This is a genomic window from Shewanella cutis (genome assembly GCF_022410515.1).
GTDB classification, from domain to species: Bacteria; Pseudomonadota; Gammaproteobacteria; order Enterobacterales; family Shewanellaceae; genus Shewanella; species Shewanella cutis.
The window spans coordinates 1-55,603 of the sequence record NZ_JACSDI010000012.1 but is presented as its reverse complement, the minus strand read 5'-3'; the positions used below and the strand labels follow the sequence as shown (position 1 = coordinate 55,603).

The 55,603-nt window shown below is 48.0% G+C and carries 63 protein-coding genes, 1 tRNA gene, 1 other RNA gene and 1 pseudogene (1 of these 66 cut by a window edge); 15 read left to right on the top strand and 51 right to left on the bottom strand.

All coding sequences use genetic code 11. The annotated features are described in order from the left end of the window. The 3 genes from yciH to ruvX all read left to right on the top strand — a co-directional run. On the top strand, positions 1-308 hold the 3' portion of the coding sequence (gene yciH / locus H9J30_RS15190; RefSeq protein ID WP_240131751.1) for a stress response translation initiation inhibitor YciH. The gene continues 22 nt to the left of window position 1, outside the view; only the last 308 of its 330 coding nucleotides appear in the window; the start codon falls outside the window, past its left edge; its stop codon occupies positions 306-308. A 69-nt stretch (positions 309-377) separates the two neighbouring features. Next, positions 378-941 (top strand): YqgE/AlgH family protein, encoded by a 564-nt coding sequence (locus tag H9J30_RS15185; RefSeq protein ID WP_240131750.1) that lies wholly within the window; start codon positions 378-380, stop codon positions 939-941. 26 nt (positions 942-967) lie between these two features. Beyond that, positions 968-1,393 carry a Holliday junction resolvase RuvX gene (ruvX, locus tag H9J30_RS15180; protein WP_240131749.1) on the top strand — a complete coding sequence of 142 codons (426 nt, stop codon included), beginning with the start codon at positions 968-970 and terminating at the stop codon, positions 1,391-1,393. Between the two features lie 59 nt (positions 1,394-1,452). Here ruvX and hemH read toward each other — a convergent pair whose 3' ends face one another. The 4 genes from hemH to H9J30_RS15160 all read right to left on the bottom strand — a co-directional run bounded on the left by hemH (position 1,453) and on the right by H9J30_RS15160 (position 5,371). Continuing rightward, positions 1,453-2,436 carry a ferrochelatase gene (gene hemH / locus H9J30_RS15175; protein ID WP_240131748.1) on the bottom strand — a complete coding sequence of 328 codons (984 nt, stop codon included), beginning with the start codon at positions 2,434-2,436 and terminating at the stop codon, positions 1,453-1,455. Between the two features lie 70 nt (positions 2,437-2,506). Then, on the bottom strand, positions 2,507-3,037 hold the full coding sequence (locus H9J30_RS15170) for a glutathione peroxidase (RefSeq protein ID WP_345796065.1): 531 nt from the start codon (positions 3,035-3,037) through the stop codon (positions 2,507-2,509). Between the two features lie 174 nt (positions 3,038-3,211). Continuing rightward, positions 3,212-4,324 carry a PilT/PilU family type 4a pilus ATPase gene (locus tag H9J30_RS15165; protein WP_240131746.1) on the bottom strand — a complete coding sequence of 371 codons (1,113 nt, stop codon included), beginning with the start codon at positions 4,322-4,324 and terminating at the stop codon, positions 3,212-3,214. 9 nt (positions 4,325-4,333) lie between these two features. Continuing rightward, positions 4,334-5,371: a type IV pilus twitching motility protein PilT gene (locus tag H9J30_RS15160; protein ID WP_011073221.1), complete on the bottom strand. Its 1,038-nt coding sequence runs from the start codon at positions 5,369-5,371 to the stop codon at positions 4,334-4,336. Positions 5,372-5,406: 35 nt separating this feature from the next. Here H9J30_RS15160 and H9J30_RS15155 point away from each other — a divergent pair, with 35 nt between their 5' ends. From H9J30_RS15155 to H9J30_RS15120, 8 genes are all read left to right on the top strand, one after another. Further along, a complete protein-coding gene (locus H9J30_RS15155) occupies positions 5,407-6,102 on the top strand; it encodes a YggS family pyridoxal phosphate-dependent enzyme (RefSeq protein WP_240131745.1) in 696 nt (231 codons plus the stop codon). 240 nt (positions 6,103-6,342) lie between these two features. Next, positions 6,343-7,161 (top strand): pyrroline-5-carboxylate reductase, encoded by an 819-nt coding sequence (proC, locus tag H9J30_RS15150; protein ID WP_240131744.1) that lies wholly within the window; start codon positions 6,343-6,345, stop codon positions 7,159-7,161. Between the two features lie 76 nt (positions 7,162-7,237). Beyond that, the gene (locus H9J30_RS15145) at positions 7,238-7,786 is read left to right on the top strand and encodes a YggT family protein (protein WP_240131743.1); all 549 of its coding nucleotides are present in this window, start codon (positions 7,238-7,240) and stop codon (positions 7,784-7,786) included. Then, positions 7,786-8,076, top strand: a complete 291-nt coding sequence (gene yggU / locus H9J30_RS15140; protein ID WP_011073225.1) for a DUF167 family protein YggU — start codon at positions 7,786-7,788, stop codon at positions 8,074-8,076. The genes H9J30_RS15145 and yggU overlap by 1 nt, the downstream gene beginning before the upstream one ends. A gap of 67 nt (positions 8,077-8,143) precedes the next feature. Beyond that, positions 8,144-8,578 carry a DUF4426 domain-containing protein gene (locus H9J30_RS15135; protein ID WP_240131742.1) on the top strand — a complete coding sequence of 145 codons (435 nt, stop codon included), beginning with the start codon at positions 8,144-8,146 and terminating at the stop codon, positions 8,576-8,578. Positions 8,579-8,694: 116 nt separating this feature from the next. Beyond that, entirely contained in the window at positions 8,695-9,312 is a 618-nt protein-coding gene (gene rdgB / locus H9J30_RS15130) for an RdgB/HAM1 family non-canonical purine NTP pyrophosphatase (protein WP_240131741.1), read from the top strand. Next, positions 9,312-10,469 (top strand): radical SAM family heme chaperone HemW, encoded by a 1,158-nt coding sequence (gene hemW / locus H9J30_RS15125; protein WP_240131740.1) that lies wholly within the window; start codon positions 9,312-9,314, stop codon positions 10,467-10,469. Before rdgB ends, hemW begins: the two co-directional genes overlap by 1 nt. 152 nt (positions 10,470-10,621) lie before the next feature. Beyond that, the gene (locus H9J30_RS15120; protein WP_240131739.1) at positions 10,622-12,469 is read left to right on the top strand and encodes a DUF885 domain-containing protein; all 1,848 of its coding nucleotides are present in this window, start codon (positions 10,622-10,624) and stop codon (positions 12,467-12,469) included. Between the two features lie 24 nt (positions 12,470-12,493). On the opposite strand, the gene H9J30_RS21715 is transcribed toward H9J30_RS15120, so the two are convergent. From H9J30_RS21715 to trmB, 7 genes and pseudogenes are all read right to left on the bottom strand, one after another. Then, positions 12,494-12,673, bottom strand: a complete 180-nt coding sequence (locus H9J30_RS21715) for a hypothetical protein (protein ID WP_240131738.1) — start codon at positions 12,671-12,673, stop codon at positions 12,494-12,496. A 170-nt stretch (positions 12,674-12,843) separates the two neighbouring features. Continuing rightward, positions 12,844-13,942: pseudogene (locus tag H9J30_RS15110) on the bottom strand (IS4 family transposase). A gap of 625 nt (positions 13,943-14,567) precedes the next feature. Then, positions 14,568-15,509, bottom strand: a complete 942-nt coding sequence (locus tag H9J30_RS15105; protein ID WP_240131737.1) for a LysR family transcriptional regulator — start codon at positions 15,507-15,509, stop codon at positions 14,568-14,570. Between the two features lie 481 nt (positions 15,510-15,990). Continuing rightward, positions 15,991-16,812, bottom strand: a complete 822-nt coding sequence (locus H9J30_RS15100) for a YggN family protein (RefSeq protein ID WP_240131736.1) — start codon at positions 16,810-16,812, stop codon at positions 15,991-15,993. A gap of 175 nt (positions 16,813-16,987) precedes the next feature. Then, positions 16,988-17,902 carry a glutaminase B gene (gene glsB, locus H9J30_RS15095; protein ID WP_240131735.1) on the bottom strand — a complete coding sequence of 305 codons (915 nt, stop codon included), beginning with the start codon at positions 17,900-17,902 and terminating at the stop codon, positions 16,988-16,990. Further along, the gene (locus H9J30_RS15090) at positions 17,902-18,228 is read right to left on the bottom strand and encodes a YggL family protein (protein ID WP_240131734.1); all 327 of its coding nucleotides are present in this window, start codon (positions 18,226-18,228) and stop codon (positions 17,902-17,904) included. Before H9J30_RS15090 ends, glsB begins: the two co-directional genes overlap by 1 nt. A 48-nt stretch (positions 18,229-18,276) precedes the next feature. Further along, on the bottom strand, positions 18,277-18,993 hold the full coding sequence (gene trmB, locus H9J30_RS15085; RefSeq protein WP_240131733.1) for a tRNA (guanosine(46)-N7)-methyltransferase TrmB: 717 nt from the start codon (positions 18,991-18,993) through the stop codon (positions 18,277-18,279). Positions 18,994-19,172: 179 nt separating this feature from the next. Between trmB and mutY the strand changes: the two genes are divergently transcribed. Together mutY and H9J30_RS15075 are read left to right on the top strand one after the other, a co-directional pair. After that, positions 19,173-20,270: an A/G-specific adenine glycosylase gene (gene mutY / locus H9J30_RS15080; protein WP_240131732.1), complete on the top strand. Its 1,098-nt coding sequence runs from the start codon at positions 19,173-19,175 to the stop codon at positions 20,268-20,270. A gap of 9 nt (positions 20,271-20,279) precedes the next feature. Then, a complete protein-coding gene (locus H9J30_RS15075; RefSeq protein ID WP_240131731.1) occupies positions 20,280-20,576 on the top strand; it encodes an oxidative damage protection protein in 297 nt (98 codons plus the stop codon). A gap of 64 nt (positions 20,577-20,640) precedes the next feature. Here H9J30_RS15075 and H9J30_RS15070 read toward each other — a convergent pair whose 3' ends face one another. The 16 genes from H9J30_RS15070 to H9J30_RS14995 all read right to left on the bottom strand — a co-directional run bounded on the left by H9J30_RS15070 (position 20,641) and on the right by H9J30_RS14995 (position 37,522). Further along, complete coding sequence (locus tag H9J30_RS15070) at positions 20,641-21,402, bottom strand: DNA adenine methylase (RefSeq protein ID WP_240131730.1); 762 nt, start codon at positions 21,400-21,402, stop codon at positions 20,641-20,643. Positions 21,403-21,544: 142 nt separating this feature from the next. Continuing rightward, positions 21,545-21,766, bottom strand: coding sequence for a hypothetical protein (locus tag H9J30_RS15065; RefSeq protein ID WP_203432842.1), 222 nt, complete (start codon positions 21,764-21,766; stop codon positions 21,545-21,547). Then, on the bottom strand, positions 21,763-23,562 hold the full coding sequence (locus tag H9J30_RS15060; RefSeq protein ID WP_240131729.1) for a hypothetical protein: 1,800 nt from the start codon (positions 23,560-23,562) through the stop codon (positions 21,763-21,765). Before H9J30_RS15060 ends, H9J30_RS15065 begins: the two co-directional genes overlap by 4 nt. Before the next feature lie 2 nt (positions 23,563-23,564). Further along, positions 23,565-23,864 (bottom strand): hypothetical protein, encoded by a 300-nt coding sequence (locus H9J30_RS15055; RefSeq protein ID WP_240131728.1) that lies wholly within the window; start codon positions 23,862-23,864, stop codon positions 23,565-23,567. Further along, positions 23,857-24,879 carry a hypothetical protein gene (locus tag H9J30_RS15050; protein WP_240131727.1) on the bottom strand — a complete coding sequence of 341 codons (1,023 nt, stop codon included), beginning with the start codon at positions 24,877-24,879 and terminating at the stop codon, positions 23,857-23,859. The genes H9J30_RS15055 and H9J30_RS15050 overlap by 8 nt, the downstream gene beginning before the upstream one ends. 14 nt (positions 24,880-24,893) lie before the next feature. Further along, the gene (locus H9J30_RS15045; protein WP_240131726.1) at positions 24,894-27,389 is read right to left on the bottom strand and encodes a hypothetical protein; all 2,496 of its coding nucleotides are present in this window, start codon (positions 27,387-27,389) and stop codon (positions 24,894-24,896) included. A 12-nt stretch (positions 27,390-27,401) separates the two neighbouring features. Further along, a complete protein-coding gene (locus H9J30_RS15040; RefSeq protein WP_203432832.1) occupies positions 27,402-27,767 on the bottom strand; it encodes a hypothetical protein in 366 nt (121 codons plus the stop codon). Then, positions 27,764-31,690, bottom strand: a complete 3,927-nt coding sequence (locus H9J30_RS15035) for a tape measure protein (RefSeq protein ID WP_240131725.1) — start codon at positions 31,688-31,690, stop codon at positions 27,764-27,766. Before H9J30_RS15035 ends, H9J30_RS15040 begins: the two co-directional genes overlap by 4 nt. A gap of 119 nt (positions 31,691-31,809) precedes the next feature. Next, the gene (locus H9J30_RS15030; RefSeq protein ID WP_240131724.1) at positions 31,810-32,556 is read right to left on the bottom strand and encodes a phage tail tube protein; all 747 of its coding nucleotides are present in this window, start codon (positions 32,554-32,556) and stop codon (positions 31,810-31,812) included. A gap of 20 nt (positions 32,557-32,576) precedes the next feature. Beyond that, positions 32,577-33,017 carry a phage tail terminator protein gene (locus tag H9J30_RS15025; RefSeq protein WP_240131723.1) on the bottom strand — a complete coding sequence of 147 codons (441 nt, stop codon included), beginning with the start codon at positions 33,015-33,017 and terminating at the stop codon, positions 32,577-32,579. Beyond that, on the bottom strand, positions 33,017-33,457 hold the full coding sequence (locus H9J30_RS15020; RefSeq protein WP_240131722.1) for a gp436 family protein: 441 nt from the start codon (positions 33,455-33,457) through the stop codon (positions 33,017-33,019). Before H9J30_RS15020 ends, H9J30_RS15025 begins: the two co-directional genes overlap by 1 nt. Positions 33,458-33,459: 2 nt before the next feature. Then, on the bottom strand, positions 33,460-33,909 hold the full coding sequence (locus H9J30_RS15015; RefSeq protein WP_240131721.1) for an HI1506-related protein: 450 nt from the start codon (positions 33,907-33,909) through the stop codon (positions 33,460-33,462). A gap of 70 nt (positions 33,910-33,979) precedes the next feature. Next, positions 33,980-34,900, bottom strand: coding sequence for a Mu-like prophage major head subunit gpT family protein (locus tag H9J30_RS15010; protein ID WP_240131720.1), 921 nt, complete (start codon positions 34,898-34,900; stop codon positions 33,980-33,982). Beyond that, entirely contained in the window at positions 34,900-36,090 is a 1,191-nt protein-coding gene (locus tag H9J30_RS15005) for a phage protease (protein WP_240131719.1), read from the bottom strand. The genes H9J30_RS15010 and H9J30_RS15005 overlap by 1 nt, the downstream gene beginning before the upstream one ends. Before the next feature lie 98 nt (positions 36,091-36,188). Next, entirely contained in the window at positions 36,189-36,860 is a 672-nt protein-coding gene (locus H9J30_RS15000; RefSeq protein ID WP_240131718.1) for a hypothetical protein, read from the bottom strand. A 209-nt stretch (positions 36,861-37,069) separates the two neighbouring features. Continuing rightward, positions 37,070-37,522 (bottom strand): phage virion morphogenesis protein, encoded by a 453-nt coding sequence (locus H9J30_RS14995; protein WP_240131717.1) that lies wholly within the window; start codon positions 37,520-37,522, stop codon positions 37,070-37,072. Positions 37,523-37,577: 55 nt separating this feature from the next. Here H9J30_RS14995 and H9J30_RS14990 point away from each other — a divergent pair. After that, positions 37,578-37,665 (top strand) — tRNA-OTHER (locus H9J30_RS14990). 3 nt (positions 37,666-37,668) lie between these two features. Here the strand turns inward: H9J30_RS14990 and H9J30_RS14985 are convergent. The 24 genes from H9J30_RS14985 to H9J30_RS14870 form a co-directional block, all read right to left on the bottom strand. Then, on the bottom strand, positions 37,669-39,021 hold the full coding sequence (locus H9J30_RS14985) for a phage head morphogenesis protein (RefSeq protein WP_240131716.1): 1,353 nt from the start codon (positions 39,019-39,021) through the stop codon (positions 37,669-37,671). After that, the gene (locus H9J30_RS14980; protein WP_240131715.1) at positions 39,014-40,630 is read right to left on the bottom strand and encodes a DUF935 domain-containing protein; all 1,617 of its coding nucleotides are present in this window, start codon (positions 40,628-40,630) and stop codon (positions 39,014-39,016) included. Before H9J30_RS14980 ends, H9J30_RS14985 begins: the two co-directional genes overlap by 8 nt. Beyond that, positions 40,630-42,270 carry a hypothetical protein gene (locus H9J30_RS14975; RefSeq protein WP_240131714.1) on the bottom strand — a complete coding sequence of 547 codons (1,641 nt, stop codon included), beginning with the start codon at positions 42,268-42,270 and terminating at the stop codon, positions 40,630-40,632. The genes H9J30_RS14980 and H9J30_RS14975 overlap by 1 nt, the downstream gene beginning before the upstream one ends. Next, entirely contained in the window at positions 42,270-42,854 is a 585-nt protein-coding gene (locus H9J30_RS14970) for a DUF3486 family protein (protein ID WP_240131713.1), read from the bottom strand. The genes H9J30_RS14975 and H9J30_RS14970 overlap by 1 nt, the downstream gene beginning before the upstream one ends. Before the next feature lie 2 nt (positions 42,855-42,856). Next, positions 42,857-43,168 carry a VpaChn25_0724 family phage protein gene (locus H9J30_RS14965; RefSeq protein WP_240131712.1) on the bottom strand — a complete coding sequence of 104 codons (312 nt, stop codon included), beginning with the start codon at positions 43,166-43,168 and terminating at the stop codon, positions 42,857-42,859. Continuing rightward, a complete protein-coding gene (locus H9J30_RS14960) occupies positions 43,168-43,503 on the bottom strand; it encodes a DUF2730 domain-containing protein (protein WP_240131711.1) in 336 nt (111 codons plus the stop codon). The genes H9J30_RS14965 and H9J30_RS14960 overlap by 1 nt, the downstream gene beginning before the upstream one ends. Continuing rightward, positions 43,500-43,712: a hypothetical protein gene (locus tag H9J30_RS14955; RefSeq protein ID WP_240131710.1), complete on the bottom strand. Its 213-nt coding sequence runs from the start codon at positions 43,710-43,712 to the stop codon at positions 43,500-43,502. The genes H9J30_RS14960 and H9J30_RS14955 overlap by 4 nt, the downstream gene beginning before the upstream one ends. Before the next feature lie 96 nt (positions 43,713-43,808). Further along, entirely contained in the window at positions 43,809-44,378 is a 570-nt protein-coding gene (locus H9J30_RS14950; RefSeq protein WP_240131709.1) for a hypothetical protein, read from the bottom strand. Further along, complete coding sequence (locus H9J30_RS14945) at positions 44,375-44,947, bottom strand: lysozyme (protein ID WP_240131708.1); 573 nt, start codon at positions 44,945-44,947, stop codon at positions 44,375-44,377. The genes H9J30_RS14950 and H9J30_RS14945 overlap by 4 nt, the downstream gene beginning before the upstream one ends. After that, positions 44,937-45,284 (bottom strand): hypothetical protein, encoded by a 348-nt coding sequence (locus H9J30_RS14940; protein ID WP_240131707.1) that lies wholly within the window; start codon positions 45,282-45,284, stop codon positions 44,937-44,939. The genes H9J30_RS14945 and H9J30_RS14940 overlap by 11 nt, the downstream gene beginning before the upstream one ends. A gap of 84 nt (positions 45,285-45,368) precedes the next feature. Further along, positions 45,369-46,412, bottom strand: a complete 1,044-nt coding sequence (locus H9J30_RS14935) for a hypothetical protein (RefSeq protein WP_240131706.1) — start codon at positions 46,410-46,412, stop codon at positions 45,369-45,371. After that, positions 46,412-47,665 (bottom strand): hypothetical protein, encoded by a 1,254-nt coding sequence (locus tag H9J30_RS14930; RefSeq protein ID WP_240131705.1) that lies wholly within the window; start codon positions 47,663-47,665, stop codon positions 46,412-46,414. The genes H9J30_RS14935 and H9J30_RS14930 overlap by 1 nt, the downstream gene beginning before the upstream one ends. 58 nt (positions 47,666-47,723) lie before the next feature. Further along, complete coding sequence (locus H9J30_RS14925; RefSeq protein ID WP_240131704.1) at positions 47,724-48,179, bottom strand: Mor transcription activator family protein; 456 nt, start codon at positions 48,177-48,179, stop codon at positions 47,724-47,726. Next, the gene (locus H9J30_RS14920; protein ID WP_240131703.1) at positions 48,172-48,777 is read right to left on the bottom strand and encodes a gp16 family protein; all 606 of its coding nucleotides are present in this window, start codon (positions 48,775-48,777) and stop codon (positions 48,172-48,174) included. Before H9J30_RS14920 ends, H9J30_RS14925 begins: the two co-directional genes overlap by 8 nt. Next, complete coding sequence (locus tag H9J30_RS14915) at positions 48,777-49,007, bottom strand: hypothetical protein (RefSeq protein ID WP_240131702.1); 231 nt, start codon at positions 49,005-49,007, stop codon at positions 48,777-48,779. The genes H9J30_RS14920 and H9J30_RS14915 overlap by 1 nt, the downstream gene beginning before the upstream one ends. Before the next feature lie 28 nt (positions 49,008-49,035). Continuing rightward, positions 49,036-49,107: hammerhead ribozyme type II (locus tag H9J30_RS14910), an RNA gene on the bottom strand. Positions 49,108-49,109: 2 nt separating this feature from the next. Continuing rightward, on the bottom strand, positions 49,110-49,382 hold the full coding sequence (locus H9J30_RS14905) for a hypothetical protein (RefSeq protein WP_203432773.1): 273 nt from the start codon (positions 49,380-49,382) through the stop codon (positions 49,110-49,112). An 18-nt stretch (positions 49,383-49,400) separates the two neighbouring features. Next, positions 49,401-50,027 carry a DUF3164 family protein gene (locus H9J30_RS14900; RefSeq protein WP_203432771.1) on the bottom strand — a complete coding sequence of 209 codons (627 nt, stop codon included), beginning with the start codon at positions 50,025-50,027 and terminating at the stop codon, positions 49,401-49,403. 4 nt (positions 50,028-50,031) lie between these two features. After that, positions 50,032-50,247 (bottom strand): hypothetical protein, encoded by a 216-nt coding sequence (locus H9J30_RS14895; protein WP_011070972.1) that lies wholly within the window; start codon positions 50,245-50,247, stop codon positions 50,032-50,034. Then, positions 50,247-50,741, bottom strand: a complete 495-nt coding sequence (locus H9J30_RS14890) for a hypothetical protein (RefSeq protein ID WP_240131701.1) — start codon at positions 50,739-50,741, stop codon at positions 50,247-50,249. Before H9J30_RS14890 ends, H9J30_RS14895 begins: the two co-directional genes overlap by 1 nt. After that, on the bottom strand, positions 50,728-51,294 hold the full coding sequence (locus tag H9J30_RS14885) for a hypothetical protein (RefSeq protein ID WP_240131700.1): 567 nt from the start codon (positions 51,292-51,294) through the stop codon (positions 50,728-50,730). Before H9J30_RS14885 ends, H9J30_RS14890 begins: the two co-directional genes overlap by 14 nt. A gap of 55 nt (positions 51,295-51,349) precedes the next feature. Further along, positions 51,350-52,069 (bottom strand): AAA family ATPase, encoded by a 720-nt coding sequence (locus H9J30_RS14880; RefSeq protein ID WP_224021760.1) that lies wholly within the window; start codon positions 52,067-52,069, stop codon positions 51,350-51,352. A 69-nt stretch (positions 52,070-52,138) separates the two neighbouring features. Continuing rightward, positions 52,139-54,286 carry a DNA-binding protein gene (locus H9J30_RS14875; RefSeq protein ID WP_240131699.1) on the bottom strand — a complete coding sequence of 716 codons (2,148 nt, stop codon included), beginning with the start codon at positions 54,284-54,286 and terminating at the stop codon, positions 52,139-52,141. After that, positions 54,279-54,506, bottom strand: coding sequence for a helix-turn-helix domain-containing protein (locus H9J30_RS14870; RefSeq protein WP_011070967.1), 228 nt, complete (start codon positions 54,504-54,506; stop codon positions 54,279-54,281). The genes H9J30_RS14875 and H9J30_RS14870 overlap by 8 nt, the downstream gene beginning before the upstream one ends. Before the next feature lie 186 nt (positions 54,507-54,692). On the opposite strand from H9J30_RS14870, the gene H9J30_RS14865 reads away from it, so the two are divergent. Continuing rightward, positions 54,693-55,415: a LexA family transcriptional regulator gene (locus tag H9J30_RS14865; RefSeq protein WP_345796057.1), complete on the top strand. Its 723-nt coding sequence runs from the start codon at positions 54,693-54,695 to the stop codon at positions 55,413-55,415. The last annotated feature ends 188 nt before the right edge of the window (positions 55,416-55,603 follow it).

Sequence of the window (55,603 nt, the reverse complement as noted above, 5' to 3'; positions counted from 1 at the left end):
CCCTAGTGTACAGCACAGATAAAGGCCGTATTGCAGCTGAGCCTGAGGCAAAAGCGATCCCCACATCTGATGGCATCGTACGTATCCATAGAGATAGCAAAGGTCGTAAAGGCAAAGGCGTATCTGTGATTTCAGGCCTTGGGCTTGACGATGCTGGCTTAAAAGCACTAGCACAAACCCTTAAAAAACAATGTGGTTGTGGTGGGACCGTTAAAGATTTCACGATCGAAGTGCAAACCGATAACCGTGAACTACTCAAACAATTGCTTGAAAAACAAAATTATAAAGTCAAATTAGCCGGCGGTTGATTAGTCACCCACTAAGTCACGGGATTTAATGTTATTCGATCAATGCCTATCGGCTGAACGGAGTATTTAATGGAGAGTTTGCAGAACCATTTTTTAATTGCAATGCCGTCACTCGATGACACTTTTTTTGAGCGAACCGTCATTTACCTATGTGAACACGATGAAAAAGGCGCAATGGGGTTAGTGATTAATAAACCTCTGGGTATTGAAGTTAACTCATTACTGGAGCAGATGGATCTACCAACAGAGCAAGTCTCTGCAGATTTGGCAATGGGATCGCAAGTCTTAATGGGCGGTCCAGTTTCCCAAGACAGAGGTTTTGTCCTGCATACATCCCAACCCTATTGGGCTAACAGTACAGAATTAGGTTCAGGATTAATGCTTACTACTTCTCGCGATGTATTAACAGCCATCGGCAGTAAGCGTTCGCCGGATAAGTTTCTTGTGGCATTGGGCTATGCTGGCTGGGGTAAAAATCAGTTAGAGCAAGAACTTGCCGATAATTCTTGGCTCACTATCCCAGCCAATCATGCCCTACTCTTCGATATAAACCACGAAGATAGATGGCAACAAGCTAGCCGTTCATTGGGCTTTGAGGCTTGGCAACTCTCAACGCAGGCGGGCCATGCTTAACCTCACTTTATACGAGTTAATATCAGATGAACGCTAAAACCGTATTAGGTTTTGATTTTGGGACAAAAAGCATAGGTGTTGCCGTAGGGCAACAAATCACCGCCAGTGCAACACCACTGTTATCTCTCAAAGCCGTTGATGGCATTCCAAATTGGGATGAAATCGCAAAACTCATCCAAGAGTGGAAACCCGATTTAGTGGTCGTCGGTTTACCGCTCAACATGGATGGTACAGAGCAAGAAATGACCCACAGGGCGAGAAAATTTGCCAACCGACTTAACGCAAAGTTTGGCGTTAAAATTTTCACCCAAGATGAAAGACTAACCACCACAGACGCAAAAGCCAGACTCTTTGAATTAGGTGGTTATAAAGCGCTGACAAAAGGTCAAGTCGATGCGGTTTCTGCGGTACTGATTATCGAAAGTTATTTTGAAAATCATTTTGGCGATTGATTGATACTAAAAAACAAAAGGATAGCCGTTGCTATCCTTTTGTTTAATATGACTCAAGCTTACAGATACGGCTTCACCAAGTTCGCCATCATGGCGATGTGGTCATCATTATCATTGAGCGCAGGAATATAACGGAACTTCTCTCCCCCCGCATGAGTAAAAATATGACCATTTTCGCCGACAATCTCTTCTAACGTCTCTAAGCAATCAGCGCTAAATGCTGGGCACACAATCGCTACATCACGCACACCTTGACTCGGTAGAGCCGCCATCGTCGCATCAGTATAGGGTTGCAACCACTTGGCCTTACCAAAGCGAGATTGGAATGTGATCGCAAATTCATCTTTGCTCAAACCCAATTGCTCAGCCACAAGACGAGTGGTCTTCATGCAAAAACAATAATAGGGGTCACCCAGATGAAGATTACGCTCAGGCATTCCATGGTAAGACAGCACTAACTTTTGTGGCTTGCCATGTTTGTCAAAATCGGTACGAATCGAATTGACTAATGCAGCAATAAAATCAGGGTTATCGTGATAAGTATTAATAAAATGCAGCGATGGCAGGTAGCGCCATTGGGATAACTCTTTTGCGATAGCATCAAAAGCCGAGCCTGTTGTTGGCGCCGCATATTGCGGATAAAGCGGTAAAACCACGAGCTTATCAATCCCTTGTTTGTGCATTTCCTGTAAAGTGCTCGCAACAGAAGGATTGCCATAGCGCATGGCTAAGTGAACAGACACTTCATGACCATCAGCTGTTAATTTATCGGCTAACTTGGCAGTTTGACGCAAGCTGATATCCATCAGTGGCGAACCCGCCTTAGTCCAGACCTTTTGATAAAGTGCTGCAGACTTTGCAGGGCGTATCCTAAGTACTATGCCATGCAAAATCAGCATCCAGAGGAGTTTTGGGATTTCCACCACCCGTGGATCAGATAAAAACTCGGCAAGATAACGCCTAACGGCTGATGCTGTTGGCGCATCAGGAGTGCCAAGGTTTAATAACAGCACTCCAACTTTGCCACGCGCAGCGTGACCCATTTCTTTTGATAATCCTGAAAACCTAGCCAAAGTAGCCTCTTAAAAATAAGTAAATGAAAAATTTTAGGCGTTAAAGTACTGATTCGATGGCCTGCTTAAGCTCAGCGCTATCGGGTTTAACCTTAGAATTAAATTGCAGTACTGTGTTGCCATCACCACTGACGACATATTTGTAGAAATTCCACTTAGGTGCTCCGGCTTTGTCACCTAAATACTTGAATACACTATTAACATCACTGCCCCTCACCGGAGACGTCGCGAGCATAGTGAAGGTGACACCATAGTTGATATAACATACTTTAGCGGTGTCTTTTTCATCATTCTCCTCTTGGAAAAAATCATCAGAAGGAAAACCAATCACCACCAAGCCTTTGTCTTTATATTCTTTATGGAGTGCTTCAAGCGCTTTAAATTGCGGTGTATAACCACAATTACTCGCTGTATTGACCAGCAGTACAGGCTTACCCTGAGTGAGTTCACATAGGTTAACGCTCTGTTCGGAGTGCAATTTACGCACTTCAACATCAAGATAGCTTGGGCATGTTGCCGCAAAAGTACTGGTGCTCATTAAACTGGTTAAGATAAACAGTGGGAGTTTCATCATAATATCCTTCTCAAAAAGCTACCCATATAGGCAAACATATTCTTATTACGTAACGTCCTACAAATGGGATCATATGGAATAAAAAAATAAAAGCTACAAGGAGTTATCGATTGCTTTAACTGATAAAAAAAACAGCTCAAAAGAGCTGTTTTTAAGCCATTACCAAATGGATTAATCCATATCCAAAGTCACGCCTTCCATAAAGCTCGAACTGGCGGGTTCTTTATTTTGCAATTTAATCATTAATCGCAAATCGTTAGGAGAATCAGCATGGTGCAAAGCATCGGCATAACTGATTTCACCATCGATATAGAGTTGCAGCAAGGCTTGGTCGAAGGTCTGCATACCTTGCTCGTTGGATTTTGCCATGGTTTCTTTGAGTAAATGCAGCTCATTTTTAGCAATCAAGCTTGCCACCCGTGGCGTATTGATCAATACCTCAATGGCAGCTCGCCGTCCTGTGCCATCGACCTTAGGTACGAGTTGCTGCGCCACAATACCACGAAGGTTGAGTGACAAATCGAACAATAGCTGCTGGTGTTTACTCTCTGGCACTAAATGCATAATCCGATCTAAGGCTTGGTTGGCATTGTTGGCGTGCAGTGTTGCCATACACAGATGGCCTGTTTCAGCGAAGGAGAGCGCAAATTCCATGGTTTCTTGGGTGCGAATTTCACCAATAAGAATCACATCGGGCGCCTGACGCAGAGAGCTCTTTAGCGCTGCGTCAAATGACTCTGTATCAATCCCCACCTCACGTTGGGTGATGATACTTTTACGATGGTCGTGAACAAACTCCACCGGATCTTCAATGGTCAGAATATGCCCTCGGGCATGGGAATTACGATAACCCACTAACGCCGCCAAGGAGGTCGACTTACCGGTCCCCGTTCCCCCCACCATGATGATAAGTCCACGCTTACTCATCACCAGATCTTTTAATATGGGCGGCAGTTTTAAGTCATCGACTTCAGGGATTTTAGTCTCAATCCGCCGCATTACACAGCCAGGAGATTCACGCTGCCAAAATGCGCTGACACGAAAACGCCCTAACTCCTTAACGGCAAATGCAAAGTTACATTCACGGGTAGTGTGAAATTCCTTTTTCTGTGCCTCAGACATCACGGATTCGACAAAATCTAACGATTGTGCAGGCGTAAATACACTCTCAGCAAGTGGACGTAACTCACCATCGATTTTGGCGCTCGGCGGAAAACCTGCGGTAATAAACAAGTCCGAGGCTTTACGCTCCACCATGACTTTTAAAAACGGACGGACATCCATGATAAATCCTTAAAACGTCGCTTGTTTGTTTGAACTCTTCGCCATGGCATCTTCTCGGGTAATGAGGCCACGGTTAACTAAGTTTTGCAGACACTGTTCAAGCGTTTGCATACCATGGGCCATCCCCGTTTGGATAGCAGAGTACATTTGCGCCACTTTATCTTCACGGATAAGGTTACGGATAGCGGGCGTACCCATCATAATTTCGTGGGCAGCAACACGACCACCGCCGATTTTCTTAATCAGAGTTTGCGAGATAACAGCCTGTAATGATTCCGATAACATAGTACGTACCATGTCTTTTTCGCCAGCGGGGAAGACGTCAACCACACGGTCGATAGTCTTAGCTGCCGAGGTGGTATGCAAGGTACCGAATACTAAGTGACCCGTTTCGGCCGCGGTCATCGCTAGGCGAATGGTTTCAAGGTCACGCATCTCACCCACGAGAATAACGTCAGGGTCTTCACGCAGTGCGCTACGCAGTGCCGCGTTAAAGCTGTGGGTATGGCGATGTACTTCCCGTTGGTTAATCAAACATTGCTTATTTTGATGAACGAATTCAATTGGATCTTCAATGGTTAGGATATGATCATGACGGTTTTCATTGATGTAATCCACCATGGCCGCAAGTGTGGTACTCTTACCCGAACCTGTAGGCCCAGTGACTAACACTAAGCCACGGGGAAAACTGGAAATTTTTTTAAAAATTTCAGGGGCGCCTAGCTGCTCGAGTGACAAAATATCACTTGGAATGGTACGAAATACCGCCGCCGCACCTCGAGATTGGTTAAAGGCGTTCACACGGAAACGCGCTAAGTTAGGGACTTCAAAGGAAAAGTCGATTTCTAAATGTTCTTCAAAGTCCTTGCGTTGTTTATCATTCATAATGTCGTACACAAGGCTGTGTACACCCTGATGATCAAGCGCGGGCAGATTGATTTTTCTCACTTCACCGTCGACACGGATCATGGGAGATATCCCTGCAGAGAGGTGTAGATCCGAGGCTTTGTGTTTTACACTAAAGGCTAATAACTCAGTGATTTCCATAGTTTGGGATATCCTTGCAACCAGATAATTACATCATGACAACAATAGCAGACAGACTCGCAGTAGCCCAGAGCAGGATCGCGCAAGCGGCGCAAAAATACGCACGCCTACCTCACAGTATTCGTTTACTTGCCGTCAGTAAGACTAAACCGATAGCAGATATTATAGCAGCCTATGATGCGGGTCAGCGTTGCTTTGGTGAGAACTATGTCCAAGAGGGGGTAACTAAAATTGAATCACTCAAAACCACTCACCCCGATATTGAATGGCATTTTATTGGACCACTGCAATCAAATAAAACCACTTTAGTCGCCCAGCATTTCGATTGGATGCACACCCTCTCGCGGGAGAAAATTGCCCAGCGACTCAATGAACAGCGTCCCGCTAACCTTGCGCCACTTAACGTGTGTATTCAAATCAACATCAGTGATGAAGACACAAAATCTGGTATCGATGCCCAGCAGATGTTGCCAATGGCAAATAGCATCAGCCAACTGCCACAGTTAAGGCTCAGAGGTTTAATGGCGATCCCAAGCGCGACCGATGATATTGAGCAACAAACTCGCGAGCTTAGCGAGCTGAAACACTTATTCGATACACTAAAACAGCATTATCCCGATGTAGATACCCTCTCAATGGGCATGAGCAATGATCTGGATATCGCCATCGCCTGCGGCTCAACCATGGTACGAATTGGCAGCGCTATCTTTGGTGAGCGGGATTATTCCTGAAAAGCAACGACGATTTGAATCAATACGTACAGAGCCTGCTGCCATAAAAGACTGCATTAACAATTGTCGTGACAGCGGATTGAAACCAAGGTGTAGCGACTGACTGGCTATTTGGTCTTGTTTTTACTCGCTAAAGCCCAAATACTGTAACGAGACATTAAATAGAAATTTTTATCCGGTCTAATTTTGTCATTGCTGAAGCTTAGGATTCAGCCCTAGGCCAGACATTATGGGGAATACATGAGTCAACAAAAAATCTGCTTTATCGGTGCGGGCAATATGACCCGCAGCATCATTAGCGGCTTAATTCGTAGCGGTTATCCTGCATCACAGGTTCAGGCGACCAACCCAAGCCAAGGTAAACTCGATGCCCTCGCCACCGATTTTGGTGTACGTGTATCCCAAGACAATGTGAGCGCCGCACAGGATGCTGATGTGATCGTATTGTCTGTTAAACCTCAGTTGATGGAGCAAGTGTGTCAAGCGCTGCAAGGCATTGATATGTCAAATAAGCTTGTGATAACCATTGCAGCGGGCATCAAAGCAAGCCGCTACAGCGAATATCTGGCTCAACCCATTACACTTATCCGCACTATGCCAAACACCCCAATGCAAATCGGCGTCGGCATGACGGGACTCTACGCACCGAACCCCTTATCGGATGCACAAAAAGCCATTACTGAACGATTGATGTCCAGCGGCGGTGAAATAGTGTGGGTAAATGAAGAATCTGAAATTAATCAAGTGATTGCCCTTGCTGGTAGTTCGCCTGCTTATTTTTTCCTACTGATGGAATCGATGATTGATGCGGGTAAACAAATGGGCATGGATGAAGCCAAAGCCAGAAGCTTAGTGCAGCAAGCCGCCCTTGGTGCTGCTATGATGGCTAAACAAAATCCTGAGCTCACCCTGGGTAACTTACGGGAAAATGTTACCTCTAAGGGCGGCACCACGGCGCAAGCTATCGCCACGTTCGAAGCGGCAGATCTCCGCGGCGTCGTTAAAAAAGCCATGGAAAACTGCATTAACCGTGCAGAAGAAATGGCAAAAACGTTTTAAGTAACCCAATTTCCCGACGGCTCAAACAAATATAACACGGACAATTTTAATCGGACTCATATAGGCAGAAATCTCGATGAATGCATTAACTTTCTTGATCAGCACACTCTTCGATTTGTATTTGATGGTAGTGATATTACGGCTCTGGCTGCCGTTAGCCCGCGCTGATTTTTATAACCCTTTCAGTCAATTTATTGTTAAAGCAACTCACCCACTCATCGCTCCCATGCGTCGAGTGATACCATCAATCGGAAGATTCGATACCGCCTCTTTTGTCCTCGCATTATTAGTGGTAATGGCCAAAGTCTTACTCTTAAGCCTCATCGCCGGTGGCGGTATCGACATTCTACTGTTCTTTGTTTTTGCCTTAGTCAGTGTCATCAAACAAGCAGGCATTTTGCTGTTTTGGATGCTGATCATCCGTGCAATTTTGAGCTGGTTTAACCAAGGCTATAACCCTATAGTGATGATCATGGGACAATTAACCGAGCCACTTTTAGCGCCTGTGCGCCGTATTATTCCGCCTATCGGCGGCTTAGATCTCTCGGTGATGTTAGTGATTATCGGCATGAATTTTATTAATATGCTGTTGGCGCAATACGTGCCGTTTTGGGCCGTGATTTAATGAGCGCAGTCATTATGCAGCAAGGCGACTTGCTGCTTAATTTGTATATTCAACCTAAGGCGAGTCGCGATCAGATAGTCGGGCTTCATGGTGATGAGTTAAAAGTCGCCATTACCGCTCCGCCGATTGATGGCAAGGCCAATGCCCATTTGAGCAAATATTTAGCCAAGGCATTTAAAGTGCCTAAAAGCGATGTGCATATCCTTAAGGGCGAATTAGGACGCCATAAACAGGTACGCATTAATGCGCCTAAGAGTGTTCCTGCAGAAATATCAGCGCTACTCGAATAACAATGAGTAAGAACTCTGACTACAGTGACTCATACTCAAGTCATCCCCCATACGGAGGTACCAAATCATGTTACGTAATCTCCTCATTATGCTCGCATTAACCGCTAGCCTATGTGGCGCAGCAAACGCCGAGCAAAAAGAAACTGTTGGTAATTTTGATATTCATTACATGGCGCTGGGTAGCACCTTTTTAACCCCAAGCATAGCCAAATCCTACGGTATTGAACGTAGTAGTTACACAGGCATCATCAACATCGCCGTATTAGATACAAGTGAAGCAGGCTCCCCGGCGGTTCCCGTAGAAATCACCGGCGTGGCCAATAATCTACTCGATGCTCGTATCGATTTGAAATTTAGAGAAATCCGTGAAGGTCAGGCTATTTATTACATCGCCGAAGTACCTTACCGTGACGATCAAGAAATCAATTTTAATATCGCCATCAAACACGGAAATGAACTCAACACTAATCTACAGTTTAAACAAAAGTTCTACGTCGAATAATCGACACCCGCCTTACTCGGACGATACACATGTATCGTCCCGCGTTTTTCTGTCCTTTACCGCTGAGCTTGGGTATCATTGCCGCGATAAACATCGCCCAATGAAATAGGTATTCCATGCAACAAATCGTCCTCGCCAGTGGCAATAAAGGTAAACTTGCCGAATTCGATCAAATGCTCGCCGCCTATGGCGTAAAAGTGCTACCACAGAGCCAATTTAACGTTAGCGAAGTGGCCGAAACGGGCACCACCTTTGTTGAAAACGCCATTATTAAAGCCAGACATGCGGCGCAAATTACCGGACTTGCCGCTATTGCCGATGACTCGGGATTAGAAGTCGATTTACTCCAAGGTGCGCCGGGGATTTACTCTGCGCGCTATGCAGGGGAAAATGCCAAGGATCAAGATAATGTGTTAAAACTCTTGGACACATTAAAGGATAATCCTGCGCCACGTACGGCCAGATTCCAATGCGTTTTAGTCTATATGCGCCATGCGAAGGACCCAACTCCCATCATTTGCCAAGCCTCGTGGGAAGGCCAAATCGATTTCGTGCAACGGGGTGACAACGGCCATGGTTATGATCCGATTTTTATTCCTGAGCACCACGATTGCAGCGCCGCTCAAATGAGCAGTGACGAGAAAAATGCCCTGAGCCATCGTGGTAAAGCCTTAGTGCAACTGATTACTGCCATGCAGGAAAAAGGCATCTTTACCGACGGGAACGCCCAATAATGTCAGTGAATGTGTCACCTCAGCTAACCCTACCGCCATTGAGCCTGTACATCCATATGCCATGGTGTGTACAAAAATGTCCTTACTGCGACTTTAACTCCCATGGGCAAAATGGTGAATTACCCCAAAAGGCCTATGTGGATGCGCTGCTGACGGACTTACGCCAAGACTTGCACTTAGTACAAGGCCGTAAGCTACACACCATTTTTATTGGTGGTGGAACGCCGTCTTTGTTTGATGCCAATCAAATCAAGCGGATATTGGATGGCGCCAATGCTCTCATTCCCTTTAGTGACGATATTGAAATCACCATGGAAGCCAACCCTGGCACCTTAGAGCACGATGACTTTAGTGCCTACCGCGCCGCAGGGGTCACGCGGTTATCCATTGGGGTGCAGAGCTTCTCCAAGGATAAGCTCAATCTCTTAGGCCGTATCCACGATCAAAACGAAGCGCAAATTGCCGCCCAAAAAGCCAGTCAAGCGGGTTATTTAAGTTTTAATTTGGATCTGATGCACGGGCTTCCGAATCAAAGCTTTGCTGAGGCCATGGCGGATATCGATACCGCTTCATCCCTCAATCCGCCGCATTTGTCTTGGTATCAGCTGACGATTGAGCCCAATACGTTGTTCCATTCCAAGCCACCGCAACTACCCGACGATGAAGATCTCTGGCAGATCTACGAACAAGGGCAACAAAAGTTAGCGGCTTTAGGCTATGAGCAGTATGAAATCTCGGCCTATGCTAAACCCGGTTATCAATGCAGGCATAACCTTAATTATTGGCAATTTGGCGATTATTTAGGCATAGGTTGTGGCGCCCACGGCAAAGTGACCTTACCCAAGGAAAACCGCATTATTCGCACAGTTAAAATAAAACACCCTAAAGGTTATTTAGCTGCCGACAACTATAACTTTGAGCAGACTGAGGTCGCCGAAGAAGATCGCGCCCTCGAATACTTGATGAATCGTCTGCGCTTAATGACGCCCATCCCTAAACAAGAGTTTGAAGCCAGAACCGGTTTACATCGTGATACCTTGAAGGATGGGATGGAAAAAGCCAAACAGCGGGGTTTACTCACCGAATCGGCTGAACATTGGCAGTTAACCAGTAAAGGTCACATGTTTGTGAATGATTTACTGACACAATTTTGCTAATTCACTAATTAAATTACCTATATAAATAATGTGTTAGTCTAAATTTCTCGATGAAGCATCAATTATGACTAACACATTTTCTAACATTTATATTCATACATTTTTCCCCTGCTTCTTTAGAATTGCCTAAACATTGTTAAGGAAGCCTGATCATGCCAATAAAAACGAACATCAGCTTAATCGCATTTACTCTCTCCGCCCTGCTAGCACTCCCAACAAGTGCAGTGCCAGCCTTAAATGACTCACATAATGTGGCCAGTGCCAGTGTTACAGCCCAAAGCGAGTCAGAAAAAGCTAACGCCTTGTTTGAAACCATCTTCATGGAAAACATTATGGCGAGCCCAATTGCGCAAACCTATATGGGCATAAAACAGGACTATGATAAGTGGGACGACATTGGCGATGAGGCGGATGCCCGTGAGTTGGCACGCACCAAGAAACAACTAGCCGAAGTGAATCAACTGGATGCAAGTAAGCTTGATCCACAAACTCGCCTAAGCCTGACGTTACTCACCCAAAACCTGAATAACGACATCGAAGACTATCAATGGCGTTATCACACTTATCCTGTTAATCAGATGCGCGGTGGTCACTCGATGATCGCTTCTTTCCTGATTAACCAACATCAGATCACCGATGTCAGCGATGCTAAGGCCTATATCAGCCGCTTGAATGGCGTGCCCAAACGCCTAAGCCAACTGCAACAGGCGCTAGAAGTGCGCGCTGATAAAGGCATTATTGCACCTAAATTTGTATTTGGTTACGTGATTTCTGATAGCCAAAACATCATTAAAGGCGCCCCTTTTGACAAAGGTGAAGACAGTGCCTTGTTGGCGGATTTTCGCAAAAAAGTGAATGCTCTAAGCATCTCCGAAGCAGAAAAAGTCCAACTGATTGCCGATGCAGAAAAAGCACTTGTCTCGCAAGTTGAGCCCGCATACAAAACGCTTATCGCCTATATCAAAACCTTAGAAGCCAAGGCCGATACTCGCGATGGGGTGTGGAAATTACCCGATGGTGACGCTTTTTATAACAATGCGCTTACGCGCACCACGACAACCGATATGACGGCGGATGAAATCCATCAACTTGGCCTTGCCGAGGTGAAGCGCATCCATAATGAAATGCGCGCCATTATGAAAAAGGTGAATTTTAACGGTACCTTGCAAGAGTTCTTCGCCTTTATGCGCGATGATCCGCAGTTCTATTATCCAAATACCGCCGAAGGCAAGGCGGCCTATTTAGCTGATGCGACCAAGCTTATCGATAATATGCACTCGCGCTTAGATGAAGTCTTTAAGGTCAAACCGAAGGCGGCAATGATCGTCAAACAGGTGGAAGCTTTTAGAGAAAAATCCGCGGGTAAAGCCTTTTATGAACAGCCTGCGCCTGATGGTTCTCGTCCTGGTAGCTACTACGCCAATCTATACGATATGAAAGCCATGCCAAAGTATCAAATGGAAGCACTGGCTTACCACGAAGGTATTCCTGGCCACCATATGCAAATTGCTATCTCGCAAGAGCTTAAAGATATTCCTAAGTTCCGTAAGTTTGGTGGCTATACCGCCTATATCGAAGGCTGGGGACTTTACAGCGAATCTTTCCCGAAAGAGATGGGTTTATATGCCGACCCTTACTCTGATTTTGGTCGACTGGCGATGGAGTTATGGCGCGCTTGCCGCTTAGTTGTCGATACAGGTATCCACGCCAAGCAATGGACCCGCGAACAAGGTATTGCCTATTACGTTGACAATACGCCTAACGCAAAATCCGATGCGAAGAAAATGGTCGAACGTCATATCGTTATGCCATCGCAAGCCACAGCCTATAAAGTCGGGATGATTAAGTTGCTCGAACTAAGACACAAAGCTGAAAAACAGCTAGGTGATAAATTTGATATCCGAGATTTCCATACCTTAATTTTGGCAAACGGCGCACTGCCTTTAGATGTGCTTGAAGAGCATGTTAATCAATGGATTGCCAGCGTTAACAAAGCCTAAGCTTACAACCTTGGGAGGCTAACGCTAGTCTCCCTTGAACGCGGTTACGAATGAAATGATTATACCAATCGTATTAAATATCTGTTCATTCAGCGGGAATTCAACGCGCTTTAGACAAGGCGAAGGCTTGAAGGCATAGTGGTGCTCTGTCGAAAGCCTTAAACGCTGTATAAAGCGCGTTGAAACCTGCCCTTTGGGAGCCACACAGGCATCCCACTCCGGTGTTGCATTGACTTAAAAGGGAATGACCATTTCTGCGTCAATGCGCCTTGGATTTAGATGCCTGTGAGGCTCTGAATTGATTAGATATTTAATGTGATTGGTATTAAATCGCAGCCAATAAAAAAGCCACTATCAAGTGTAATGCCGTTCACTTAAGAGTGAACGGCATTTTTCTTTGCTCTAACCGGGAACTTGTTTTTACTCATTTTAAGGACCCTTGTATAAGCCCTTTCCCGTTTACCATCCAATTTGAATTGCCGTGCATTTCGTTCTATATCCAATACCTCTCTCGGGATATTCCCCGGTGTTTGTGATGACAGTTGTGTCAACTTGAAGATCATATAACTCGCCGCATCCCGAAAACTCAGTTGATTGGGATGGACCGATGGCAAGCTTTTAGCCATCAGCAACATCTTATATCTAATCAGATTATAGGCCAGTAGCACGCCCCATAACGCTTGAGTCACCAGCTCCGGTAGTTGAAAACGACTCTCCAACAGATGTTGTTTCATCTCTCTGTAGCCCAGTTCGATTTCCCATCGATGGGCATATAAGTCGACGATGTCTTCGCTGGGGTAACGCATCGGGTCTGTCAACGAGGTCAAAAAGCAGGCCGAGTGAGTAAAATCCTCGGTCAAATAAGGTTAGGCTGTGATTGGGAATGCTAGGAATGAGCTGAGAGGCTAAGTTCATTTCATTTTCGGCAACCGAATCAAAGGCGCTGTTGACCAACAAATGGCTGCTTAACTCCATCAAGCAAACCATGCGAATTTGCGGATAAGCCGCTTCGCCTGAAGCGTTGGCGGTTCGCGCAAAGGCGGCTTGATTTTGGACACTGTCGGGTGTCCGCCACACGACACCGTCAACACCATACAATAAGACCACACCAATGAGGGTGTTCCGCTCTTGCGTGCCTGGTATTGGCGCTGCGACTAAACACTTCTCGAATAACCTCACTGCCCAATCGTTTACGCGCCTGAGTCACGGCACTGCGTGCAACATAATCAATCTCTTGCGGCAAAACAATGTCGAGTTTGTTGATGAGTGACCGAACAGACTCCCCTCGGAACAACGCCATTCCGATGACGGCCAAATCATCGCGTCCATCGGCAATTTACGCCGTCTTAATGTAGCAACGCCCTGGGAGTCTAAACAAGATTGAATTAACTCAGGTTCTAACACATCCGCTAAGCAGGTGAATTCGGTTAGGCAGGTAATATGAGTGCGGGCGAGTACTTCTGAGAGTTGCATAAAAAAATCCGATGACCTCATGTCATCGGATTTTGATCTTTTCAGCGAGATCGTCAAGCGATCTGTCTTAACTGTTCGGCATTAACTATCAAGTGGCTTTTTTTATTGGCTTTATCACCGGCTTGGTAATAAAACCCTATCTCACTGTGGATCACTATATTTGATTTATTGAGCAAGCACTAACACTCTGTGTGACTTTAGGGGACAGAGAGACAAAACTTGTTTCCCGCTGTTTTGCCATCATAAAAAAAATTACCTCAGCCGAGTTAAGCTGAGGTAAACCAAAAACTAGGATGATGGTTTAAAAGCCAACATTGTTTTAGTTCGCAAACTTCTGCTGGCGGTGACTCGAAACTGCATTACTGCGGACCTGTACACTCATATCGAAAGGGGTCATTTCCAATAAAAGTATAGGACTCAGGTCATTCCGAATCATCTACCACCATTGTATTCATTTAAGAACAGACTGCAATACGCCCTCAAAAAACCTGTTTTAGAAAAAGCTAAAAAACCAAACTAAAACACAAGCAAGATCATAACCAAATTATTGATTTAAAATAAAATAAATCACACACAGACACAACCAAAAACCATTAACACCATTTTAGAAACAATGTTTCCAAAATTACTGACGCTCACTGAAAAGCTCAGCATAAGGGATATCCCAATAAGGTGGATTGCCGATATGGTCTTTAATAAACTCGATAAATGCACTGACCTTAGGTGCTAAATGCTTACGACGCGGATACACCGCCTGTAGCGGTAGATGGTGGGTCAATTGCCAATCTTTAAGGAGTGGCACTAATGTTCCCTTGGCGATCTCATCTTCCATCAAGTAACTAGCAAGATATACAACCCCTAAGCCACTGATCGCTGCTGATTTTAAAGCTGGTGCGTTATCCACCCTAAAGTTACCCGAAACACCAATCTCGCAGTAATCATCACCTTTCTTAAACTGCCACATACTGTGCTCGTGCCACTCACCTTGATAGACCAAACAGTTATGGTCAACCAATTGTTCTGGACGCGACGGTTCACCATGTTTAGCAATATAATCGGGTGAAGCAACGAGTAAGAACTGACACTTCATCAAAGGACGTGCAACCATACCTAGCGGTAACTGCTCTGACATAGTTAACAACAAATCTAAACCCTCACTGACCACATCCACCTTATGATCAAGCAAACTGACTTGTAGCTCGAGTTCGGGGTGTTTCGCCATAAAGGAGGGTAAGGCTGGGATGATATGCATAGCACCAAAGGATTGGGAAATCCCCACCTTTAGGACACCACGGGTTGCATCATTTAAGTTATGCACACTAGCAATTGCCTGCTCGGCATCGCGAAGCAACTCTTCACCTTGTAGATATAACAAATGTCCAGCTTCGGTCAGGCTTAAGCTGCGAGTTGTACGCTGGATCAGTTGAACACCAAGTCGATGCTCAAGATCGGCCACCTGCGTACTGACCTTAGATTTAGAGATCCCAAGCCTTCTTGCGGCGGCACTAAAACTTCCGGCTCTGGCCACATGAGTAAAAATCGCAATAGGTTCTAATAGTTCTAACATGAAAGTCGCCTTAAGCAGTTTCGACAGTGATATAAACTTTCGGAATAGCGCAGGAATGAAGCATAAATGCCTTAAAGCATTCCATAATGCCTTAATATCTCACAGCAAATGGGTTCGTTGTAGAGATTTAGACCGAAAAAGTCCGCTAAAGTAGAGTGTTTTATCTGACTGAGTTGCCAGCTTTTCATTATATTTTAAGAGTATACCAAACATTAGTCTTGAGAATGTAACATTCCGCACTAAATAGCCGCAAGCATTCGGATTCATTTCAAGGTGCTAGGTATAACATTCCCCAAGAAAAAGCCCCAAACACCAAGGTGCTGGGGCGTTATCATTTACAAACAGCTTTAGGTATTAAGACTAGCAGGCTGTCATCCTCCGCTGGTGTGAGTTTGAACCCATGGCAACCATAGAGCCCAATGGAGGATCTGCTGCAGTCTGAAGCAATACAAGTCAGAAACCCTTTAATAAACCGCGGTGGCTACTCGCGTAACTCATGGCTGGTATTTTGTGTCAACACATAAGGCGCTAACTCAGGAACTTCTTTGCGCAACTGATTTTCCAGCACTAACAGGTTTTCAAAACGGTCACATAATCGGTCCGCTTTCGCTTCAAGCCCCTTAGATTGAGTTTCAACTTGCTGCTCAATATCTTGGCCAAGCTTATCCATTTTTTGTGAGAATGCTTCCATCTTAGCTTCGAAGGACTCGCCATCACCAGAGAGCATTTGCCCACCAATATTCATCATTAGCGTGCCGATGGAGTTTTGCATTAACTGTTCCATTTCCTGCTCAAATTCATCATTAAAGGTGTTTTGCATCGATTCTTCGGTTGCCCCAAGGTAAAAACTATCTCCTTGTCTGTAAGCAACTGTATCAACACGTTTCTGCACGCCCGCCATCATTTCGTCAAATTTAGCTCCCGCGACATCGCCCATCAGCGGCGTTAAGGCCATACTCACCGCTTGGGAAGCCAATGCAACAGCTTCGTTCACTAATTCAATCACTTCAGGCACCTGAGTCGATACTTCATCGGCATATTGGCTGACGAGCTTTTTTTGCTTATCGGAGAGATTGACTTGCTTGCCTTCGACAAACAACTTGTCAACTTCGATGCGATATTTTTCGAGCCCTTTCTCACTCATCACAAGTTTGTTAGGTTCGACCTTAACATCATAATTAAGGGAGACGTCACAACGATCATGGATTTGCGGCTCAGTTTTCGCTTGCACTAACTGCAATCCGGAAATACCTAAAATAACGCCCGATAATGCCACTCCAGTTAATAGCGTATTTATCTTCATTGTTGTTCATCCTTTAATCTGAGGGATTTGACTAAGCTAACAGCTAAAAGATAAATAGCAGAAGACATGCCAACTTTGTAACAAGCTAATTAATATGGAGTTATAGAAATTAGCACCGATAGATAATGAGTGAATTTCACTAATTATTAGTCTAAGAGTGCTAGAAATAGGTAAATCAGAAGATTGAACGTCCAAGACGCTGGCTGAGCTGTTCCAACATTGCCGTCCCAGCAAGGGAATTGCCTTGATTGTCTAACTCGGGGGACCATACGCAAACTGATAATTCCCCAGGTATCACCGCAATAATGCCGCCACCGACACCACTTTTACCCGGCATACCGACACGATAGGCAAACTCACCGGCGCCATCGTACAAACCTGACGTTGCTAACAAGGCATTTAACTGCCGAGTCTGCACTTGGGAGATAAGCTCGGAGCCATCTAAGGTTTTGCCGCGATTAGCTAAATACAACATCGCCTTCGATAAATCAGCGCAGTTCATCTTTAAGGCGCAATAATGAAAATAAGTGCGCAGCACTGTATCGACATCGCCTTGAAAATTGCCAAAGGACTTCATCAGATATGCTATCGCCGCATTACGAGCACTGTGCTGATATTCTGAATCCGCCACTTGCTTATCGAAACAGACTTTATCATTTTGGCTCAGCGCCCTGACTAATTCCAACATGCGGTGTTTAGGCGCGCCCAAACGACTTTGCAATAAGTCAGCAATTACTAACGCGCCAGCGTTAATAAAAGGGTTGCGTGGCTTACCACGCTCCAACTCGACTTGGACTAATGAATTAAAGGAGTGTCCCGAAGGTTCTTTGCCGACTCGGCTCCAAATTTCGGTTTCTTCATATAAAGTTAACGCCAAGGTTAAGCTGAAAACTTTAGAAATACTTTGAATTGAAAATGGCTCAAGGTAATCCCCTGCGCCTATGGTTTCGCCATCAATCGTGGTAACAGCAATACCTAATTTGCCAGGATCAATATTGGCGAGCGCAGGGATATAATTCGCAACCTTTCCTTGGCCGAGCAAGGGTCGAACTCTGTCGACCACTTCCTCTAATAACGCCTTTTCTGGCATTAACTCCACCAAATATCGTACAGATCGCTAACTTCGAGTTGAGTCACTTTTTGACCCGCCCAGAAGGCCTTAACTGCGGCAATATCTTCCTCAGTGCACTTACCGATTGTTTGGGTCGCAATAATACCTTCCCATTCGATATGACCACCGCCATGGAAGCCTAGCTTACGGGCTTCAATCACCTCATCAATAAACTTATCGACAGTTGCATCAATTTCAGCTTCAGAAACAGATGCATCGAACGTCCAAGTGATGTCAAAACCTAACTCTTGGAATTCATCGACGCGCATTTTCTTACGTAAACGACGGCTACGATTCGTTGCCATAGTGATTTTCCCCGTTTTGTTAAAAAATCCAATAAAAAGATAACGATATTAAGCGATACGCTCGAACATCAGATCCCACACACCATGGCCAAGGCGATGACCACGGGCTTCAAATTTGGTTAATGGACGATGATCTGGGCGTGGCACTACAGTACCATCAACAGATTGATTTTTATAACCACTCGCCACATTCATCACTTCCAACATATGTTCGCTGTAGTTTTCCCAGTCGGTTGCCATGTGGAATACACCGCCAATCTTCAGCTTACGACGGATCAATTCCGCAAATTCAGCTTGTACGATACGGCGTTTGTGGTGGCGCTTTTTGTGCCAAGGATCAGGGAAGAACAACTGCACACGCGTAAGACTGCCGTCGGCGATAGCATGTTCTAATACTTCCATTGCATCATGGTGATAAACGCGAAGATTGGTCACGCCCGCAGCCGCTGCATCACTTAAACATGAGCCAACACCCGGCTTATGCACTTCAATACCGATAAAGTTCAGTTCAGGTGCTTCTTGCGCCATTTGCACTAAAGAAGCGCCCATACCGAAACCAATCTCTAGTACAGTGTCAGCTTCGCGGCCAAAAACTTCGGCTAAATCCAATGGTGTTGGGCTGTAATCTAAGCCCATAGTTGGCCACTGAGTCTCAATGGCTTGCGCCTGACCTTTAGTCAAACGCCCTTCTCTTAGGACAAAGCTTCTGATCTTACGCAGATACTTGCCTTCTTCATTAAATTCAGCGGTAGTGACTTCGCTCATTTTTGCCTCGTCTCGTGGACAACACCGTCTAAAAAGAAGGGCATTATCCAAAGTTCAACTTACAGTGCAAGCACTAATGGAGGCGAAGTATAACAAGATTCTTCGCCGGAGCGAATCTAGCGCTGTTTTTCCTGTGAGAGTGACTTGTTTGCCGCCCTATCTCCCGCTACACTGCGCCGATGAAATCTACAGCCTCCTTTGCTACACGTATCGTTAATTGGTACGACAACCACGGTCGTAAAACCCTCCCTTGGCAGCAAGATAAAACCCCATATCGTGTATGGGTTTCAGAGATTATGCTGCAACAAACGCAGGTAGCGACAGTGATCCCCTATTACCAGCGCTTTATGCAGCGCTTCCCCGATGTGTTAGCACTCGCTAACGCGCCGGACGATGAAGTATTGCATCATTGGACAGGGCTTGGTTATTACGCCAGAGCCCGCAATCTACATAAAGCCGCTAAGATGATCCGCGATGAGTATCAAGGACAATTCCCAACAGGCTTTGAGCAGGTGTTAGCGCTGCCGGGCATAGGCCGTTCGACAGCGGGTGCGGTGTTATCCCTATCACTTGGGCAACATCATCCGATCCTCGATGGCAATGTTAAGCGCGTCTTAGCAAGACATGGAGCAATTGCAGGCTGGCCAGGGCTAAAACCGGTAGAAGAACGCCTCTGGCAATTAACCGAGCAATTAACGCCACAGCAAGATATTCAAAAATATAACCAAGCCATGATGGATATTGGTGCCAGTATTTGTACTCGCAGCAAACCCAATTGCGCCGCTTGCCCTGTCGCTGTCGATTGCAAAGCCCAATTAATGGGTAGGCAAACCGATTTTCCAGGTAAAAAGCCAAAGAAAACCATTCCAGAAAAATCTGCGTGGATGTTGGTTCTATTCAAAGATAACCAGGTCTTTTTGGCTAAACGCCCACCCGCAGGGATTTGGGGCGGGCTGTGGTGCTTCCCCGAGTTTAGCTCCGAAGCCGCCCTCAACACTGAACTTGAAGCGCAGGGTTATCAACCAACTCAACTTGAACCATTAATTGGTTTTAGGCATACCTTTAGTCATTTCCATTTAGATATTCAGCCTATGTTGCTGAACTTAGATAAATGGGCAAGTGGTAAACCGAGCGTGGGCGCAATCATGGAACAAAACCAGTCTCTCTGGTATAACATCAATCAACCTTCCAAAGTGGGACTCGCCGCCGCAACTGAGCGCGTGTTAGCCAACTTGGGATCACTCGTAGCTATTGCTCGTAACCACTGTAGTCAGTAAGGAATAATCATGGCGCGTACTGTCAATTGCGTACATTTAAACAAAGAAGCCGACGGCCTAGACTTTCAACTGTATCCAGGTGATTTAGGTAAACGTATTTTTGATAACATCAGTAAAGAAGCTTGGGGCCTATGGCAAAAAAAGCAGACCATGCTGATTAACGAAAAGAAACTTAACATGATGAATGTTGATGATCGTAAGTTTTTAGAAGCACAAATGACCTCTTTCCTGTTCGAAGGTAAAGACGTTGAAATTGAAGGTTTTGTGCCTGAAAAAGATCAAGATGTAGCGCGCCGCCCGAAGTGAGAAATGGTGTTGCCTATATGAGAAAAAACAAAGGCCCTCATTAAGAGGGCCTTCTTATATATGTCTACCAATTCCAGATCAGTAGCTCTTGCTGCTCTCCTGAACGGCCTGAACCACCTACCGTGTATTTAATGCCTAACGTCTTCATTTGTAACCCGACAAATGCCTCTCGCATTTCGGGGATGTCGTTAACGCTGATCACCATCTTACCTTTGATAGTCTTCGCCAACTCGGCCATCAAGGCGTATTGCTCTAGTCCAAACTCCACGCCATAGCCTGCGGTACTCCAGTAAGGCGGGTCTAAATAGAACAAGGTTTCAGGCTTATCGTATCGTCTTACACATTCAGCCCAGTCCAACCGCTCGATATAAGTTCTCGCGAGTCGAAGGTGCGCAATGCTAAGATCCTCCTCAATACGCAGTAAGTTCAAACCAGCGGGACGTGATGCTGAGCTCCCAAAGTTCTGACCAGATACCTTGCCACCAAACGCCAACTTTTGCAGATAGTAAAATCGGCTCGCTCGCTGAATATCGGTTAAGGTCTCAGGGTTAGTATTCTTCTGCCATAGGAACTCTTCACGGCTGATTAAAGCCCATTTAAAGTGCCTAATAAACTCTTCTAAATGATGTTTAATGACTCGATAAAGGTTCACCAAATCGCCATTCATATCATTAACCACTTCCACCCGCGCTTCATCTTTGCTGAAGAACATCGCAGCACCACCGCAGAATGGCTCCACATAGGTATGATGCTCGGGGAATAACGGTAAAATCTCTTTAACTAATCTACGCTTACCACCCATCCAAGGGATGATCGGTTTTGGCATGTGAGCCTCCTTTTTTAGGATTTTTTATGCTAGGCTCGGTTCGCCGTGTCGACGCGGTGAGGGAGCCTTGGTTGGCTCACAGGGTGTAATCCTGTGTGTTGACGGTCTGGTAATGTTGGTAGCATTGCCAGACCGCTCTCTTTTAAATCTCTATTTCTACATAAGTCAGATCGGCAGCTTGGCCTTGGATCTGCCCATCAACGATATACACTTTGCCGCTAGCCACTGAGTCACCCAAAACGGTTTGATAACTCCCATCGGCGTGTTGCACTGTCGTACTGCCATTAGCCACGTTAACTACAGTCGCTACACTGCGTTGTGGCTTAGGGTTTAGGTTCGCTAAGCGTTGGTAGATATTGCTCATGCGCTCACTCCACTAGCAGCTTTATTCCTCAGTAAATTCACGGTTTGATTCACTGTCACTTGGCCAGTGGACTCACTCACCGTTGCGCTAATACTCCACGCCTCACACACCGACTTAAACACCTCGGCACCTTTACGAACGCCAATTAACATGCCTGGTCGCATGGGTGGTAAATCCGCAAGCACTTTAGTGCGTATTGAGGTCTGCACCTTATTACCCGCATTGGCTAACTCAGTGGTGCCTCGCATTCTGGCGGCTTGGTTATCAGTGATTAACTTGTCCACTATATCAACACAAAAGTTGTCGCCAGCTGTCCCGAAGCGTTTCACTTTTGCTGCAACGCCCTGTTGCTCTCCCCTTACAAACACCGCGTTAGCATCGGGTCGAATGTCCACTTGCTCACTAAAATCGAGGATCACGCCATCGTGTAAAATCACGTCGGGCACCGCAGTTGCGGTATTCCAAGGCACCACGGGCCATTGGGGGATCACGGTAATCGTTTGGGTTTCATCATTCACATCGAGCATAGCCCCAATCCCCGCCGCCATCATATTCAGCGCTTCAGCGGGAGTTTTAGCTGCATAACTAAAGGCATTGGCGGGGATGGTAAAATCGGAGATCCGGCTGGCAATCGACCAGCCCGTATTGGCCACAATGTCAGACATCAAACCGATAAAACTGTGGGAGGCCATATTCACATAATTGCTCGCCTTCTTATGTGGGCTGGCAAGTAGCGCTAAACGACCTCGGCAAGTGGCACTAAAGCTTTGCTTACCAAAGCCTTTGGACTCGCTAGGGGACTCACACAACAGATAAAAGTCATAGCCGTTAATGCTAATTTTTAGTAACTCATTAGCTGCACGCTCGGCATCGATTCGGGATGAAAACACCACAGTGCCACTGCTCGACCATTGGGAACGCGACTTAGCGATAGAGACCGATTTCAGCACCACCGCAGCACCATCACTTACCCGAATACAACTAATTTGCGGCTGCATGAGATAACTCCTTCTAATTTGCGGTTCAATGGGGATCTTAAAATCAATGGTGGGTAATGATGGATTAGTGCCTATCAGGCCGCCGCCATCATCCCAGTAACAAATGTTTGGTGAAGGGGTAAAGTTAAGCACTATCGGGCTGGCGGCATCTTTCCAAGGATCACTAAAGTTAATGGTGACTTTGCCTTTGGGTGGTCGATACTTGCTCGAGCACACCCACCGCGCCGCATGTGGCCCCCATGCTATGCCCTGCATATCGCCTGCAGCACGAATATTTGTGTGGGCAAGCTTAACCTCAGTCGCGACTAACTCACCTTGCATATCACCCAATGCGATAATCTGCCCTGTCGCTGCAGGTTGTCGCCATGGCATGGCAACGCTGGTTTGCACCGATTCTGGTGATAGCCATAGGCTAGTAGCTTGCACCGCATGTAAATCGGGTACCAACCACAGCACATCAACATTACATGGCACTAACTGATTCCAGCGCCACACTACTGAGGCGGTAATGCCCATTAATGCCTTAGCTTGCCACGCGGCCGTTACCATTTGCGCCACATGGCCAACCTGCCATTGTGGCCGGATTAGCGTGGCATGGCTTTGGGTGGCTGACTCGATGCTGACTAGCTGTGCAACACTTGGCCCAACCGCAATACCTATGCCGCACATAATGCCAATGGTACCCGGGCTAATGGGTACCTCTGGGATCTCTGGCGTGGGTTCATCACTAAAATTAATAGTGAGTGGTGAACGAGCGCTTAGCCATGGGCCGCTAAAATTAATCGTAATAGCAGTCATAGCTATAGATTCACACGGTTAGCATCAACCAATTCACAGGTAACACCATCAACGATTTCAGCATTATAGTTTTTGTCATCATCCATAATGACCACAATCACCCCGTCTGTTGCTTGAGTGGGTGGTAACAGTAACTTGACGACACCACTAGGCGGAAAATCGCCAAGCCTTAAGGTGAAGAAAGTCGCTCTATCAATCACGGCGTATCGTTCTGCAAACTTATCTTGATTGGTTATCGTGAGTTGCCCAAGAAGGTATACACCTTTAGAAAGCGTAAGGGATGGCAATGTAAAACTAGGCATACCATTCCCCCGTTGAAAGCCACACTCTTGAACCACCAAAGTGATACTGAGGCATTAAGTGCCAGGTGATACCATCCGCCTGCCAAGTGTAAATATTCAGCTCATTGGCACAGCCAAAATATAATGAAATGTGCAGGCCCGGTAATTTCCCCCTCATAATAGGATGTAACATGCTGCGACAAGTGTTGTTTCCTGCGCTATCAAGATACTGCACGGCGGTAGAGGTGGCATTAATGTACGTTGACGATAAAGCAACGAATATTGGTGAGAAACACATATTAAAATTAAGCGGAGGAGTATTTGCAACTTTCGTTGTTTCATATCCAGCGTTAAATGGAAATGATTGTAGCAAGCAAAATAGCTTGGGATTTGTAAAGCTGGCAGTTTCATATAACCGCCCTAAAACAGAACCAGAATTAAAAGAGAATAAAGCATTGCCGCCGCCATTACTGGATAACGGAACGTCCGCCGAAAGGCTGCTTGAAGATATGGCGATAAATCGACTCACATCACCCGGCACAAAACTTTCATAATCTCCAATAAAGACATTAGGCATAGTGGCTGTTGTACCAGCTACCACGTTATAACCCGTTCCACTCCCCCAACAGACAAAATAAAAACTCAGTGGCGTGGCATAAATCGCCCAGCGATTAATATAACTATTTGCCGGAAAGAAAAAGTCGCGATAACTCACGCCCAGCGTTGTGCTCCAATCAGGATTGATTGAGTCGATAAAGGGCGCATTAATCATAAATAAGGTGTCATTAGCTATGTCACCCGCCGTTTTCGCCCAAATTTTTACAAAACCGCCAGAGCCATGTTCAGTGGAATTTCTCAATACAATGCTGTTAGCAGAGGCATCCTGAAATGGTGCAGTCCACCCGGCTCCCGGCTTAGAGCCATATCCATCAACAAGGCATTTCTTCAAAATATTGATAATTTCAGAAGGTTTGCGAGTACCAATCGAAGGCGCGCCCGCATCATCCCAGCGATATACTGTTGGTGTAAAACCCATAATATGACTCCTAATTAAGATTCATTGCCAAAGAATGACAGTACGGCTTTATCTTTGGTGATTTGACTGTGGCCAACCTGCACATTACGCAGCAGCATGATAGGTTTTGAGGCGGCAAAGGTTGGGAAGCGCAGCACTTCGCCTGCTTGCCAGCCACCGCCCCAACCGCCTTTTCTGAGGACAAAGTACGGGCTATTGGTTACTGGGTTGATTGGGGCAAAATCATTAAGGGTATCGCCTGAACCAATTTGGCCGAGGCGGCGACCTACGCAGCGGAATGCGCTATCACTGGTCATAATCAATGCCCAATCCTCGTTTACTGCGGTGTTGTTTTTCACCTCTATCGGGTAATCCACTGAGTTGTAATTGCCCGTGGCTTGAGCGCCGTCAACGTCCCAGTTATTGGCCCATGCGGTCATATCACGCACTTGGCCGACACGGGCCTGCAGGTCGCCAAGGATTTGCACACTGGCCACGGTGGCCCCTATCGGGTATTCACGGGATAATGGCTTAGCTAACACGATGGCGTTTTGGGTAAAGCTTGAGACTAATGCCAGTTCGCTAATCACATCGGTTAACACAAAGGGCGCAGCAAATCCGGCAAAGTCGCTGTTAATGGTGACAGTGCCTGCAGCCTTATTGACGGTGAAATGGGTATTTCCGCTGGTCCATAGGCTCGCCCCATTAGCATCGGTAATGTCGCTAAAGGCGGCGTTTTGGCGAATGTTATACACAGTGCCAGGCGTGGCGGTAACTTGCTGCACTTGTGAGTGTGAGATTGCCACGGTGCCCCACTGGCGGAACATATTCACAATACCATCGTTAGGAATACGCAGCGGGTTTAAACCGTAAATCTCAGCCGGTGGCAGTTGCCGTACTTGGTCGCTAATGTCATAACGCAATGTAGTTAAATCCACAGGGGCGCTAAAGGTCAGTTCGACAATACCACTGCTAATGTTGCCAGCAATCCCGCTACCCGCAACCACACCTTGAGCATTGGCTGAGGCGCTAATCAGCGCACGGTCTGAGATGCGCTCAACTTGCACATAAAAGCTTTCTAATAAGGGATTAGGCACGGCCAAGGTAAATTTTGCGGCACTGTCGCCTGCAGCCGCTGCGGCGCTCGATTCGACCAATCCCGCATAGGTAAAGGTAAACTCACCACGGCTAACCACTTGCTTAGTCACCGCGCCTGTTAAGTAGTTAATGGTGGCTAAGAGTTCAGTGCCATCATAAAGCTTGCCTATGGTGCTATCGCTACTAATCCTTTCATACACATCTTGGGCGGCATAGTTGGCATCCGCAAACACCGCACGGCCCTTAATACTGCCTACTGTTAATTGCTTATTGGCTGGGAACGGGTTAACACTTGAATAGATGCTGTACTTATAGGACGACACATAAAACAGGCTTGCGGTTGCCGCATTATTAAAATTTACGTTTGAATTTAATGTTACTGTGATATTACCCGTGCCAACTGTCACCGATTGAATGTAGCTGTTATACCCGCCCATACTCGCCGTAGGTACCGTGGAAACGGCAACTAGGCCATTATCATCAGTTAATAAATCCGGGGTGGTAAAGGTATAGCTATAGGTGCCTTTACTGGCGGGTTGGGTGATCACTTTGCGGATCACTTGGCTTACCGTGGCATCACCATTCTCACTGCCGCCAACAATAGTATTGCCCGGCTTTGGCAGTATGGTGGTAATGGCTGGCAGCAAGGATAACTGTGTCGCCCCCACGGCCAAATTTACCCCATTGGCCACGGCGGTTAATTTAGTCACGCCATGGAACTTAAGCGGTGATGCGGTGTTAGATAAGCGCAACTTAGTACACTTGGTTTGACCATTAACCTGCAGCGATGCCCAAGGGGTGGCAAAAGGGATCGGCGGCGAAAAGACCACGGTACCCACTTCGCCGTTAACAATTCGAGTGCCAATCACTTTGCAAAAATGGGTTTTGCGCGGCCAGTCGGCATTTTCTACCCCGGTATATTCCACGGTAATACAAATCACTTGGCCCACGGTGAGATAGGTGGTTTTCCAGTAGTCGCGGTCATTAAAGCGGTATGACGACTGCAAATAATCGGAGGAAAACGAGTTTTGATTCACCAGAAAGCCCGGTCCGCCTTCACGAATTAATTCCCCTGCAGTAACCGATGATTCGATAATTTCTTTCATATCGGTCATGCGAGAGGCGTCATTAAGCGCGGGGGATTCAATCATAAACACGTTTACCAGCGGATCGAGTGGCGGCTCACTGAAAAACACATGGGCCTGCTTAAGCTTGCCCGTGTCATTGGTGTAAAGCGTGGGGAACGCTTTGGCTATTTCGATACTCGATTGGGCATGATCGATATCAGAGATAGCATCAAACAGTTCGTTAATCTGCCCTGATTGCACAGCGTTGTTCGTGCGCTGGCCGCCAGCCTCATTGCTTGAGCCTAACAATTCGGGCTTGAAGATTTTTAAGCTATCGCGGGAAATTGGAGTCGGGGAAGTTGCCATATTAAATAGCCTTTAAACAGTGATTAACTTAAGGGTGATGGCATCAACAGCATCGGGTGCGCTGTCGCTGTAGTTAATGGCTGGAGCACCACTAATGGCTTGTTCGCGGTAATCCCAAATCACGTTAAATACCGTGCCGTTAATATCCAGATTGAAGCTTGTCGCCCCTTTCGTGCTGGCGTGGTTTTCAAGGGCTTCAAATAGGTTGATGGATTCGCCATCACTGAATAACACAATGGAACGCCCAGCCTGTTTAGCCGCTACTTCGATATGCTGCGAACCATCGAGGGCAAACTCACTCGTGCAAACAAAGGGCGTATAACCGATACGGTTAAGCCAAATAAATTGCGGTAGTTGAATAGTGTCTAGGGTGATCATGATGTCGCCTTAATCTGTTCAAGTTCGCGTAAAAACAGTTGCTTAAACTCATCCAATAAATCAGCCTTCAGCACATTACCCGAGGGCATCACCAGCTCTAGTCGATACACCTGCACACTGCCGCCAGTGTTTGGATTGTTGACCGATGGCGCTGGCGCTTGGCTGGCATTGCTGCGCGTGGAATTCGTCGCGGTACTGGCGCTGCTTGATACGCTATCTTTAGCCCGTGCGTTACGTTCAGCAGCCTCGGCTTCGATTTGTTTTAGTTTGGTGGCGTAGATTTGCTGACTGAGTTGCAGGGCTTCTTGGGCACTGGCAATGGACTCATTATCCTGGGCGGTTCGGGCAGCATCGAGCTGCGCCTTAAGCTCGGCCTGTTGCTGCTCATAGCGGCGCTTTTCGATAGCAGCTTGGTTATTGTTGAGCTGATCCATCTCATCTTTGAGACTGCCCAAGGTAGCGTTGATATCGTCACGCAGGCCAAGAATCCGATTGCGGGTTGCATCAATGGCGGACTGCAGCGGCTTAAGTTCTTCATCACCTAATTCACGGATTAAATAGCCGGACTCGCGACTGATTTGATTCACCCGACTAAGGGTTATCGTCGAGCTTTCAAGCTCCTCAGCCCACTTACGCGTCAGCAAGGTTTCATTAATGATCTGCTTTTCGCGGATAAAGGCTTGGTTACTGAGCTGTGCCAGCACGCCCCAAAAGCCAGTATTTACCCGCATATTGTTCATAATGCTTTTGGTCAGCTCATCGAGCCGAGCATTAAGCTTTTCGGTGCTGTCTTGGTTAAAGCTAAATTGCTTATTGAGGTGAGCATACGCACCCGCAAATAGGTTGACATACTCAGTGGCGCGGCCAGTGGTTTCCTCTAATTGCTCAAGCTCTTGGCGCTGCTCAGCTAAGGTTTTGTTGGTCTCTTTGACTTGTTCGTCAGTCTCTTGCTCACCATCTTGCAAGCCGCCCATTAGGCGTTGCAGTACGTTGAGCACTTGCACTAGGCGTTCTTTTTGCTGCAGGTACTCCTCAGCAGTAATGCCGCCATCCTTATAGGCTTTTTCGAGCCTCAGCATCTCATCACTCACTGCGGCATACTTACTTTTGATCTGCTCATAGTTAGCAGCCTCAAGCGCTTGTACTTCGCTAAGCTGCTGAGTTTGCACACTCAGCTTGCCCTGCAGGTTAATGAGTTCCTGTTGCGCTTTGGATTTTTCTTTGCTCGATACCGTCGAGCTATTCATCACATCACGGCATTGTTTTAAGCGCGCTTCGGTTTCGGCAACGGCACGGCTTAACTTCGCCTGTTCAGGTGAGAGTTCTTTAATGCTATCGCTATAGCCGTACTGCTTAGCCGTCAGATCACTTAACTCTTTAGAGAGTCCAAGGGTTGCCGCCTGCGCCTTTAGGGATTCTGGTACCACAGCACCAGTGGCTTCGGCAGCCGTGAGCGCGGCTTTTGCCCACGCTAAAAATGCATCCTTTTGCTGCTCAAGCGGTTCGCGGTTATTACGGATAAGATTAAAAGCAGCCTCAGCCTTATTGGTCGCCTCAATCAATGCTTGGCTGCTGGTGATGCCTAAGTCTTTATAGGCTTGCTCTAACGCTGCAGTCCCTTTGGCCGTGGCATCGAGGTAGCTTTGCTGCTCTTCAAATTTTGCCCGCAGCTCTGTGAGCAGTTTTACATGGCCTGCATACTCTGATCCCGCCGCTTTTAAAGGTTCTAAGGCCGCATCAATTTGGCGAATAAATCCGCCCATACCGCCTTTAACATCATCAAGGGTTTTAACCTGATCGCTTAATGTTAAGGTCAGGCGCAGCGCTTCATCGACGGTCAGCTTAATGGGTTCAACCACTTCAACCGCAACCTGCTTGACTTCCTCCATAGCTTTGGCGGCGTTCTTCCATTTACCGCTGGCATCGTCATAAATCAGCTTGCCGTCATCCACTGCCTTGTTGAACTCGGCCATAGTGGTAAAAGCTACGCCCGTTTGCTCGCTTAAATCCTTAAGGGAAAACGCCAACTGTTTTGCGCTAGCCGCTGCTGTACGTTTGGATTTAGCCAAGGCTTCTTCGGCGATCAGCAGCTCTTGGTACACCCGCGCCAATTCAACCAGTTCATTGATTAATGCCAGGTATAATCCCGCCTTAGCTGCAGCGGCTAAGGCGGCTTTTAATTTACCAGCCGCTAGAGTGGCGGTTTCACTGGCGACTGTTGTGCCTGCAATAGCTCCGGTATACAGACGCATCACACCAATGGCTGCATTAGCACCCGCGATCACATCACTAAAATAGCTACCAACTTTTAACGCGAGAAATGCCTTAGCCACAAACCCGATTTCATCACGGTAGTGGTACAGCATGGCCGCGCCATCTTGCACCGCAGAGCCAATACTCACGATGGTATCGCTGATTTGCTGCGCCCATTGCTGTAAACGGCCGTCGCTTGCCATGGCGGCAAACTCTTGGTTTAGCTGGCTGATTTGCCCCTTAAGCCAATCAAGCGCGCCGGACTGAGCCACTAAGTCGTAAAAGTTTGTGAGATTATCTTTAAGGTTAGAAACTTGGCCACTGAGTAAAGCCATTTGCGCGGCGGCACTGCCGTTGCTGGCGCGGCCCATCTCATCGATAAGGGCTTGGATAACATCACGCCCCAGCTTGCCTTGGCTGCTTAATTTCTCCAGTTCGAGGCTATTCTTGCCCGTGACCTTCGCCAGCATGTCCCACACAGGAACGCCGCGCTCAATCAGTTGCAGGATCTCCTCGCCCTGCAATTTCTGTTTTGCCCAAGCTTGGCCTAAAGCCAAGGTGATCCCCTCGACCTCTTGAAACCCGCCACCGAGTTTAAAGGCTTGATCCACAATCGCCTTCATAGTGCCATTCATCGGGTCAAGGCCAAAGGCTTTGGCTTTTACAAACGCTTGGTTAACTTCATTGAGTTGCAGTGGTACATCGATGGCGAATTGCTTTACCCAAGCGGTAGCTTGGCGGCCAGATTCAAAGCTGCCCATCACGGCGTTCATCTGCACGCCCAGGCGCTCGAATTGATCCCCAGAGGCAAAGATGTCTTTAACGGCTTGGGCTACACGATCAAAGCCCAAGTATGCGCCCGCTAAGGCGGTCACTTGGCCGATCACACCACGCAGGCTGGCAGCATGATCGCGGGCACTGGCATTGCCTTTATCTAACTGATTAGCAAACTTATCGACATTGCGGCCAGTACCGTCAAATTCGCTACTTAACTTGCGCTGTGCGGTGGTGAGGTTGTTATAGTCAATACCCGATTTGGATAAGGCATTTTGCAACTTAGTGTGACTGGCCGATTGCTGCGCCAACTCGGTGCGCATCTGCTCCAGCTCTTTTTCGGCCACATCGATGGAGCGAGCCAGCTGCACAAAGGGGGCGTCGGTTTGGCTGGCACGCTGCTTTAAGTCCTGCAGTGCTAATGCTGCAGCTGTAACCGCAAGCTCTTGTTGCTCAAGCTCATTGCGGGAGCGCTTAAAGGTGTTGATCAGGTCTTGCTGATTAGCCAGCTCATCGAGCTTATTGGCTAAGACATTGGCCTTTTGGCTGGTCGATTGGCTGCTATCGCCAACATCATCCAGCCCAGTGGCTAAGGGCTTAAGCTCATTAGTGAGCTGCTCGGTTTGCGTGCGAGTATTGCGGCCGCTTTGGGCAACTTGGTCGAGCTGGTTACTTAAGGGATCAAGGCTGTTTTTGAGTTCATCAACTTGATTCGCGCCCGCTTGACTGGCGTCGCTAACGCTATCAATTTCATCGGCTAAGGCTTGTGTCTTAGGATTCGCCGCATCCGACTCGGCCCCGATGCGCTTAAGCTCATCGACCAAGGCGGCAATATGCTGCGTGCCCGTGGCTTCGGCCACGATCCGCAGGGCGAGTTCTAAGGTTTTATCAGCCATGGTTATCTCGTTAATGCTCTCGTTAGTATCTAAATATTCGGTGTTTAAATGGCGGTTAAAGGGGGATTAAAGGGCATGGCGATTGAGTCCGGCCATGCCCTTGAGTTAAGCAAAACCGCTTAGGTATCCAGCTCTAGGTACTCGAACGGATGATCCTTACCCGCCACTAACTGGGCTTTACCCGCAAGGGTGGCGCTCACAAACTCACTGGCGGCAAAGTCCAATGCGGCAGTGGGTTTCAAGCTGGCATCGAAAATATCGAGCTTTATCGGCTTACCAGTTTCTAAGTTGGTACCCTCCCCAAACACGCGCGCACGGGTTTGGGCCTTAATACCACCGCGCACCAAGGTACCGCTGATCGCGTTATGCTGGCCTGAGACAGTCACTGCACCACCTGCTTCTACCGCACCGCCTTTAAGGGCACGCACTAAACCGAGGGCATAATTAACCTCATAGTCAGTGCCCAGCACTAAGGTGGCCGCGTCTTTCTTTACCGCAAACCCTAGAGTGGCAAAGTTAGTTTTAGGTAGCTGCACCCAACGCTGATTATCAGGTAAGGTCACGGCCTCATCGGTTAAGGTACCGCTGCCCGAGTTGACCACTTGGGTATCACCAAGCAGTGCCATAGCAATAAGTTCGGCGGGTTGATCGTCGAACGACCATTCCACCTCAACTGGCTTGGCAATATTCACCACGCTTAAGGCTTGGCCGTAGCTTTCCTTCTTGCGACTGCCACGCACTTTTTCATCGGCATCGGCTTTGATAGCGAGCTTAGTGGTGTTAATGGGGCCAATGATCCCCGTTGATTGCCCTTGGGCATTTAAGCGGTCAACAAAGAAGTTGCCTGCGACTAATAATCCACTCATGGTGAAATCCTCTTAGGTTGTTAAGGTTTGAATCGTAAAATCACACTTAACGCCACAGGGTAATAACCGTGGCTTTTAGTGAAACGGGGTTTAACAGCACTGTTAACGCGCACAAAGGGGCCAAGCATCTGGCCATCAACCTGAGCGGACTTGCTCACCACCGCGTTTAATAGGCTGACTAGCAGCTCACCTGCGGGGCGTTCGTGGATGGATAAACGGCACGCCAGTACCACAAGCCAGGTCTGCTTAACTTGGCTGCTGTTGCCGCCTTGGGCGGTCTCCTGCAAGCCATCGCCCAGATACAGCACATGGGCGGCGGGGGTGATTTGGCTGCGCTCATCCACTTCGCTTAGCTCATTAGCTTGATAGATTTTTTTCAGTTTTTGGCTAGTGACTAATGGCTCCAGCAATTGGGTTAACGCATCACCCGCAGCCAAGTAGTTATCTTTAATCTCAAACATCAGATAAACCCCTTAGCTGACTTGCGACCAAACACACTGCCCGCGCTTTCGATGCTGATAACCAACTCGCTTTGGCCTGCGGTTTCGCCCGTTGTTGCCAGCCCTAAACTGATATCGCCCTTGCTCACTGCGGTTAAAAACTTCACCACGGCGGCATAGCGCTTCTCGACTTGTTCAGGGGCTTTGTCGCCATACAAAAAGTAACGGGCGATATCGCAGCAGTTACGCTCCAATACGGCGGGAACTGTGGTTAACGGCAGCACGTAACGGCCTGCGATATAGCCATCAATCTCAGCCGATGCATCTCGCAGCGCTTGCTCCAGCAAAGCGAGATTGATTTCCCCTGGCACACTGTCCTCGCGTTCGGTCAGCAGGGTTAAATCCTGCTCACCAAAGCGACTCAGCATATTGTCAGGGGTGGCATACATCACTTGAGCCATGGCTATTCACCGTCAGCGGTAGCGGTAAATGCAGCCCATTGCGCATCACGTTCAGCAGCACTAATGAATTGTCCCATTAAGGCTTCTAGGGCAATGCATTGCGGCTTACCGCTTGAGGTAAAGTGCTCTTTGTTTGCCTTGTCGAGCTTGGCAATCGCCTCGGCAAAACTGAGTGACACTGACGCTGTGGTGGTAGCGGTGCTGGTTAGTGACGTATCACCGTTTGGAATGTCCAGACTCCCCGGCGAATCCACTGCCATTGAGGTCTCGAAAACCTTAAGGCGGGTATCAGCTTTAATCGCTGCGACTTGTTCAGCCGACAGCTCGGCCAACAGCAAATGGTTATCGCCTTTGTTAAAGGCCAAGCCCGCACGTCGATAGCCATTGGGCTGACGACTAACAACCATAAGGACTGAAACTTGCTCTTGAGTTTGATCAGAAACTTGGGCCATTTCATTGCTACCTCGTAAAGTAAAAACACAGTGATTGGGTGGCACGTCCCTGTGCCGATTCGATTGACGCTTACAACTGCGGAACCACTAACAGCTCGACCTTGCCTTTCAGCTCGTTCTCCACCGTGGTGCCGTTCTCATCGATAAGCTCTCTGGTCAGTAACTTAGTGGCGGCCTGTTCCAGCGAACTTGGAACAACCAACAAAGTTGGACGGATCTTGAGTTTCTTACCGCCATCACGTTTGAAGGCTTTCATCTTCTCGATGCTGTCCCACAAGTTGGTGGCGTTGAGGGCGCGCTTGTTAGCAAAGGCCATTTGCCAGAAGCCAAAGCCTACTTCACAGCGCATATCGGTACCGAACTGGAACTCGTTGTGAGTCCATACCGCAGGATCAGTTGGATTAAACAAGGTGTTTAAATCCAGCTTGCGGCGCTCTTGGAAGATCACAGGCTTAAGTGGGCGGGTCGTATCGAGTAAGAACCAAGGCTCCCCGGTATAGGCCGCATCTAGAGCCATATTGGCCACTGAAACATTGGCCCCGGTGCCATCGTGCTTTTCGTTAACGGGATGGTCTGTATCAAAAAAGTTCTGCCCGTCGTAACACAAGGTGCTAAAGCCAGCGGCTAATAGTTCAAACACCAGATCGTCGGGAAACTCTTCACCTTCCTGCGCTAAGGCTTGCACCATAGGCTTATAGGTACCGATAACCTCGTCCTCTACATCATCGCGGCTGATCCCAATGGTGGTTTCAAAGGTACGGTTAGTGATTGAGTAGCCATGCTCCTTGATGGAGTTGATCACACGGGCACCAATCCACTCCCGCATCGTCGGCATCGAACCTAACCAGCCATAGGTATTGGACTTAGTATTGCTTGGCACGACTGAGGCAATTTTTAAATACAGTGGCTCAGTCTTGGTCAAAGCATTTTGAAACTCGCTACGCACCATAGTGCGCAGGGCTTGTAATACTGCAGCATTAATCGCGGCCATTATTTTTGCTCCTGTTCAGCGGCCAAAGCTTTAGCAAAGTCAGCGTGCGACATGCCCCAAGAATCGGCCAGTTTGATTTGGTCGGCAGTCAGTGCCGCGAGTTTGGTGTCCTTATCCTTGCTAGGATCGGGAACTGTGGTGGTTTGCTTGGCCGTTAATGCGGCAATAGCCACACGCTCACCCAAGTTGGCAGTGAGTGCCGCCATGGATTGCTTACCTAGGTCGATAAGATATTGGCGCTCACACTCAAAGGCTTTACCCGCATCAATCGCTTCCTTAACGGTTTGTTCAACCGTAAGCACACCGTTTTCAGCAGTCAGCGCCACCAGCTGCTCGCGCAGTGCATTCACTGTGGCAATGGGGACGTACTTAGTTAGGTCAATGGTTGGCGACTTGGCGCTTAGTGCAGCTACTTCTTGCTTAAGGCCATCGACACTGCCCGCCGCTTTAACCAGATCATCAATGCGCTTTAACGCATCGTTAAGCTGTGCTTCGGTTGGCTCGCTACCGTCGGCAATCTCAATACCTAGGGCGGCTAACAGTTTCATTAATAGTGGATTCACATGGAGTCCCTCCGATTTGGGTGGATGAGGTAAAGCATTTGCATTGAGAGTGGCCAGTGCAGCCAGCGCGGCGAGTGGCTGCAAACCATCCACACCTGGGCGGTTAGTTAACGCAGCAGAATGGATAAACTGGGGGCGGCCTGTGGCCTTGTCGTATCCAAAGACCAAAGAGAAATAGCGATACTCTTTAGCACTGAGGTGGGCGATAGCGTTATCGGTAAAGCGTGGCTTAACAAACAAGCCTTGGCCTGGGCGATACTGCACATCATCGATATGGAACCAGCCAGAAGCAGGCGCGGGCTGGCCGTTTTGTTCTTTGTTGAGGGTTTGGTGTTCGTAGTCGATAACCAGATCACCAGCTTGGTGTGGGGTGTTTGCCTTAAGCGCAGCAAAGGCGACCTCATCCATTAACCATTTGCCACCAGGCACATCTTCGGGGCGACCATCTACGGCGTTAAAATGGCCATCAGGCAATGCCTGGATATAACCATCTTCACCGAGTTGGAAACCCGCGCTGGTACTGCTAGCACTTGTATTAACTACTAGCGCACTGCTTAAGGCTGCAACGCCAAGGGCTATGCCAATTAAATGAGCAGGGCTTTGGTTAGTGGTTTTGGTCTTTGACACAATGGCACTCTCAATAACATTGGAGTGCCCATCATGATCGAGTGGGACTAACTAGCGGATTGGAAAGGTTTCGGGATTAATTAGCCTCTACCAAATCCTTATAACCTAGGACATTTATCTTCGTGGCTGGGGTGGTGGAGGCGGTGATATCGGCATTGGTTTGTCGCCCCTGACGTTCCGTGCTGGTGGAGGTGGTGGAGGCGGGGGAGGGTTACGTTTATCTGACATTCTATTGGTTCCTTTTTTTGGGGGGTTGTTTTGGATTCGTCGACAATCAGTTTGTATGGAATAAGAGTTAGGAATGCCAAGCAAAACGCGATACCTGAAAACAGTGTGACCATTGTAATACGTTTGCTTTTGATATCATTGTTCAAAGCGTTAACGGTTGCGTATTCTTTATAGCTATTTAATAGCCAATTATTAAAGTGGGTCTCGCGGTTTTTTTGAGCGTTAGGAAAACCAAAGTAATTCTTTCTTAGGTCTAGATAATATTGGTCGAGCGTTGAGGCGGTATGAAATAAAAGATTTTTACGGCCATACCATGCCCTATAAAAAAAATAACAAGCAACACTTAATGAAAGACATGCGAATACCCAAAGTGCCCAAAATAATTTCATTTCGACATTGGAAAAAGCAATAGGTATGTTCTGGAATACAAATGCAAGTAATCCCCCAACGGCGGCAAAAACCGTTAAAGGAACATTCAAGCGGGCGTTAAGTAATTCGCCTCGATTTACCTCTTCCTGATATAGCTTTTCATACAAAGCCATCCTTTGCTCTATCTTCAATCTTTCTTACCTAAGTCAGTGACTAATCAGCTTTATTGGAAACGCTCTCTGGAAAACCAGCATAACCTAGTTTAAAACCCGTTTAAATCCTCCTTAAATCATTTAAGTGGTTTTTTGATAAGCCGTTATACCAAGTTGTGCATTACACCGCTTAAATCGCGTTTTATGAAGTTAGAGCAAATCACCGTGGTTTAGATTAAGTATTCCCCCAAGATCCCTAGCATGGACTGTTCATCCTCACGGCTTACACCTAGGTATGGCCGTGCCGGAATCCCCGCTGGGCCTGCGGGCATATCGTCGGTGCCACCAAACTGGTGAATAGCGGCGTAGATTTTATTGCTACCAATCGCCGCCCAAAAGTCGCCACTGTCGGCTGTTACACTGGCAGCTAGCCCTCCAGCACTGGCCTGCAGAATCTTGCCGCCTTGACGTTTGGGGCTGGCGCGAAGATAGGCATCACTTAATGATGCCCAAGCTTGACCTGTAACGGGATCGGCCTCGGCCTCAAAGGCACCTTCGGTAGCAGACTCCAGAACGGCGGCAATATCGTTCATGGGTTCGCTTAAGTCATCGAGCTTATCTAGTAAACTCCCTAGTATTTGCAGCACGGGGGAATCACTTAAGACGATTTCTACCTTGTTCATTTTTCATCCTTCACACTGTTAACCGCTGGCTACAGTGATATACTGATCTAGCGAACGATGTGTACTCTTAAGTGGTAAAGCAGACTCGATTAAGCGCTTAGGCGTAAATCGTGTGTATGTGGGTTCGACTCCCACCATATCGTCCGCTATTCCTCCAGCTTGCCCTGTAACAGTTCATACTGTCCGTGCTTTAAGTCCACCGCATTGATCTTATAAACGTTGATCACCGCATCCATTGCTTGCTGGCGCTTCATCTTCCACGCGCTATTAATGATCACTTTAACCTTACGTCCATCATCCTCAGTAGCATAGACATACAACAAATTCTGGTTCTTGCTATCCCACAGTACGGCCTCGGGTTGTGCCAACATCAAGGGTAATTGCTGATACTCATCCCGAGTTAATGCCACCCCCTCTTTGATATGACGTGGGCTATCTGCGTGCACCAGCTGCTTCTCGCCAATGGCAAGTAACGCCGTGGGTTCTGCCCCTAAACGTGCAGTTACCGCAGCTTGGATCGAGGGCGTCATAAAACCTAACGCCTGAACGCCTAAGCCTGGACGCCGCTTTTGTCCTGGATGAGTGGCAAGTACTTCACCCGTCCACTGGGCAAACTGGGCTTGGCGCAGTGGGCTGTTATTGAGGGTTTGAATAAACTGGGCGCGGGTATCGAGGGATTGAATACTGCCAAGCTTTTTCGCCACGGCCACGTCGGTACCAAAGGCGGCTTCGCCTGGACTATAGGCCCAGCCTAAATCGGGACTCATGCTGCTGCCATCGGGCAGATCAATACGTGCATGGGGCACGGTTAATACTTCACCCGTGCCGCGCGCGACTGTCTCGGTATCAAAGCGATGGATATAACCTTCGCCATTTTCCACCGTCAGGCCCATGGCCTTCACCTGCGCCTCGGTAAGCGCCCGAACGCGGCAACGACAGCCCCAACCATTTGGCGGATAGATAATGTCCCATATCGGATCGTCAAAGCGGAATACTTTACTCCTCAGCCGCGCATGGGCTGGCCGTGTTTGGCCGTCATCAATCGCCACATACTGCCAATAGGGGTGGGTTTTGCTGCGTGACAACATGCGCCGATAGCGCCCAGCCATGTAGGCGGTTTGCAGGTTTTGGCGGTAGATAGTGTTTAAGCGGTAGGGACTGCCCAGCTGTACTTCTCGTTCAACACCTGGCGACGCTTCAATGACTTGTTTACCCCACCACCCGAGCTTTTCAAGCTGCGGTTTAAGGTTGGCCTGAAACTGCTTAGCGGTTAACCCTTGGCTTAGGGCCGCATCAACCTCATTGCGGATCGCCGTGAGCACATCCATTTGTGTAGCCTTTGCCACCGTAAACGCACGGGCATGGGCGCGGGTCCAGACATCTTGCCAATCGTTACTGATAGCAAAGCCTTTGGCACGAAAATAAGCCACCGCATCGGCAGGGGCTTGGTTAATAGCAATGCTTAAATCAACGGCTTCAGGCACTCTTTGTTCAGGCATTAGCCATTCCCCACAGTTCAGCCACAAACATTAACCGCGCAAGTGTTTCGGTAAGCTGCTCGGTATCCATGTTGGGATAGTCCTGTTCCAGCTGGGCGCGCAGCTGCTCTGGCTCGCTCTGCAGTTGTGCCAGTAATGGCTCTACCATCGCCATATAGGCTTCACTCATTTGCCCTTGGGTGAGTGCATCGAGCGCCTTATCTAAAGCGGTTTGACTGGGTTCATTTAACGAGGCATCTAGCTGCTGAGCGGCTCCCTCTTTCGCAGCCCCCTCTTTCGCATAGAGTGCTGCCAAGGCCGTCTGGCTGGCAGCAGTGGCATTAGGGTCGTCCTGTTGGATCACCAGCACAGCTTCGCCATTAGCAGGTTTAGGTATACGGGTCTTTTCATGCAGCCAGTTTTGCGGGATCTGCATGCCCATACTCACAAACGCCCGCAACGGATAGGCCAAGGCGCGTAAATCTTCGGCCTCGGTGGTATCAAACACTAAGCGCGGGTGGCGGCGATGGCTGTGGTAGCTTTTGCAGTTAAGTGCATAGAGGGGCGCAATTAAATCACGGGTAAGGGTTTCGGCAATCAGTGCAAGGTCGGCATCACGCAACTCTTGGCGTACCTCGTTATGCACGTTACCTAACGCATTGGTGGAGCTTTTACCATCGGCTTGGGTGGTTAAGGTGCCGCCCAAGATAACCTTGCTCATGGTCTTTTCAGCCCATGTCATCATGAGTTCAAACGGATCGGCTTGACCTGTGGCGGCGCTATGAAAATCCATTACCATGCCCTTGGGCATAATGCCGCCCGCATTGTGGCCAATGCTCATTACCGCGTTTAATAGCGCACGCTTTTCCGCGTCGTTGGCTCCCGCTGGATACTGACCAATGCGCAGCGGTAAACCGTAGATCTCAAGGAACTCGGCCAAGTCGCGCACACTGTAGTTTTTAAAAATGAATGGCCAGATCAACTGGCGTACCAAACCACTGCGGCTCACATAGCCCGACTTGGCGGGGTGAATATGCTTGATCCAACCAAAGGGCCACAACTCTGCCCCCTCAACACTTGAGTCACATAGGCGCAGCTCGTTGCGGTGGTCGGGGTGGGTCATAAACCACGAGGGATCGCGATACTCTGGCACCTCGATAAACCACTCGCCCAGCTCACGCGACCAGGCAAGCTCGTGCATGCTAAAGCCCTTGAGAATGGCATCACTCATCGACTTAATCAGTGACTTAAGCCAGTTGCCTTCCTCCAGCATTTCTTGCAAGTACTCTGTATCCTGCTTTTCTTGCGCGCTGGGGTTACGCGGTGGCACAAGATAAAAATCCACACCGAGGAGTGCCCGTTTGCGCTTATCCAGCTCGGCATAAAGATGGCCGTCTTTCTCTTCGATATCCTCGGCTAACTCACATTGGGCGATAAGATCCCCTTGCTCGGCGCTCAGTAAAATACTGGCAGCACTGGCGGGCGTTAACCCGCTGCTAGGATGATTGCTAAAGGTGCGGTGTAGCCCAGCTAGGCGCACATCGTCGGTTTGCAGCTCCTTGGCCTCACGCTGTTTAAAGGGGCGACCACTGGCGTCTAAAATCCGTGATTCCGTTGTTTTCTCTTGCATTACCAGCAACCTCGCTGCAGTTGATGATCATCATCCTCATGGGCACTTGCATGGGCATTTGGATTGCGGTGATCACTCTTAGGGATAGGGGTAAATTCGATGGGCGCACCATCGAGCGTGGTGGCATAGATCATCAGGAATAAACTGATCGCAGCATCGCCGTGGCGTTCTTTTTCTTTGCCTGTGCGCACATCACCAAGGCATGGGGTGCCACGTTTGTTAATCACCAGCGCTTGCAAGTCGGCACGGGTATCGTCATCACGGGGAATAGTGAGCAGTGCATCTTCAAAGTGGGACTTAAAGCGCGGCATCTGTTCGCGGTAAAAGCTCTCCGACAGCATGACACACTCGATCACCTCGGAGCCGTAACGGTCTCTGGCGTACTCAGCCAGTGCTTGGCCATTACCGCGTGCATCCATAGCACCACCGCGCAAGCGCGGAAGGCGATCCACAATGTAAAACAGGATCTGCTCTTGTTGGCGAAAGGGAATATTTTTAAGCTCGACCTGCAGCTTGGTTTTAATATGTAAGTCTTGGGCTATTTCGCCCACATCGATCACGGTTAAGTCGCCACTGCGGGCAAAGTCCTCTCCAAAGACATGGGGGCGTGACTGGTCGAGGGTAAGCAGTATGGGCAACAGCTCGCGGCTACACCAGTCAGCGATCTCGGCAGTTCGTAACCCCTCTGGCCATTCACCAAAGTCGTTCTTTTTCTCAAGCCGGATAACTGGCCCACTCTGTTCAATGCTTGCCATGCGAGACTCAATCAAGGCGCGGCTTAGGTACGAACCTCCACCCGATTTAGGTACGCAGAAGTACTCTTCCAGCGCGTCCTCTTCTGTAGCGGTGGCCTTAAGCAGCTTGGCTTTCCACTCATCTTCGGCGGCTTGGCTCCACGCTATGCCACGGATTTGGCAGATACGCTGGTAAAGCCCATCGCTACAGGCATCATCCAAGGTGACACGGTGAATACTGTAGTCTTTCTTACCTGCACGGGAATCGTTAATCAGCTCGTTAAACAGGTTATCGATACCGTTATGGGTAGAGATAAGGCGCACTTTTGCGCCCCACATAGTGAGCGCCAGTGCAGCCTTAAGGACTTCGGCTAAACGGTCGTGGAATGCGGCCTCGTCAATGGTGACATTGCCTTGCATACCGCGCAGGTTTGAGGGGTTAGAGCTGAGCGCTTGGATTTTAAAGCCAGAGGCAAAGTAAATGGCAAAGGTCAGGATCTCTTTGCCATCTTGGCCATCATCGACAAACATTTCCTCTTGGATTTCGCCCGCTGCTTTGTCGAAAACCTTGGCCCACATGGCAGCGGCATCGATAAACTCACGTGCCATCTCCTTGTTACTGCCCACATAAAAGTGGTTGGTACCGCCTTGGCCACGGGCTGCGCCAGCGGTCAGTGCCGCGTCGGCGGCTTCGGCCCACGTTAAGCCGGTGCGGCGGGATTTTTCGGCAATCTTGAGCGGCGACTCGTCGGCTATCCAGCGCTTTTGATAACCGAGCAGCACCTCTTTAGGATCAAAGCGACTTAAGCAACTTGCCTCATACGATGGATCAAAGCTGCTTGCCGTTGGCGTGATGGCTAACGCTACCGCTGTGGCCACACCGAGAACTTTGCTTTTAATCGTCATTATGCAATACCCAAGATTTCATTTTTTAGCTGGGCCACGGCCTCGCGGGTCAAGCCAGCTGACTTGGCCACCTTCTCGGCGGCATTGGCAGCCTCGGTGGCAAAGGCTTGGCGAATCTCCTTCTCGCGCTTATGGCTGGCCATGGCGGCAGACTCCAAGCGTTGCACCGCCAGCATGGCATCTTTAATCATGCCTACGTCGGCAGCTTCGCCCGTTTCAGACTCGTTTAACAGGGCTTTAAATAGCTGTGAACGTGCCATTTCAAGGATGAGTTTAGTGACTTCGCCCGTGGGTTTATCGCCCAGTTCTGCCGTCCACACTTGGGTGATCTCGCGCATTTCCCTTAGGGATTTACCTACGGCTTCCATTTTGGTGGCATAGCGGTTAATACCAGCGCGAGACAGAAAATTATCCTTAGGCAGTCCTGCTGCTTTGATAAGGGCATTGATTTCTTCAAGTAACTCAGTCTGCTGAATAGAACCATCGCGCAGCCCAGCATCGAGGCGTTTGCGGATATTGGCAGGCAGCAAATCCACTTTAGAGCGGCGGCCTCGGGTGGGACTGTCGGTATGGGATGCTGCCATGGCTATTCTCCCGCCCGTGGACGCTTAACGCCTGGCACTGTTGCGCGGCCTGTGGCTACATCTTGGCCGCGACCTGTTAGGGTGGCGGTGGTCAACTGTTTTTGCAAAGGATTGCCCACTAACTCGGTTTTAATCAGTCCTTGCTCGGCCAGCCAAGCCAGCTGCACCTTTAACGAGTCGCGGCTAATGTCGAGACCATAGGCAATCAAGCCATCTTGTAAGATGGACTCATTGAGTGCGAAGGCTCCCGCTTCGGTTAGTAATCGAAGCACCACAAGGCGTTGGTGCTCATTGATAATTTGCTGCATCGCCATTAATGGCCTCCTTTTAGTTCGTTTTCGAGTAGCATGTCGGTCTTGGTTTCGAGTCGCCTAATGCCTTGTTCCATTGCGCCAAAGCGAGCACCTAAGCCTTCGAGGGTTTTATCTAGGGCATGCAGTTCGTCGCGGGTCGGCATGTACTCCAATTGCATTTCGGTTTCGCTTAGGCGCTTGTCGATTTCGGCCACCGCTTGGACGATCTTTTCGTGCTCAATGCGTGGGGTAAAGCGCGTGCTAAACCACGCCATGAGCAAGGCGCAGAACACGCTAATCACACTGCCAATAAAGCCCCAGTATTTGCCGAAAAATTCAAATAACGATTCGATCATAAACGCGTCCCATAGCGCTGCTTTTGGCGCTTATCTTCATCCTGTTGGCAACTAATACAGCGCTGGGCTGTGCGTCGTTCTGGCTCCACCGCCTCATGGCAATCAATGCAAATGCCATTACCTTGAGGCTGTTGTTTGTGGCGGACGACATCAATGCAAGCATCACGCTCGCGGGTTTCCATCGTGCTAGCCCAATCGTTTTCATCCATGCCTATCCCTCATATTTGGCTTATTTTGTTTGGTCTGTTTGGTGCCGTTGCCGCCAATCGTGCAGGGCTTGCCAGTCAAGGTTGCATTGCCCTAAGTCAGCGAGCAGAGACAGCATCAGCTCGGCCATTGCGGGATTGGCTAGGCACACGGTTTGCTGCGTCAGTAGGCACTGGAGCACGGGTTGTGGCACTTGGGTCACTTGGCACTCGCGCATCAGTACTACGGGCGGCAATACATAGGCTGTCGTGTAAACGGGCACGTTGCGCACAATCGGCTGCGTGGCTGAGCAAGCGCACAACATCGTTAGGCACATGAGCATCGCGCCATGCTTTAGCATCTTCATTGGTAGTGTCCTGCAACAGTTGATTGAGTTGATTTTTAATGGCTTGATGGCGGCCTATTAGCGCTGCCTTTTGCAGCGAGACTTGCTGTAATTGCAGGGCAAGCTGATCTGACTCAGCCGCTAATGCGGCCTTATCCGCATCGGATTTGCGCAAGCTTTCCGCCAAGTTATCCGCATCGGTTTGCAGCGTTGATTTATCTGCGAGCGCTTGGGTAAGTTGGTTTCTTGTTGTCGCTAATTGGTATTGAGCTAAACAAAGCACTGCCACAAAAAACGACACAGTTAGCCATTGAATAGCGGTACTAATTTGGGCGGGCGTCATTGCGTTATCCCTCCGGCTGTGAGTTCGGATAAGCAAATGGCTTGCTCTTCGGCTCGGCGTTTAATCAGCCCATTAAGGCGTACTTTGACACCTAGGCGGGTGCCATACGTCCAACCATTGCAGACGCGCTCACCCGCTGGATGTTGAGGCGTGGGGGAGTTGGTAGAACATGCCTGGGTTAACTCCATGCAGGCTCCCACACGATCCCCCGCAAGTAACTTTTTACGCAGAGTTGAGCTGGCAAAGTTGCCGTATCCCGCCCAATGCATAAACGACAGGTAAGCCGCGTGCTCGCCGTCAGTGAGCCTTGCAGGGGCCGTGAGTTGCAGCAGCTGCTTATCAGCACGGGCGATATCCTTGGCAAAAATCTCCATGCATTGCTGCTCTGTAAAGGTTTGCCCAAGCTTTAAGTCTTTACTTGTGTGGCCACGGCAAGCGGTGAGTACGCCTACCGCATCGACATAAACCGTTAGGCTATTGCCCTCCCATTTATCGGTAAGCTGTGCGCCAGTAATTGCAGCTGAGCTTAAGCCTGCGGCCATTAAAAATGCCTTGAGTTTACTGTTCATTCGGCACCGCCATAGCTTGTGCCTTGCGTTGTTCGCGGGCTTTTTCCTTTGCTCTCAATACGTGCAGATAGGTGACGGCATGCCAGCCCTGGGAGTAATAACTCTGGCGGGTAGCGCTGTGGCTATAAAGTGGGACTTTTTGTTCGAGATTTGCAGGCACATCGCCTGCATTCTCTGCGGCTAAGTGCGCTTTGATGCGGGCATTAAACCCGTCTAAAGCGCACTGCCGATAGACTCGGTTTTGAATGCGACTGATGTGAAAGCCAGAGGGTCGCGCGTTGGCAATCGGCATGCTGTTAACGCCGCTGCGAACCTTGTTATGTGAAATGAAGGCCATAAAAAAACCGAGACAGTGAACATGGGTTCATTGTCTCGGCTTAAGGGTTTGGAGCGGATTGGAAAGGTTTCGGGATTATAATTTTCAGGTCAAACTATCGAAGCACAATACTCTATCGAAGCCCCAATAATCACATAAGCATCCAATATATGATTTAGCTTCATGCGGCATATCAATAATAGAAGGAATATTTACACTCATAGCTACTTGCTCAAACAACTTAGCCTGACCAAAAGAGTGCTTGTTAACTTCACTTTCAGATAGGTAATCAGCCAAGATGTGTGCTCTGCTATTATTTAACTCATCTAATAAACCTTTCTTGATTATAGCTGCTGCACCACTTCCATCTGGTAAATAGCTAGTAACAAGAGCAGATGAAACACCAAGCAACATTTGAAGACCAGCTTTTCCCTTCGTGCCGAACTTTATTCCCTCAAATATCAGTGTATTCCTTTCTCCGTGAGTTCTAAAAGACAACTCTTTAAACAAATAATCCATACATATCAATGAATAAGACAAAATCAGATAAAGACAGCGTATAGCTGCATTTTTCTTATATGGTTTTAAAATAATTTCATTTAAGAAAAATTCAGCACGAATAAGCAAATAATTAAACGTATCAAAATCTATTCCTGACAATAACTTAGCTCTACATTCATCAACTTGTTTTTTCCAATCACCATCAAACTTTCCCAAATCATCACTTAGGATTTCCTTTATAAACTCTTCCTCAGAAATTCTAATTTTGTGGGACGGTTCATAACTTTTTACTTTAGAAAGAAAATTACCGTTCAGAACCTGTACATCTAATTGTCTTGCAAATGTTTCTAAACTTGCACGCCTGTCAGTTGTTGCAACAATTGCTTTATCAACACCCAGCAATCTCTTAAGTCCAGCTACCCATAAGATTCGTTCCATCGCTTGTGGTTGTTTTTTGTTTTTTATATCGACAATTGCTAACTCTCGAGATAGAGGAGAACCTCGAGAGTAAAGCCATAAATCTACATCGGTCACAAAATCCCCTTCATGGACCAAAGGCATTCCCCGTATAACGTAATATCCAGACTGAAGAAAATAGCTTCTCAGAGCTTCCTCCATCTCGTAACCTTTAGTACCTGTTGCAGCCATCACATACCTCCTGTACGTAACGCGTCAAGAAGACCTAATTTTACATTCGGATGTATATCAATATCTTTTTTTATTTTAATTCTGTTTGTCTCTGGGCCGGTATAACTTGTTACGGAAGAACCTGTTAATTCAGTTAGAGCGTCTTCACTCGCAGTCCCCTCGGTGAGGACTTTCAAGGCTAGCTCGCCAATTTCCTTTTTAAGCAATCTCATCATTGGACCCCGACGTCCATTTTTTTCACCTTGTCGGACGGCAACGACTCCTTTTAGCTCCAAAATTCTATAATCTTGTCCGATAGCAGGTACTGGCCCAATTTCATTACCTCTAATTAAAGCACCAACTAACAATGTCACATCCTGAATTTTTCCGCGTTCCCAATAGCTTTTGGTCATTCCATAGGTAATAGAGCTTACAAAAGCCTTTGCTAAATCAAAAGCGTCATCAACTAGTGGATCTGTATACTTAGTAAATGCTGATGGTAAAGTTACAAATCCAGCTTGTTCACTTGAATTACTTACTACGTTTATATCGTAAAGACCAACTATAGCTAATTTTGTAAATAAATTTTCTCCAAGCACTCTTTTCACATACTCAACGTTAAGACAGCCTTTAATTTTAAGTTCACCATTGATTTGATTGGTTAAATGAATTTCTGATTGATTTAATGCAGAAAGAACTCTATGCACCTTAACGGGGTTATCACGTCTAAAAATATTACCGTTATAGTATAGATTTTCTTTGTCACTCAACGGTTCATAGTCTATAAATCCTATTCCCTCACTGTCTGACATCAACTGAGTAACATTAGCTGAACTTATTTTGTAAGTATCACCCAAATACTCCTTCAACTCAGCACCAGTGCGTGGGCGACCCGAACTAAGCTCGGCAAGTTCAATAACTGCTTTCTGATTATTGGATGGAGATAGCCCTTTAAATATATTATCTACATGTGAAAGTACTGCCGAACTGGTCAAACCTATAACGCTAACATTCCCATCAGATACATCTACAAGTTTATGTTCTGACAATTTCTGTAAAAAGCTATCAACCGAGTATTTATCTATGTTTGCAGAAACGGCTAGGGACTCTACATGGTTTTTTGGCAATATTCTTCTGTTGTCAGACGTGATCGCTGACATTAACTTTCCGAGCTTCCCAGCATATTCAATTTCAGAATATTGAGGTTGGTGAGACACAGTTTGCAGCTTATTTGCGTGATGAACGACCCACGCACCAACAACTTTAGAATCCACTAAAAAGCCCCTTGATTACAGATAGTTAGTAATTTACGATACTATCGACTAAACTATCTTAAAACAACCCCCTTTGCTTCCTTGCCACAAATGCCGACCTTTGCTGTGCGACTATCTGGCTGATCCGTCTTTCGGTAAGCCCATACTGGCGGCTTAACTGCTCTAGGTTATTGCCCTTAAACTCTCGCCAAATACGAATATCCCGCAGTGCATCCTTAAGACGTTCACCATTGGGGATATAAATATCACGCCCGCCTAGGTAGGCACTTAGACTGGTGGCTAGGGCTTCACTGACATTATCGGCATTATCAATTTCATATTGCTTTAGGGTTTGGCGCATCACATCGCACAGGCTTTGCAGTGTTGAGGGCCAGCGACGAATAAAGTCCTCGCGCTCATCGGGTTTAAGCGTGGCTAAGGTTTCGAGTGCTTGTTCCAACTCGGCGGCACTGGTGGACAGTAAATCCAGCTGGCTATCAGGCATGCTCATTGCATCTTGCTTAAGTTTACTCATAACCATGGCCCTCATACTGTGCAACGATGGACTCATAGGCGGCTGGCTGTGTGCCTTTTTCATTCATTTTTAACCGCTCACCACGGGCGATAATGCGCTCGATTAATACCCGCTTATGCCAGTTTTTAAGGCTTTCTAATACCTTGTAGGCTTGCGGCTCTGTCATCCAAGCGGTGGCATCCACGCCTTGGGTTTGGTTATTGGCAATGTGGCTGCGTAACGTCATGCGGCGCACATAGGCATCGAGGGCTGACTCGCTGTTATCCTGGATCACTAAGTGGTGGCCCATGGTGATCCAAATGGCGCGAATTTTATCAATAGAGGCAACTTTACTGCTGCCAGCTGCTGGGCTTAAACGGCGCTTTTTATGGCCGTTTAACGTGGGTTTAAAGCCCTTTTGTTTAAACACTTCTAGCGCCTGCTCAAGCTCGGGTAAGTTCATAGCCCGTAAGGAATCCTTACCCGTAGCGTGTTTTAACATGGCGCGGTAAATAGCCTCGTCAAGCCGCAATGATCCCTTAGCCACATTGATTAAGGTGATTAGGCGCTTCTTATGTAGAGCGACTGGCGCTGGAGCTTGTTGATTCGTTTTTAGCATTATTCGTCATCCTCATCGGTTGTCGTTGCTGATTCAGTCACTAGCACGCGAATGGCTTTAGGTTGGCTTTTACGTTGTGGCCAACCACGGCCTAATGCCCCGTTCAAATAGTTCACAGCCCATTGCTCGCGATCTGCCAGCAATTCGGCTTTGCTTTTACCTTTGCGCACTGGCCGGGCTGGACAGTTGGCAATGGCATATTTCAGTAAGCGTTTTGCGTAAGGGGTCATTTGCTCGCTCTTTAAATCGGTGTACTTGGGTTAGCTGCTCATCAGTGCCCAATCACTACATTAGGCAGACCGCGCCCCATGAATGGGGCGGGTTTCGCTTGGTTATGCTTGAGTGTTCCTAAGTGATCGCTTGATAAAAAAGCTAATCACGCGGCGCTTTTCTCCCGCAAATTCGTGGCTAAATCCACGCAGTTCGTTAAGCAATGCGGCACCGACCAGCAAGCATTGGTGGGGCGTGTCGGCCGCCATGGCGCTGAGTTCACTGCGCAGGGTTTCGTAGTTGGCCTCTAACAACGCAGCAATCCGCAGCTTAAAAGCCACACGGTCTAAGGCGGCTTGGTTCTCGTTGAGTAAATGTTGAATACCTTGGGTCATGTTGTGCTCCTTGCGTCTCTAAAGCGTGCTGATATCCAGTGGGAGTTGAGTGTATTTGCCATTGGGTTGACGCTCGTATAAGCGCAGATACTGGCTAGTTCCGGTGATTTGAATGGCGTCGGCAATCGCATCCATGGCCTGTTTCCAGTTGGGATCATCAATATCCAACTGGCGCAGGCTGAGCACTTGATTAACGTCGATGCGACCTTGCTGGTTTACCCGAAACGCATGCTCAACCATGGCCATCAGGCGGGTATCCGCGCCACCACTCCAGCTTTTAATACAGTCATCAATTAAGGTTTTAGCGGTTTGGATGCGCTCATCAAATACGCGGTGCTCACCCACGGCCCGGCGCACTTGGTATTGGCCGTCAAAGGAGGTAAGCAAAATATTGCCCTTAGCACCGCCGAACTTAGTGCCATACTCAGATGAGGACAGCTCCACAAAGTCATTGATATTTGCCATGGTGGTTAGCTTGAATTCGGTCATCGATTGGCGCAGCAACTTGGCGTTATTGACTATGGTCTTGACCACCTCATCACGCAGTTTATCTACTGGCTTAATGCGATCTTCATGTACGAGATCCCCTACTGCGTTTTTGCGATAGCCTGCGGGGATCTGCTGGTTAATTTGTTGACTGGTCATGTTGTTACTCCTCATTCCAACGAACGGTTACACCATTAAATTGCACCGCTCGACAGCGGCGACGAATGCCTTTGATGTTCTCGATAATGTCTACGGCCATGCGGCGAAAATCGGCACTCGGCTTGTCGATTTGCACGACTTTTACGCCTGAGTGGATCACCGTCATGCCGCGTAGTCTTAGGGCGCTAATCACATCGAATTTAGGGTTGTGGTGTCTCATCAGTTTTGTTCCTTCATCACTCGATTAAACTTTGTTCCAAGGTGTTTCAGCTCGTCTTTGAGTAGGTTAATCAGTACTGATTTATCCTCCCCCGCCTGCAGCTGTAGGCGACGAATCGCCCCTTCGGCGTCATATTCGTTTCGGCGATTAATTAGCGTGGGCTGCACACTAAATGCGGGGGTGACATTCAAGGTTGAATGCGTACAGCCACCTCGGCAGGCTTTATACAACTTGATCCGATAGGGGCTTCCCGTGGTGCGGGTATTACTTTGATGTGCGAGACATTCATTTAATGGAATTTCTCCCAGCACAGGGCAAAGCACTGTGCTGTTGATGTATGCCCCTTCCACCAGCTTTTGGATGCGAGCCATATCGCCTGGGTATTTGTGGTTGAGAACTAGGCTAACGGTAGTGCGTGAAAGCTTAAGCTTTTCCGCTACCGCTCTTTGGCCATACAGTTCGACCTGTTCGGCCATCACCTTAAGCCACTGCATAGTGGATCTCCTTGTTTAAATTGGCGTCAAAAAGCACTTTATATCGACGCTTCGGTGCGATGGGACCTGTGTCTTTAAGCAAGCGATATACAGCATAAACACCTGCTCGCTCTGCTGTTGGCAGATGGTCAGAGCGACCTCGAACCATACGCACATAGCCAAACTTGATAAGAAAGTTGGTATAAACTCTGGCGGTGCTCATACTGACTTCAGCAGTGGCCACCAGATCTGGGTATGTAAAGTTGCGCAGCAAACGCATAGATTGCCAAACACACTGCTGCCCAGTGCCTGCGCGGTGTTTCTGCGCCCGCCCAGAACCACGATGTTTGTATTCAGCCTGCTTGCATGGTTTGTAACGCTTAGGGGTAAAGCCCCCTTTGAAACGCTCTGGTGTAGGGTATGCAGTAGGTTTTATACAGCCTTGTTTTTTAAGTGCTTCGATAATGCTCGAGCACTGTTCAAGCGGTAGTTCGATGGCCGCTGCTAACTCATCCCTGGTGAAACTCTTTTGAGCTTGGGCCCATGCCCATGCCATTTCGGTTTTGTTCGTCATGACCTATCCCTAAAAATGACCTAACCCTTATTTGCTCTAAGTGGCGTGGGTTTGGTTAACGCCTAAATTCTAAAAACAATGGCTGGTCGCCCCAGTTGTCGAGGGTGACAATATCCATGTCATTAGCGATTGCGCTGCGCTCAATCTTTTCTAGCGCAGTCAGGATACGGCGTACCTCACCGCCGCTGCGTTTGCGAATATGCTCCAACAGATCATCGGCCACCGTAATGCGGTCATCTAAAAGCTCTGCGGCAAAACTATGGACGTCGGATAAGTCGGCGGGTTGGAACTCCACCCATTCAGATACACGGTTGAAAAGCTGCTTACGGTGACTAATACGGCGAGCGATTTCTTCCATACCCACCAGCACTACAGGTTGTTCGGTGGCGTCATAGAGATCGCGAATGGTTTCCATGATTTTGTTTTGACTAACAATGTGGTCAGCTTCGTCGATAAACAGTGGCAGTTGGCGCTCATTCATACGGTCAACAATAAAGTCGACGCTTTTACGCATCGGATAAAGTATTTCAGAGCCCAACTCCTCCATAATTCGAGCGAGAAATGAGGATGGAGTGTCGGTTGCATAGCAACGCACATAAATGGCGTTCATTGCCCCTAGTTGGTTGATAAGCCAACATAAAGTGGTGGTTTTACCAAATCCTGATGGGCCATGGATTAAACCAATGCCTGGGGTGATGGATGAGCGCCCCTGTAGGTTCTCCATCAGTTCTAGGCATGCCAGTACATTTTTAACTTCGACAATTTTGTGTTTCATAATCTATACTCCGTGGTGGTAAACAAAGTTTTAAATAGGACTTCCTCGTCCCTTCAAAAGCCGCCAATCCTACTTGGCGGCTTTTTTTGTCTCCTCTAATTGCCTGTCGAGCCTTGCGGCAAACATGCGGTATTTGAGGCGGTATTCTTTTAGCCATAACTTTTCACGCTCACTTAGCTCACGCTCAAGCGTTGCTAGGGTTAACTCTTCGGCTTTTTCGTGTTCGGTGCGCATGACCGTGGCGTGATTTTGGTTAACCCTTTGTGCAGCCGCGCTAATGGCTTGAGCTTGGTGGCTTAAGCTGGCGAGTTGCTGATCGCTATCGCTGCTGGCTTGTGCAAGTGCAGCCAGTGCAGGGTTATCGGTGGTATTCGGTTTAGGGGTAAAACTGGTTAAGCTGCCACGTTCGGCTGCGGCTTTGGCCAAGCCTTCGGCTGCCAAGGTATCGATGCCAAATTTTTCTTGTAGCTCCCGTGCTGCACGGCGGAAGCTGGCGAGGACTTTCTTATCTTCATTGCGGGCTTTGCGAAAGGCTGCCGGATCGATATCGCGACCAATCAGATCTAAATTCACCGCATCAACGCATTGCTGCCAGTTATCGAGGGCATATAAGGTTGCGCGGCCCACATCGGAAGGATCGAGGAATACGCGCACCCGTTTTCTGTCCCAGAGACTTTCTTGAAGTTCGGGGGCGGTATAGCGGATATTGCCAGCACTCACGCTACCGCGAATAACCGTGGCATCGCCGACATGGTTAAGTAATAAGTCGAGGGCATGGGGATTAGCTACACGGTTAGCGACATAGGCGCTTTCGCTCATGACGGAAAAGGGGGTTTTGCCTTTTAACGCGCCTTTAAAGCCTTCATGCACCTGGTGCATGTAGTCATATTGAATCCAGTCATCGATCATCTTTTGCAGTGCTTCTGGCGTCATGGCCACTGATAAGGCTTCTTCTTTATTGGCGGCCTTGTTTTTGCCGCCAATCCGTTGGGCGAAGGCTTTGGCAGATTCGATTTGCTGACGATCACTGACGTTATGGCCAATATAAGCAGGCAATAACTCAAACAGGGCGCGGCTTAATGTGCCGAAGAAACGCTCGATATAGGGCTTTTCCCATCCACTAAATGGGCGGGTGCGGGATTGGTCGATACCTAAGATATCGAAAATGCCGCTTACTCTTAGGCTGACATAGTCAGAACCGTTGTCGGTACGCGCTACCCCATCGGCTTCTAACATGCCCCAGTTGAGTAGGCAGCGACGCAGTAATAGGCAGATGCCTTCGGCGTTAGAGGTTGGGGTGACTAAGACCATGGGACGGCGGGTATAAACATCAACCGCTGCCACAACGGCATAACGACGCAGTTTGCCGTGGGCATTGAGCATGACATCCGTTGGTGTGCTGTCGAACTCCCAAACTTGATTAGGGCCACTGAGCCATGGGTACATAGTGCCGTAGAGTGGACGGTGCGAATTATTGTACGCATCGGGATTGGTTAGCGCGGTAAACGCGGCGATGTTGTCACTATGCCAGCGACGTATCCAACGACGGATTGAGCCAATTGAAGGGACAATCCAGCCATGTTCTGCGGCTTTCTTTTGTGCTTCTTGCTGCTGGACTTTGTATTTTTCGAGCAAATGCGGCTTGCCCGTGACTAAAGCAATTAAGAATTGTTGCAGGTCTTTTTGCTCTTCCATCACGCTGACTTGCGCACCGCCCCGAGTATCGACCAGGCCCATTAATCCTTTTTCGTCATAGGCTTTTTGCCAGCGATATAGGGTGGCTTTTGATTGATTGCACTGCTTAGCGAATACCATGACACCTTCGGTGCGGCGACCTGCCTCAACAAAGGGTGTGATGAAATTTGCCATATCATTGAGTAGCTGCAGGCGCTCCATCGCGACTTGTTGTTTCGCTTTAGGCAGCGTTAAAAATTGCTGTTGTAATTCCGTTTTTTTAACCAGCTGACTTGCTGGCGTTGCTATCAATTGGCGTGCTGCTGCGACTTCTCGGCTTGTCGTATTTTTTACGGCTTGCCGACGAAGATGCGCCTGAGTGATAGGTGGAAGGCTACCAAGATGGTATTCAAATCCTTTGCTACCCTCTTTCTTTCTGGACTCCCAGCTTTCTGTCTTTGCTTTAAACCTGATACCCTGAACGGTTGTGGGCATGCCAGGTAATTGCAGAAGTTCTTGAGGGCTGAACCATGTTTTATTCATGTTCTTCCCTCAACAAGTCGCAGCCAATAGTTTTGCTGATTTCTTCAATTATCTTGCGAGATAAAGCGCGTTTTGGTTTACGCTGTTTACAGGGTGCAAACATCTTGATGCAGTCCTGAACGGTTCTCGGATTGAAGCCTTTAGAGACAGCCCATGCACGGCTAGTTAGCCCTTGCGCCCTTAGCGCTGCATGGATGTGATTGGCATTCTCTATTTTCATGGTATTTTTCCGTGTTAACATGATTACTCGCGCATTGCGCAACTCGCCAAATGCGCGATATAAGAACGATACGATACTAAAAGACGCATTTCAACGTCTTTTAGTGACTTTCTTTTAAATTATTTAACGGCCCATTGGCCATAGAGGGTAAGGCGTTGATAGAAAAGCGCTTTATTTAAATTTAAAGTGAACACTAAAAAAGAAAGTGCACTTTCTTTTCCGTCGGCTGGAATAGAAAGCTTTGGAGAGCGTCTTAAAGAACTGATGGGCGACGAAAGCCTCAGAGCATTTGCGAATGCTATCGACACCTCAGAAGGCGGTGTTCGTAAGTGGTTTACTCAGTCGACTATGCCCTCGTTTGATAAGATGGTTCGTATTGCTCGCCGTTATCATGTCAATCTCGAATGGCTATGTACTGGTGAAGGCCCAAAATTCCCAGGCGAAACTGCGGCATATGAAAGTGTGATTTGTAAGACTGAAGAGTTCTCAGAAGAATATGCACTTATCGATGGCTACCATACTCAAGTGAGTACGGGCCATGGTGCACAGTGGGATAATGAACGAGTAAGGCGCAAACTAGCCTTTAGATCGAAATGGTTGCGTTACCGAGGGTTACAGCCTGAAAACCTGCGGGTGGTTTTCGCGAAGGGTGACTCAATGGAACCAACGATCCATTCTGGTGACTCGATCCTGGTGGATATCACTGACGCAAATCTTTCTGACGGCAGTATTTTTGTCCTGCGCATTGGGGAGGATTTGTTTGCTAAGCGTGTTCAAGTCCATATTGATGGCAGCATCACGATCATTAGCGACAATAAAGAGTACAGAGAGCAGCGGGTGCCTGTTGTAGAACTCGGCCTACTGAGTGTGGTGGGCAAGGTTGTGTGGATTGGTAAGGACGTGAAGTAATTCTCATATAGGCGGCGTGCGGCTAATTATGAATGCACGCCACCTCAATTTCTCATTTAGCTAGTCAATCTTTTAAAGCCTCGTTAAACACCCGTCAAACCCGCATAAACAAAGGGAATTGCTCACATGATTTCAGCCATTCCCGGCTAATCTCGATTTCTCACATCACTAGGTCGGTTACACAAGAG

Coding starts and splice junctions, on each gene's coding strand:
- H9J30_RS15185 (WP_240131750.1), top strand. CDS start 378: ATGGAGAGTTTGCAGAACCATTTTTTAATTGCAATGCCGTCACTCGAT.
- ruvX (WP_240131749.1), top strand. CDS start 968: ATGAACGCTAAAACCGTATTAGGTTTTGATTTTGGGACAAAAAGCATA.
- hemH (WP_240131748.1), bottom strand. CDS start 2,436: ATGGGTCACGCTGCGCGTGGCAAAGTTGGAGTGCTGTTATTAAACCTT.
- H9J30_RS15170 (WP_345796065.1), bottom strand. CDS start 3,037: ATGAAACTCCCACTGTTTATCTTAACCAGTTTAATGAGCACCAGTACT.
- H9J30_RS15165 (WP_240131746.1), bottom strand. CDS start 4,324: ATGGATGTCCGTCCGTTTTTAAAAGTCATGGTGGAGCGTAAAGCCTCG.
- H9J30_RS15160 (WP_011073221.1), bottom strand. CDS start 5,371: ATGGAAATCACTGAGTTATTAGCCTTTAGTGTAAAACACAAAGCCTCG.
- H9J30_RS15155 (WP_240131745.1), top strand. CDS start 5,407: ATGACAACAATAGCAGACAGACTCGCAGTAGCCCAGAGCAGGATCGCG.
- proC (WP_240131744.1), top strand. CDS start 6,343: ATGAGTCAACAAAAAATCTGCTTTATCGGTGCGGGCAATATGACCCGC.
- H9J30_RS15145 (WP_240131743.1), top strand. CDS start 7,238: ATGAATGCATTAACTTTCTTGATCAGCACACTCTTCGATTTGTATTTG.
- yggU (WP_011073225.1), top strand. CDS start 7,786: ATGAGCGCAGTCATTATGCAGCAAGGCGACTTGCTGCTTAATTTGTAT.
- H9J30_RS15135 (WP_240131742.1), top strand. CDS start 8,144: ATGTTACGTAATCTCCTCATTATGCTCGCATTAACCGCTAGCCTATGT.
- rdgB (WP_240131741.1), top strand. CDS start 8,695: ATGCAACAAATCGTCCTCGCCAGTGGCAATAAAGGTAAACTTGCCGAA.
- hemW (WP_240131740.1), top strand. CDS start 9,312: ATGTCAGTGAATGTGTCACCTCAGCTAACCCTACCGCCATTGAGCCTG.
- H9J30_RS15120 (WP_240131739.1), top strand. CDS start 10,622: ATGCCAATAAAAACGAACATCAGCTTAATCGCATTTACTCTCTCCGCC.
- H9J30_RS15105 (WP_240131737.1), bottom strand. CDS start 15,509: ATGTTAGAACTATTAGAACCTATTGCGATTTTTACTCATGTGGCCAGA.
- H9J30_RS15100 (WP_240131736.1), bottom strand. CDS start 16,812: ATGAAGATAAATACGCTATTAACTGGAGTGGCATTATCGGGCGTTATT.
- glsB (WP_240131735.1), bottom strand. CDS start 17,902: ATGCCAGAAAAGGCGTTATTAGAGGAAGTGGTCGACAGAGTTCGACCC.
- H9J30_RS15090 (WP_240131734.1), bottom strand. CDS start 18,228: ATGGCAACGAATCGTAGCCGTCGTTTACGTAAGAAAATGCGCGTCGAT.
- trmB (WP_240131733.1), bottom strand. CDS start 18,993: ATGAGCGAAGTCACTACCGCTGAATTTAATGAAGAAGGCAAGTATCTG.
- mutY (WP_240131732.1), top strand. CDS start 19,173: ATGAAATCTACAGCCTCCTTTGCTACACGTATCGTTAATTGGTACGAC.
- H9J30_RS15075 (WP_240131731.1), top strand. CDS start 20,280: ATGGCGCGTACTGTCAATTGCGTACATTTAAACAAAGAAGCCGACGGC.
- H9J30_RS15070 (WP_240131730.1), bottom strand. CDS start 21,402: ATGCCAAAACCGATCATCCCTTGGATGGGTGGTAAGCGTAGATTAGTT.
- H9J30_RS15065 (WP_203432842.1), bottom strand. CDS start 21,766: ATGAGCAATATCTACCAACGCTTAGCGAACCTAAACCCTAAGCCACAA.
- H9J30_RS15060 (WP_240131729.1), bottom strand. CDS start 23,562: ATGACTGCTATTACGATTAATTTTAGCGGCCCATGGCTAAGCGCTCGT.
- H9J30_RS15055 (WP_240131728.1), bottom strand. CDS start 23,864: ATGCCTAGTTTTACATTGCCATCCCTTACGCTTTCTAAAGGTGTATAC.
- H9J30_RS15050 (WP_240131727.1), bottom strand. CDS start 24,879: ATGGGTTTTACACCAACAGTATATCGCTGGGATGATGCGGGCGCGCCT.
- H9J30_RS15045 (WP_240131726.1), bottom strand. CDS start 27,389: ATGGCAACTTCCCCGACTCCAATTTCCCGCGATAGCTTAAAAATCTTC.
- H9J30_RS15040 (WP_203432832.1), bottom strand. CDS start 27,767: ATGATCACCCTAGACACTATTCAACTACCGCAATTTATTTGGCTTAAC.
- H9J30_RS15035 (WP_240131725.1), bottom strand. CDS start 31,690: ATGGCTGATAAAACCTTAGAACTCGCCCTGCGGATCGTGGCCGAAGCC.
- H9J30_RS15030 (WP_240131724.1), bottom strand. CDS start 32,556: ATGAGTGGATTATTAGTCGCAGGCAACTTCTTTGTTGACCGCTTAAAT.
- H9J30_RS15025 (WP_240131723.1), bottom strand. CDS start 33,017: ATGTTTGAGATTAAAGATAACTACTTGGCTGCGGGTGATGCGTTAACC.
- H9J30_RS15020 (WP_240131722.1), bottom strand. CDS start 33,457: ATGGCTCAAGTGATGTATGCCACCCCTGACAATATGCTGAGTCGCTTT.
- H9J30_RS15015 (WP_240131721.1), bottom strand. CDS start 33,909: ATGGCCCAAGTTTCTGATCAAACTCAAGAGCAAGTTTCAGTCCTTATG.
- H9J30_RS15010 (WP_240131720.1), bottom strand. CDS start 34,900: ATGGCCGCGATTAATGCTGCAGTATTACAAGCCCTGCGCACTATGGTG.
- H9J30_RS15000 (WP_240131718.1), bottom strand. CDS start 36,860: ATGGCTTTGTATGAAAAGCTATATCAGGAAGAGGTAAATCGAGGCGAA.
- H9J30_RS14995 (WP_240131717.1), bottom strand. CDS start 37,522: ATGAACAAGGTAGAAATCGTCTTAAGTGATTCCCCCGTGCTGCAAATA.
- H9J30_RS14985 (WP_240131716.1), bottom strand. CDS start 39,021: ATGCCTGAACAAAGAGTGCCTGAAGCCGTTGATTTAAGCATTGCTATT.
- H9J30_RS14980 (WP_240131715.1), bottom strand. CDS start 40,630: ATGCAAGAGAAAACAACGGAATCACGGATTTTAGACGCCAGTGGTCGC.
- H9J30_RS14975 (WP_240131714.1), bottom strand. CDS start 42,270: ATGACGATTAAAAGCAAAGTTCTCGGTGTGGCCACAGCGGTAGCGTTA.
- H9J30_RS14970 (WP_240131713.1), bottom strand. CDS start 42,854: ATGGCAGCATCCCATACCGACAGTCCCACCCGAGGCCGCCGCTCTAAA.
- H9J30_RS14965 (WP_240131712.1), bottom strand. CDS start 43,168: ATGGCGATGCAGCAAATTATCAATGAGCACCAACGCCTTGTGGTGCTT.
- H9J30_RS14960 (WP_240131711.1), bottom strand. CDS start 43,503: ATGATCGAATCGTTATTTGAATTTTTCGGCAAATACTGGGGCTTTATT.
- H9J30_RS14955 (WP_240131710.1), bottom strand. CDS start 43,712: ATGGATGAAAACGATTGGGCTAGCACGATGGAAACCCGCGAGCGTGAT.
- H9J30_RS14950 (WP_240131709.1), bottom strand. CDS start 44,378: ATGACGCCCGCCCAAATTAGTACCGCTATTCAATGGCTAACTGTGTCG.
- H9J30_RS14945 (WP_240131708.1), bottom strand. CDS start 44,947: ATGAACAGTAAACTCAAGGCATTTTTAATGGCCGCAGGCTTAAGCTCA.
- H9J30_RS14940 (WP_240131707.1), bottom strand. CDS start 45,284: ATGGCCTTCATTTCACATAACAAGGTTCGCAGCGGCGTTAACAGCATG.
- H9J30_RS14935 (WP_240131706.1), bottom strand. CDS start 46,412: ATGGCTGCAACAGGTACTAAAGGTTACGAGATGGAGGAAGCTCTGAGA.
- H9J30_RS14925 (WP_240131704.1), bottom strand. CDS start 48,179: ATGAGTAAACTTAAGCAAGATGCAATGAGCATGCCTGATAGCCAGCTG.
- H9J30_RS14920 (WP_240131703.1), bottom strand. CDS start 48,777: ATGCTAAAAACGAATCAACAAGCTCCAGCGCCAGTCGCTCTACATAAG.
- H9J30_RS14915 (WP_240131702.1), bottom strand. CDS start 49,007: ATGACCCCTTACGCAAAACGCTTACTGAAATATGCCATTGCCAACTGT.
- H9J30_RS14905 (WP_203432773.1), bottom strand. CDS start 49,382: ATGACCCAAGGTATTCAACATTTACTCAACGAGAACCAAGCCGCCTTA.
- H9J30_RS14900 (WP_203432771.1), bottom strand. CDS start 50,027: ATGACCAGTCAACAAATTAACCAGCAGATCCCCGCAGGCTATCGCAAA.
- H9J30_RS14895 (WP_011070972.1), bottom strand. CDS start 50,247: ATGAGACACCACAACCCTAAATTCGATGTGATTAGCGCCCTAAGACTA.
- H9J30_RS14890 (WP_240131701.1), bottom strand. CDS start 50,741: ATGCAGTGGCTTAAGGTGATGGCCGAACAGGTCGAACTGTATGGCCAA.
- H9J30_RS14885 (WP_240131700.1), bottom strand. CDS start 51,294: ATGACGAACAAAACCGAAATGGCATGGGCATGGGCCCAAGCTCAAAAG.
- H9J30_RS14880 (WP_224021760.1), bottom strand. CDS start 52,069: ATGAAACACAAAATTGTCGAAGTTAAAAATGTACTGGCATGCCTAGAA.
- H9J30_RS14875 (WP_240131699.1), bottom strand. CDS start 54,286: ATGAATAAAACATGGTTCAGCCCTCAAGAACTTCTGCAATTACCTGGC.
- H9J30_RS14870 (WP_011070967.1), bottom strand. CDS start 54,506: ATGAAAATAGAGAATGCCAATCACATCCATGCAGCGCTAAGGGCGCAA.